This is a genomic window from Anianabacter salinae, from assembly GCF_019061145.1.
GTDB classification, from domain to species: Bacteria; Pseudomonadota; Alphaproteobacteria; order Rhodobacterales; family Rhodobacteraceae; genus Anianibacter; species Anianibacter salinarum.
On sequence record NZ_JAHQZS010000002.1, the window covers coordinates 563,098 to 618,941 of the forward strand.

Annotated in this window: 54 protein-coding genes and 2 tRNA genes (1 of these 56 running past the window's edge); 9 read left to right on the forward strand and 47 right to left on the reverse strand. The window is 65.2% G+C overall.

What is annotated here, in order from left to right:
* From yjfF to KTJ87_RS07340, 7 genes are all read right to left on the reverse strand, one after another.
* Window positions 1-895, reverse strand: the 5' portion of a protein-coding gene (yjfF, locus tag KTJ87_RS07310) for a galactofuranose ABC transporter, permease protein YjfF (RefSeq protein WP_267138442.1). It extends 71 nt beyond the left edge of the window; only the first 895 of its 966 coding nucleotides appear in the window; it begins with the start codon at window positions 893-895; its stop codon lies beyond the left edge, outside the window.
* Window positions 892-1,908 carry an ABC transporter permease gene (locus tag KTJ87_RS07315; protein WP_267138443.1) on the reverse strand — a complete coding sequence of 339 codons (1,017 nt, stop codon included), beginning with the start codon at window positions 1,906-1,908 and terminating at the stop codon, window positions 892-894. The genes yjfF and KTJ87_RS07315 overlap by 4 nt, the downstream gene beginning before the upstream one ends.
* Entirely contained in the window at window positions 1,905-3,410 is a 1,506-nt protein-coding gene (locus KTJ87_RS07320; RefSeq protein WP_267138444.1) for a sugar ABC transporter ATP-binding protein, read from the reverse strand. Before KTJ87_RS07320 ends, KTJ87_RS07315 begins: the two co-directional genes overlap by 4 nt.
* 84 nt (window positions 3,411-3,494) lie before the next feature.
* Complete coding sequence (ytfQ, locus tag KTJ87_RS07325; protein ID WP_323371676.1) at window positions 3,495-4,439, reverse strand: galactofuranose ABC transporter, galactofuranose-binding protein YtfQ; 945 nt, start codon at window positions 4,437-4,439, stop codon at window positions 3,495-3,497.
* Between the two features lie 271 nt (window positions 4,440-4,710).
* Complete coding sequence (locus tag KTJ87_RS07330; protein ID WP_267138445.1) at window positions 4,711-5,325, reverse strand: glutathione S-transferase family protein; 615 nt, start codon at window positions 5,323-5,325, stop codon at window positions 4,711-4,713.
* Window positions 5,322-5,801 carry an SRPBCC family protein gene (locus tag KTJ87_RS07335; protein WP_267138446.1) on the reverse strand — a complete coding sequence of 160 codons (480 nt, stop codon included), beginning with the start codon at window positions 5,799-5,801 and terminating at the stop codon, window positions 5,322-5,324. Before KTJ87_RS07335 ends, KTJ87_RS07330 begins: the two co-directional genes overlap by 4 nt.
* The gene (locus KTJ87_RS07340) at window positions 5,791-6,138 is read right to left on the reverse strand and encodes an ArsR/SmtB family transcription factor (RefSeq protein WP_267138447.1); all 348 of its coding nucleotides are present in this window, start codon (window positions 6,136-6,138) and stop codon (window positions 5,791-5,793) included. Before KTJ87_RS07340 ends, KTJ87_RS07335 begins: the two co-directional genes overlap by 11 nt.
* A 479-nt stretch (window positions 6,139-6,617) precedes the next feature.
* Between KTJ87_RS07340 and KTJ87_RS07345 the strand changes: the two genes are divergently transcribed.
* Together KTJ87_RS07345 and KTJ87_RS07350 are read left to right on the forward strand one after the other, a co-directional pair.
* On the forward strand, window positions 6,618-7,619 hold the full coding sequence (locus tag KTJ87_RS07345) for a TAXI family TRAP transporter solute-binding subunit (RefSeq protein ID WP_267138448.1): 1,002 nt from the start codon (window positions 6,618-6,620) through the stop codon (window positions 7,617-7,619).
* 60 nt (window positions 7,620-7,679) lie between these two features.
* On the forward strand, window positions 7,680-9,770 hold the full coding sequence (locus KTJ87_RS07350; protein ID WP_267138449.1) for a TRAP transporter permease: 2,091 nt from the start codon (window positions 7,680-7,682) through the stop codon (window positions 9,768-9,770).
* 360 nt (window positions 9,771-10,130) lie between these two features.
* On the opposite strand, the gene KTJ87_RS07355 is transcribed toward KTJ87_RS07350, so the two are convergent.
* From KTJ87_RS07355 to KTJ87_RS07425, 15 genes are all read right to left on the reverse strand, one after another.
* Window positions 10,131-10,220: transfer RNA gene (locus KTJ87_RS07355), tRNA-Ser, on the reverse strand.
* A 53-nt stretch (window positions 10,221-10,273) separates the two neighbouring features.
* Window positions 10,274-11,119, reverse strand: a complete 846-nt coding sequence (locus tag KTJ87_RS07360) for an exonuclease/endonuclease/phosphatase family protein (RefSeq protein WP_267138450.1) — start codon at window positions 11,117-11,119, stop codon at window positions 10,274-10,276.
* Window positions 11,120-11,247: 128 nt separating this feature from the next.
* Complete coding sequence (locus tag KTJ87_RS07365; RefSeq protein ID WP_267138451.1) at window positions 11,248-12,600, reverse strand: cyclic nucleotide-binding domain-containing protein; 1,353 nt, start codon at window positions 12,598-12,600, stop codon at window positions 11,248-11,250.
* A 7-nt stretch (window positions 12,601-12,607) separates the two neighbouring features.
* Complete coding sequence (locus KTJ87_RS07370; protein ID WP_267138452.1) at window positions 12,608-12,841, reverse strand: hypothetical protein; 234 nt, start codon at window positions 12,839-12,841, stop codon at window positions 12,608-12,610.
* On the reverse strand, window positions 12,838-13,044 hold the full coding sequence (locus KTJ87_RS07375) for a hypothetical protein (RefSeq protein WP_267138453.1): 207 nt from the start codon (window positions 13,042-13,044) through the stop codon (window positions 12,838-12,840). The genes KTJ87_RS07370 and KTJ87_RS07375 overlap by 4 nt, the downstream gene beginning before the upstream one ends.
* A gap of 84 nt (window positions 13,045-13,128) precedes the next feature.
* Window positions 13,129-13,875: an alanyl-tRNA editing protein gene (locus tag KTJ87_RS07380; RefSeq protein WP_267138454.1), complete on the reverse strand. Its 747-nt coding sequence runs from the start codon at window positions 13,873-13,875 to the stop codon at window positions 13,129-13,131.
* Complete coding sequence (locus tag KTJ87_RS07385; RefSeq protein ID WP_267138455.1) at window positions 13,872-16,322, reverse strand: DUF3772 domain-containing protein; 2,451 nt, start codon at window positions 16,320-16,322, stop codon at window positions 13,872-13,874. Before KTJ87_RS07385 ends, KTJ87_RS07380 begins: the two co-directional genes overlap by 4 nt.
* Before the next feature lies 1 nt (window position 16,323).
* Window positions 16,324-17,349, reverse strand: a complete 1,026-nt coding sequence (locus KTJ87_RS07390; RefSeq protein ID WP_267138456.1) for a cysteine synthase A — start codon at window positions 17,347-17,349, stop codon at window positions 16,324-16,326.
* Between the two features lie 61 nt (window positions 17,350-17,410).
* Window positions 17,411-18,517 (reverse strand): NUDIX domain-containing protein, encoded by a 1,107-nt coding sequence (locus KTJ87_RS07395; RefSeq protein ID WP_267138457.1) that lies wholly within the window; start codon window positions 18,515-18,517, stop codon window positions 17,411-17,413.
* A 4-nt stretch (window positions 18,518-18,521) separates the two neighbouring features.
* Complete coding sequence (locus KTJ87_RS07400; protein ID WP_267138458.1) at window positions 18,522-18,962, reverse strand: TrgA family protein; 441 nt, start codon at window positions 18,960-18,962, stop codon at window positions 18,522-18,524.
* A gap of 6 nt (window positions 18,963-18,968) precedes the next feature.
* Complete coding sequence (locus tag KTJ87_RS07405; protein WP_267138459.1) at window positions 18,969-20,180, reverse strand: SAM-dependent methyltransferase; 1,212 nt, start codon at window positions 20,178-20,180, stop codon at window positions 18,969-18,971.
* Window positions 20,181-20,297: 117 nt separating this feature from the next.
* Entirely contained in the window at window positions 20,298-21,719 is a 1,422-nt protein-coding gene (locus KTJ87_RS07410; RefSeq protein WP_267138460.1) for a cryptochrome/photolyase family protein, read from the reverse strand.
* Between the two features lie 34 nt (window positions 21,720-21,753).
* Window positions 21,754-22,977, reverse strand: a complete 1,224-nt coding sequence (locus KTJ87_RS07415; RefSeq protein WP_267138461.1) for an aminotransferase class V-fold PLP-dependent enzyme — start codon at window positions 22,975-22,977, stop codon at window positions 21,754-21,756.
* Between the two features lie 73 nt (window positions 22,978-23,050).
* Window positions 23,051-24,712: a BCCT family transporter gene (locus tag KTJ87_RS07420; protein WP_267138462.1), complete on the reverse strand. Its 1,662-nt coding sequence runs from the start codon at window positions 24,710-24,712 to the stop codon at window positions 23,051-23,053.
* Window positions 24,713-24,848: 136 nt separating this feature from the next.
* On the reverse strand, window positions 24,849-25,268 hold the full coding sequence (locus KTJ87_RS07425) for a PaaI family thioesterase (RefSeq protein ID WP_267138463.1): 420 nt from the start codon (window positions 25,266-25,268) through the stop codon (window positions 24,849-24,851).
* A gap of 57 nt (window positions 25,269-25,325) precedes the next feature.
* Between KTJ87_RS07425 and KTJ87_RS07430 the strand changes: the two genes are divergently transcribed.
* Window positions 25,326-26,111, forward strand: a complete 786-nt coding sequence (locus KTJ87_RS07430; RefSeq protein ID WP_267138464.1) for an enoyl-CoA hydratase — start codon at window positions 25,326-25,328, stop codon at window positions 26,109-26,111.
* Window positions 26,112-26,211: 100 nt separating this feature from the next.
* On the opposite strand, the gene KTJ87_RS07435 is transcribed toward KTJ87_RS07430, so the two are convergent.
* Window positions 26,212-27,780, reverse strand: a complete 1,569-nt coding sequence (locus tag KTJ87_RS07435; RefSeq protein WP_267138465.1) for a helicase HerA-like domain-containing protein — start codon at window positions 27,778-27,780, stop codon at window positions 26,212-26,214.
* 357 nt (window positions 27,781-28,137) lie between these two features.
* Here KTJ87_RS07435 and KTJ87_RS07440 point away from each other — a divergent pair, with 357 nt between their 5' ends.
* Entirely contained in the window at window positions 28,138-28,800 is a 663-nt protein-coding gene (locus tag KTJ87_RS07440) for an invasion associated locus B family protein (protein ID WP_407650476.1), read from the forward strand.
* Window positions 28,801-28,873: 73 nt separating this feature from the next.
* Here KTJ87_RS07440 and KTJ87_RS07445 read toward each other — a convergent pair whose 3' ends face one another.
* From KTJ87_RS07445 to KTJ87_RS07455, 3 genes are all read right to left on the reverse strand, one after another.
* Window positions 28,874-30,082, reverse strand: coding sequence for a beta-ketoacyl-[acyl-carrier-protein] synthase family protein (locus KTJ87_RS07445; protein ID WP_267138467.1), 1,209 nt, complete (start codon window positions 30,080-30,082; stop codon window positions 28,874-28,876).
* The gene (locus KTJ87_RS07450) at window positions 30,079-30,345 is read right to left on the reverse strand and encodes an acyl carrier protein (RefSeq protein WP_267138468.1); all 267 of its coding nucleotides are present in this window, start codon (window positions 30,343-30,345) and stop codon (window positions 30,079-30,081) included. Before KTJ87_RS07450 ends, KTJ87_RS07445 begins: the two co-directional genes overlap by 4 nt.
* Before the next feature lie 104 nt (window positions 30,346-30,449).
* Window positions 30,450-32,087 carry a L,D-transpeptidase family protein gene (locus tag KTJ87_RS07455; protein WP_267138469.1) on the reverse strand — a complete coding sequence of 546 codons (1,638 nt, stop codon included), beginning with the start codon at window positions 32,085-32,087 and terminating at the stop codon, window positions 30,450-30,452.
* Window positions 32,088-32,405: 318 nt separating this feature from the next.
* Between KTJ87_RS07455 and KTJ87_RS07460 the strand changes: the two genes are divergently transcribed.
* Window positions 32,406-32,975, forward strand: coding sequence for a YcbK family protein (locus KTJ87_RS07460; RefSeq protein ID WP_267138470.1), 570 nt, complete (start codon window positions 32,406-32,408; stop codon window positions 32,973-32,975).
* A 75-nt stretch (window positions 32,976-33,050) separates the two neighbouring features.
* On the opposite strand, the gene KTJ87_RS07465 is transcribed toward KTJ87_RS07460, so the two are convergent.
* The 10 genes from KTJ87_RS07465 to uxaC all read right to left on the reverse strand — a co-directional run bounded on the left by KTJ87_RS07465 (window position 33,051) and on the right by uxaC (window position 43,320).
* The gene (locus KTJ87_RS07465; RefSeq protein WP_267138471.1) at window positions 33,051-34,574 is read right to left on the reverse strand and encodes a UxaA family hydrolase; all 1,524 of its coding nucleotides are present in this window, start codon (window positions 34,572-34,574) and stop codon (window positions 33,051-33,053) included.
* Window positions 34,567-35,739, reverse strand: a complete 1,173-nt coding sequence (gene uxuA / locus KTJ87_RS07470; protein ID WP_267138472.1) for a mannonate dehydratase — start codon at window positions 35,737-35,739, stop codon at window positions 34,567-34,569. The genes KTJ87_RS07465 and uxuA overlap by 8 nt, the downstream gene beginning before the upstream one ends.
* Complete coding sequence (locus KTJ87_RS07475) at window positions 35,736-37,163, reverse strand: mannitol dehydrogenase family protein (protein WP_267138473.1); 1,428 nt, start codon at window positions 37,161-37,163, stop codon at window positions 35,736-35,738. The genes uxuA and KTJ87_RS07475 overlap by 4 nt, the downstream gene beginning before the upstream one ends.
* A complete protein-coding gene (kduD, locus tag KTJ87_RS07480) occupies window positions 37,153-37,896 on the reverse strand; it encodes a 2-dehydro-3-deoxy-D-gluconate 5-dehydrogenase KduD (RefSeq protein WP_267138474.1) in 744 nt (247 codons plus the stop codon). Before kduD ends, KTJ87_RS07475 begins: the two co-directional genes overlap by 11 nt.
* Window positions 37,893-38,717: a 5-dehydro-4-deoxy-D-glucuronate isomerase gene (kduI, locus tag KTJ87_RS07485; RefSeq protein WP_267138475.1), complete on the reverse strand. Its 825-nt coding sequence runs from the start codon at window positions 38,715-38,717 to the stop codon at window positions 37,893-37,895. The genes kduD and kduI overlap by 4 nt, the downstream gene beginning before the upstream one ends.
* A 17-nt stretch (window positions 38,718-38,734) precedes the next feature.
* Entirely contained in the window at window positions 38,735-39,040 is a 306-nt protein-coding gene (locus KTJ87_RS07490) for a cupin domain-containing protein (RefSeq protein ID WP_267138476.1), read from the reverse strand.
* An 8-nt stretch (window positions 39,041-39,048) separates the two neighbouring features.
* Window positions 39,049-40,329: a TRAP transporter large permease gene (locus tag KTJ87_RS07495; RefSeq protein WP_267138477.1), complete on the reverse strand. Its 1,281-nt coding sequence runs from the start codon at window positions 40,327-40,329 to the stop codon at window positions 39,049-39,051.
* Entirely contained in the window at window positions 40,330-40,851 is a 522-nt protein-coding gene (locus KTJ87_RS07500; protein ID WP_267138478.1) for a TRAP transporter small permease, read from the reverse strand.
* Between the two features lie 61 nt (window positions 40,852-40,912).
* Window positions 40,913-41,893, reverse strand: a complete 981-nt coding sequence (locus tag KTJ87_RS07505; RefSeq protein ID WP_267138479.1) for a TRAP transporter substrate-binding protein — start codon at window positions 41,891-41,893, stop codon at window positions 40,913-40,915.
* A gap of 26 nt (window positions 41,894-41,919) precedes the next feature.
* A complete protein-coding gene (gene uxaC / locus KTJ87_RS07510) occupies window positions 41,920-43,320 on the reverse strand; it encodes a glucuronate isomerase (protein WP_267138480.1) in 1,401 nt (466 codons plus the stop codon).
* 164 nt (window positions 43,321-43,484) lie between these two features.
* Here uxaC and KTJ87_RS07515 point away from each other — a divergent pair, with 164 nt between their 5' ends.
* Window positions 43,485-44,213, forward strand: a complete 729-nt coding sequence (locus KTJ87_RS07515) for a GntR family transcriptional regulator (RefSeq protein WP_267138481.1) — start codon at window positions 43,485-43,487, stop codon at window positions 44,211-44,213.
* Window positions 44,210-45,109 carry a sugar kinase gene (locus KTJ87_RS07520; RefSeq protein ID WP_267138482.1) on the forward strand — a complete coding sequence of 300 codons (900 nt, stop codon included), beginning with the start codon at window positions 44,210-44,212 and terminating at the stop codon, window positions 45,107-45,109. Before KTJ87_RS07515 ends, KTJ87_RS07520 begins: the two co-directional genes overlap by 4 nt.
* A gap of 25 nt (window positions 45,110-45,134) precedes the next feature.
* Here the strand turns inward: KTJ87_RS07520 and KTJ87_RS07525 are convergent.
* Window positions 45,135-45,211: transfer RNA gene (locus KTJ87_RS07525), tRNA-Arg, on the reverse strand.
* Between the two features lie 118 nt (window positions 45,212-45,329).
* Between KTJ87_RS07525 and KTJ87_RS07530 the strand changes: the two genes are divergently transcribed.
* Window positions 45,330-46,829: a fused MFS/spermidine synthase gene (locus KTJ87_RS07530; protein WP_267138483.1), complete on the forward strand. Its 1,500-nt coding sequence runs from the start codon at window positions 45,330-45,332 to the stop codon at window positions 46,827-46,829.
* Between the two features lie 3 nt (window positions 46,830-46,832).
* On the opposite strand, the gene KTJ87_RS07535 is transcribed toward KTJ87_RS07530, so the two are convergent.
* The 10 genes from KTJ87_RS07535 to iscR form a co-directional block, all read right to left on the reverse strand.
* On the reverse strand, window positions 46,833-48,056 hold the full coding sequence (locus KTJ87_RS07535) for a cysteine desulfurase (protein WP_267138484.1): 1,224 nt from the start codon (window positions 48,054-48,056) through the stop codon (window positions 46,833-46,835).
* 1 nt (window position 48,057) lies between these two features.
* A complete protein-coding gene (locus tag KTJ87_RS07540) occupies window positions 48,058-48,639 on the reverse strand; it encodes a Yip1 family protein (protein ID WP_267138485.1) in 582 nt (193 codons plus the stop codon).
* Window positions 48,636-49,130 carry a YIP1 family protein gene (locus tag KTJ87_RS07545; RefSeq protein ID WP_267138486.1) on the reverse strand — a complete coding sequence of 165 codons (495 nt, stop codon included), beginning with the start codon at window positions 49,128-49,130 and terminating at the stop codon, window positions 48,636-48,638. The genes KTJ87_RS07540 and KTJ87_RS07545 overlap by 4 nt, the downstream gene beginning before the upstream one ends.
* Window positions 49,130-50,416: a Fe-S cluster assembly protein SufD gene (gene sufD / locus KTJ87_RS07550; protein ID WP_267138487.1), complete on the reverse strand. Its 1,287-nt coding sequence runs from the start codon at window positions 50,414-50,416 to the stop codon at window positions 49,130-49,132. The genes KTJ87_RS07545 and sufD overlap by 1 nt, the downstream gene beginning before the upstream one ends.
* Complete coding sequence (sufC, locus tag KTJ87_RS07555; protein WP_267138488.1) at window positions 50,416-51,174, reverse strand: Fe-S cluster assembly ATPase SufC; 759 nt, start codon at window positions 51,172-51,174, stop codon at window positions 50,416-50,418. Before sufC ends, sufD begins: the two co-directional genes overlap by 1 nt.
* A 9-nt stretch (window positions 51,175-51,183) precedes the next feature.
* A complete protein-coding gene (locus tag KTJ87_RS07560; protein WP_267138489.1) occupies window positions 51,184-51,495 on the reverse strand; it encodes a heavy metal-binding domain-containing protein in 312 nt (103 codons plus the stop codon).
* A 68-nt stretch (window positions 51,496-51,563) separates the two neighbouring features.
* Window positions 51,564-51,866, reverse strand: a complete 303-nt coding sequence (locus KTJ87_RS07565) for a bactofilin family protein (RefSeq protein ID WP_267138490.1) — start codon at window positions 51,864-51,866, stop codon at window positions 51,564-51,566.
* Complete coding sequence (sufB, locus tag KTJ87_RS07570) at window positions 51,863-53,389, reverse strand: Fe-S cluster assembly protein SufB (protein ID WP_267138491.1); 1,527 nt, start codon at window positions 53,387-53,389, stop codon at window positions 51,863-51,865. Before sufB ends, KTJ87_RS07565 begins: the two co-directional genes overlap by 4 nt.
* 17 nt (window positions 53,390-53,406) lie before the next feature.
* Window positions 53,407-54,465: a cysteine desulfurase family protein gene (locus KTJ87_RS07575; protein WP_267138492.1), complete on the reverse strand. Its 1,059-nt coding sequence runs from the start codon at window positions 54,463-54,465 to the stop codon at window positions 53,407-53,409.
* The gene (gene iscR / locus KTJ87_RS07580; protein WP_267138493.1) at window positions 54,465-54,926 is read right to left on the reverse strand and encodes a Fe-S cluster assembly transcriptional regulator IscR; all 462 of its coding nucleotides are present in this window, start codon (window positions 54,924-54,926) and stop codon (window positions 54,465-54,467) included. The genes KTJ87_RS07575 and iscR overlap by 1 nt, the downstream gene beginning before the upstream one ends.
* 157 nt (window positions 54,927-55,083) lie before the next feature.
* On the opposite strand from iscR, the gene KTJ87_RS07585 reads away from it, so the two are divergent.
* Entirely contained in the window at window positions 55,084-55,737 is a 654-nt protein-coding gene (locus KTJ87_RS07585; protein WP_267138494.1) for an alpha/beta hydrolase, read from the forward strand.
* Window positions 55,738-55,844: the final 107 nt, after the last annotated feature.

Below are 55,844 nucleotides of genomic sequence, written 5' to 3' on the forward strand. Positions count from 1 at the left end.
TTCCAATCGCGATCTTCGTCCACCAGCTGGAAAGCGAGCCGTCAAAGACGATGTAGGTCTGGATGAGGCCCATCGTCAGCACCCCGATCAGCGTGCCAAAGACATAGCCCGATCCGCCCGTCAGGATCGTGCCGCCGATCACCACCGTGGCGATCGCCGTCAACTCGGTTCCCACCGTCGCCAGTGGATATCCCGAACCGGTATAGATCGAGAACACGATCCCCGACAGCCCGGCCATGAACCCCGAGAAGGCATAGATCAGCACGGTTGTCCGGCCCACCGCGACGCCCATCAGCCGCGCGGTATGCTCGCCCCCGCCAAGAGCAAAGACCGCCGTGCCGAACCTTGTGCGATGCGCCAGGATCGACCCGGCAAGCACCGCGACAAGCATCAGCACCCCGATCAGCGTCAGCCGCCCGCCGCCCGGCATCCGGTAATAGGCATCCTGCAGCAGGTCATAGAAGGCATGGTCTATCGGGACGCTGTCGATGGTCAGCATGTAGGCCGCCCCGCGCGCCAGGAACATGCCCGCAAGCGTCACGATGAAGGGCGGCATCGACAACCCGTGGATCAGCCCGCCCATCGCCGCACCGAAGGCCGTGGTGACGGCCAGCAAGAGCGCGAAGACGACCAGCGGATGCAAGCCCGTCGATTGCAGGAGCACCGCGATGAACACGCCCGAGAAGGCGATCACCGAGCCGACCGACAGATCGATCCCGCCCGACAGGATCACCACCGTCATGCCAACCGCGACGATCCCGAGATAGGCGTTGTCGGTCAGAAGGTTGCCGATCACCCGAGTGGACAGCATCGCGGGGAACTGCAGATAGCAGATCAGGTAGGCGATCAGGAAGATCACCACCGTCGCATAGAGCGGAAGCACACGGGCGTTCATTCTGCAGGCTCCTTCGTGCGGTTGGCCGCCCGTTGCGGCCGTTTGAACACTAGCGACAGCTGCGGGCCCAGCGTCGGCGACTGCAGCACAAGGATGATGACCACCAGCCCGGCCTTGATGACGAGGTTGAACTCGGACGGGAAGCCCGCCAGCAGGATGCCGGTGTCGATGGTCTGGATGATGAACGCCCCGACCAGCGACGCCGCGATCGAGAACCTCCCGCCCAGCAGCGACGTGCCGCCGATGACGACCGCAAGGATCGCGTCCAGCTCCAGCCACAGACCCGCATTGTTGGCGTCCGCGCCGCGAATGTCGGCCGCGACGATGATCCCGGCGATAGCCGCGCATAGGCCCGACGCCATGTATACCGCGATCAGCAGAACCCGCGCATTCACCCCGGCCAGCGCGCTGGCAGGCCGGTTCACGCCGATGGCCTCGATCAGAAGGCCCAGAGCGGTGCGGCGCACCAGCACGCCGAATGCGATGCCGGTGGCGATCCAGACGAGGATCGGCGTCGGGATGCCCAGCACGTCCCCAGCCCCGAAGAACGCGAGGCCCTCGTGGCTGAAGGTCAGGATGCGCCCTTCGGTAATCATCTGGGCGACACCGCGCCCCGCGACCATCAGGATCAGCGTCGCCACGATGGGCTGGATGCCGAAGATGGCGACCAAGACCCCGTTCCAGATGCCGCACAGAACCCCGGCGCCAAGCCCGACCGCCAGCGATGTCGCAAGGCCAAGGTCGTTCGCAACCGCCCAAGCCGACGCCGCGCCGCAGATCGCCATGACGGCCCCGACGCTCAGGTCGATGCCGCGCGTGGCGATCACCAGCGTCATGCCCACCGCCAGCAGCGCGACCGGCGCGCCGCGCTTCAGAACATCGACGCCGCTGCCGACAAGGCGCCCGTCGACAAGATCCACGGCAAGGAAGCTGGGAAAGGAGGCCGTGACCAGCGCGATCACGGCAGCAAGCGTCAGAAGTTGCGGGGCAAGGCGGCGCAGCCCGGTGGTCATGTCGTGGCCCTTTCGGCGGGGTCATGGGCAGCGATGGCGCTGATGATCCGGTCGGTCTGGATGTCGTCGCCCACCAATTCGGAGACGTGCTTTCGGTCCCGCACCACGATCACCCGGTCGGACGCGGCGATCAACTCGTCGAACTCGGACGAGATCAGAAGGATCGACATGCCCTTGTCCGTCAGATCACCGATCAGCTTCAGGATCTCGGCGTGGGCGCCGACGTCGATGCCGCGCGTCGGCTCGTCAAGGATCAGGAACCTGGGGTTCATTGCCAGCCAGCGCGCCAGAACAACCTTTTGCTGGTTGCCCCCCGACAGATCACCCACCCGCTTTTCCGCGTCGGGCGTGCGGATATCGAGGCGCCGGATATAGTCATCCGCCAGCGCGGCCTGTTCGGCGCGGGGGATCGGGTTGGCCCAGCCCCGCCGCGCCTGCAGCGCCAGCGCGATATTCTCGCGCACCGACAGGTCGGCGACGATGCCGTCGGTCTTGCGGTCCTCGGGCGCATAGCCGAAGCCTTGGGCGATGGCGGCGCGCGGTGATCCGAGATCAAGCGCACCGCTGCTGTCCCGCGCCTTGCCGCTGTCGGCGGGCGTGCGGCCGAACAGGGCATCGGCGGTTTCGGTCCGACCCGACCCCAAAAGTCCGGCCAGTCCGATCACCTCGCCTTCGCGCACGGTCAGATCGAACGGATCGACCTTGCCGCGCCGCCCGAACCCGGTGAACATCAGAAGATCGGCGCCGCCGCGTTGCGCCGCGCGGCGTGTCTCGGCGGCTTCAAGTTCGTGGCCGAGCATGTGGTGGATCAGTCCGACCCGGTCCATCGACGCGGTATCGGCCGTGACCACATGCCGTCCGTTGCGCAGGACGGTCAGCCGGTCGCTGAGCGAGAACACCTGATCGAGGAAATGCGAAATGAAGACGATCCCCAACCCGCGCGTCCGAAGCCCGCGCACCACCTCGAACAGCGTCTCGGTCTCGCGGGCGTCAAGGCTGGCGGTCGGCTCGTCGAGAATCAGCACCTTGCCGGACAGCGCGACGGCGCGGGCGATGGCGACGATCTGCTGCACCGCCACCGAGTAGCTGCCCAACTCGCGTGTGACGTTGACCGCGTCGAGCCCGTATCCTGCCAGCATCTCTTCGGCGTCGGCGCGCATCCTGCGGCCCGAGATCATGCCGAACCGGGTCGGCTGGCGCCCGAAGGTCAGGTTTTCCGCCACGGTCAGGTTGGGCAGAAGGTTGACCTCCTGGTAGACGGTGCCGATGCCCAGCGTCTGCGCTTCGTGGGTCGATGCGGGCGAAATCGGCTGTCCGTCGAGTTCGATCTGGCCGCTGTCTCGGGCATGAACTCCCGTCAAACATTTGATAAGCGTGGATTTTCCGGCCCCGTTCTCGCCCAGAAGCGCGTGAACCTCGCCCGCCTTGAGGTCAAAGCGCACGTTGTCCAGCGCAAGCGTGCCGGGGAACGATTTGGTCAGATCGCGGATCGTCAGAAGCATCTGCCGCCTTTCAGCACAGGATCAGCACGGCGCCCCACCCGAGGCGCCGTGTGAAAGGCCCGTCAGGGCCCGGTCGCCACCAGATCAGTAGCCAAGATCCTTGCGGGCCTCGTACTGTGCCATCGGATCGTCGTCGCGCGTATACAACGCCGATTCGGTCTGGATGAACTTCGGCGGCTCGGTGCCATCGGCCATGTAGGCGGCAAGCGCATCGAAGGCCGGTCCGGCCATGTTCGGCGTCAGCTCGACCGTGGCGTTCGCATCGCCATCGGCCATGGCCCGGAAGATGTCCGGAACCGCGTCGATGGACACGATCAGGATGTCGTCGCCGGGATCGACGCCCGCTTCCTTGATGGCCTGGATCGCGCCAAGCGCCATGTCGTCGTTATGGGCATAGAGCGCGCAGATGTTGTCACCGCCACCCTCGGCCTGAAGGAAGCTCTCCATCACTTCCTTGCCGCCCGAGCGGGTGAAGTCACCCGTCTGGCTGCGCACGATCTCGATGTCGTCATTGCCTTCGATCGCGTTGCGGAACCCCGTCGCGCGGTCGATCGCGGGGGACGAGCCGGTGGTGCCTTGCAACTCGACGACGCGGCAGGCGCCTTCGGGCTTGTTGTCGGCCAGCCACTGGCCCGCGACTTCGCCCTCGTGAACAAGGTCCGAACCGACGGCGGTCAGATACAGATCGTCCGAGCTATCGACCCGCCGGTCCAGAAGGACCACAGGAATTTCAGCCTCGGCGGCCTCTTCCAGCACCGAATCCCAGCCCGTTGCGACGACCGGGGCCAACAGGATCGCATCGACGCCCTGGGCGACAAAGGACCGGATCGCGGCAATCTGGTTTTCCTGGCGCTGCTGCGCATCCGAGAAGCGCAGGTCGATGCCCCGTGCCTCGGCTTCCTGCCGCGTCACGGTGGTCTCTGCCGCACGCCAGCCCGATTCCGAGCCGATCTGCGAGAACCCGATGGTCTGAGCGGTCGCACCCGTAGAGAGCGCAGCCAAGGCTGCACCAAGCATTAGTCTCTTCATGATTTCCTCCCATGTTCGGCCTGAGCCTGCAGGAATAAACTCATATAGTAATACTTATTGCAACCGAAAATTCAGAGGTCCGTCGAACCATGTCCGGCGACCCCCTTGGACACAACGGAGATATCACGAACCGTGTGCAGCGTCGGGAATGTCATTTCCGATGTGTTGGCTGTGACGGTATGGCCGATGCCCCTACTCCACTTCATCGGTCAGTGCTTCGCGCCTTGACCGTTGAGTCAGTTACCTCTCGCAAGATTATCGACAGGCTGTGTCACGCACCCTTCGGGTAAGGATCGAGATAGCCCGGCAGTGAATTCAGACCCGCGTTCCACCGCATGATTTCGGGGTAAGTCTCGAAAGTCAGACGCGACGCGGCCGCAAAAGGTAGAAAAGTCGCCAGCGCAAAATCGGCGATAGTGGGCCGCGAACCCAGAATGAAATCGCGGTCCTTCAATGCGTCGTCGAGGATGCGGGCAACCTTGGGAAAGGCCGCCTCGGCCTGCGCCAAGGCAGACATGTCCGTCTTTTCCCCGAACAGGGGCTTCAAAGCGTTCTCGACGAAATACGTGGCGACAACAGGCTTGAAATGCTCGGAATCCCAACTCAGCCATCGCTGCGCGTGCGCCTGAACGCGACCCTTCGGCCAAAAGTCACTGCGGACCTCGTTCGCCAGGCGGATTGCAATGGCGTTGCTTTCGGAAAGATAGTCTGATCCGACCACCAGAGTGGGGACCTGCCCCATCGGGTTGATGGCGAGATAGGCGGGCTGATTGTGCGCTCCGCCCGCGAGATCGACGCGTTCGAAATCCAGCTCGATCCCCAAGTATGCTGCAACGGCACATGCCTTTCGGCCATGAGGTGTCTCGGCGTAGTAGAGCTTCATCATGCCGTGCTCCCGGATGGCGCACTGTTCAGATGAACATCGAGTCGCTCGAAGCTGACAGTCCAGCCCATAGCGTGACCTTCTCGACTTGCCTCGCTTCCAAACCCGGCTTGGTGAAAGACCATCAGTGTGCCCCTGTCCGTCGGCACAAGGGTCAAAGTGATCGTGGTCTCGGCGCTCTCCCGGCTGCCGTCGTCCCCCAGCCAGGCGTGGGTGAAGACAAGACGCTCCCCCGGGTCAGCTACCTTGTAGATCCCGCCTGCGCGCGTCGATGTGCCGTCGGGAGCCAGCATTCTCGCCAGATGTCGGCCACCAGGCCTTGGCTCAAGAAGTTCGGTGGAATTGGTATAGCCCACGGGCCCTGCCCATGCCGCGAGATGATCGCTCTCGGTCCAGCAGGCATAGAGTCGATCAGGAGTTGTCCTGAAGGTCCTGGCGATCGTCAGGGAGCCTTCTGTGAAGACGGTTTCATGGCTCATCCGTGCGGTCCTTCCGTTCGAGGTCGTCGATGTATTCCTCCAGACGATCAAAGTTCTGCTCCCAGGCGTTGGCGCAGCGACTGATCCATTCGGCAGCGATCCGGAGATTTTGAGGCTTCAGGGATTTCGTTCGGAACTGAGCCTGTCGCTTGGTCGAGACAAGCCCAGCCTGTTCCAACACCTTGAGATGCTGCGAGATGGTGGGTCGCTTGAGATCGAAAGGCTCGCAAAGATCATTGACGCTCGCATCGCCCTCGGCGAGCCGGATCAAGATTGCCCGTCGCGTCTGGTCCGAGAGCGCAAGGAACAGTGCATCTATTTCAGAACTACTGGTCATGAAGCCGGTTCGCCCTCGGCACTAAGATGGTATGTCGGCACATACTGACATAATTGACCTGACACGTCGATCACCTTTTTGCGGCATCTCTCAACCGATCGATGCTCGGGATCAGCAGTCAGACTTCACAGTCGTTTGGCAGGCAAAGCTGTCAGACGAATGCGACGCAGTCTCCTCAAGGGCAGGCAAGCAGGTCCGACAGGCTGCGAAGAGGCCGCGCCACTTGGCAAGGGCGGAGGCGCGATGGGTCCAAACCGTGGACGAAGTGAGATGTCCAATGCTCAAGGCGTTGCACTCAGATGCCAGCCCCTCGCTGCGTCGGGGCCGCCTGCAAGGTGCAGCGTTTGCGGGGTGCCGGGACCAGAGCCCGGCGCGCGCACGATGCCGTCCATCGCAGCCCGGTTGCCGTAAGGGACGCTGTTGAGTCCAAGATCACGGCGCTGTTACAGATAGGGTATTCGCAACAGGGAGATAGCACCATGTTCAAAGGTATCCTTTCCATCGCATTGGCGGTGGGCACCTTCGCGGCGACCGGAGCGTCCGCTCAGGAACCGCAGTTCTTCCGCATCGGCACCGGCGGCACCGCTGGCACTTATTATCCGATTGGCGGTCTGATCGCGAACACCATCTCGGCCCCGCCCGGATCGCGCGCCTGCGATGAAGGCGGCTCTTGCGGCGTTCCCGGCCTGATCGCCAGCGCCCTGTCGTCCAACGGCTCGGTCGCGAACGTGAACGCCATCGCCGGTGGATCGCTCGAATCCGGCTTTGCGCAGTCCGACGTCGCCACCTGGGCACAGACCGGCACCGGCATCTGGGAAGACCGCGAGGCGGTCGAGTCGCTGCGCGCCATCGCCAGCCTCTACCCCGAGACCATCCATATTGTCGCCTCTGCAGACAGCGGCATCGAAAGCGTCGCCGATCTGGCAGGCAAGCGCGTGTCGCTGGACGAGCCGGGGTCAGGCACCCTTGTGGACGCCCGGATCATCCTTGACGCCTACGGGCTGACCGAGGACGACATCGAGGCCGCGTATCTCAAGCCCGACCAGGCCGCCGACCGGATGCGCGACGGCGCGATGGACGCGTTCTTCTTCGTGGGCGGCTTCCCGGCAGGGGCCATCGCGGAACTGGCCAGCCAGGAAGACATCACGCTGGTTCCGATCACCGGCGCTGAAGCCGAGGGCGTTCTGTCCGAGTACACGTTCTTCGCCGAAAACCTTGTGCCCGCAGGCACCTATGAGGGCATGGACGCCGACGTCACCACCTTGTCGGTGGGCGCACAGTGGATCACCTCTGCCGACCGGCCCGAAGACCTGATCTACGAGATCACCAAGGCGATGTGGAACGACAGCACCCGCCGTCTGCTGGATGCCGGCCACCAGAAGGGCAAGGACATCACGGTCGAGACCGCGCTGGACGGCATCGGCATCCCGCTCCATGCGGGCGCCGAGCGGTTCTACCGCGAGCAAGGCATGATCGAGTAATCCACCTTTTCGTCCGGGCCCCTTGCGAGGGGCCCGGTCATTCCAAGGCAAGGACCGGCCATGACCGCCAGCAGAACCCCCTCTGACGACTCCGCACGCGCCGAGGCCATGACCGAAGCGGAAATGCGGGCGCTTGAAGAACAATACGATCCCGAGGTGCGGTTCCGGCCCCTGACGCCTGCCGTGCACTGGTTCACCGCCGCTGCGCTGTTCGTGCTGTCCTGCTATCATTTCTACACCGCCGGATACGGCATCCCGCAGGCCACCACCCATCGCGGCACGCATCTTGCGTTCACGCTGGGGCTGGTCTTTCTGTCATTTGTCGCCTTCGGGCGTGCCGACGAGCCGAAGAACAGCCTCCTGCGTCCGCTGGGCCTGCCGTGGTTCGACTGGATTCTTGCCATCGCCGGTGTGGTGTCGGCGCTTTATGTCCCGTGGATCTTTGCCGATCTCGCGTTCCGTGTCGGAGACCCGCTGCCCATAGACGTGCTGATGGGGACGATCCTGATCGTCGTCATGCTGGAAGCGACGCGCCGCGCGATGGGCTGGCCGCTGCCGGTCATCGCATTGTTGTTCATCGCCTATGCCTATTTTGGCCGCTCGATGCCCGGCGTCCTGACGCATCCCGGCGCCAGCTGGACCAACATCGTCAACCACCTTTACCTGACGAGCCAGGGCATCTACGGCACGGCCCTTGGCGTGATCTCGACCTACGTGTTTCATTTCGTGCTGTTCGGCGTGCTCGCCACAAGGATCGGCCTTGGCCAGCTGTTCATCGACCTCGCCTCATCGCTTGCGGGGCGGTATGCGGGCGGACCCGCCAAGGTGTCGGTGCTGTCCTCGGCGATGCTGGGGTCGATCTCGGGCTCGTCGATCGCGAACACGGTGACGACGGGATCGCTGACCATCCCTGCGATGATACGGATCGGTTATCCCCGCCACTTCGCCGCGGCGGTCGAGGCCGCCAGTTCGACGGGAGGCCAGATCACCCCGCCGGTGATGGGCGCCGTGGCGTTCCTGATGATCGAATACCTTGGCGTGCCGCTGACGACGATCCTGACCGCCGCGCTGGTGCCCGCATTCATGCACTTCTTCGGCGTTCTCGTGCAGGTCCATCTTGAAGCGCGCCGTCGCGGCCTGCGCGGCCTGTCAAAAGAGGAACTGCCGGTTGCCTGGACCGTGTTCAAGGCGGGCTGGCTGACCACGCTGCCGCTGTTCGTGCTCGTGGCGATCCTGCTGTCGGGCAAGACGCCCTACCTTGCCGCCTTCTGGGGCATCGCGTCGTGCTTGCTGGTGCTGGTGATCCAGAACATCCTGCGCCACGATCTGAAGACCGCCGCGCGGGAAACCGTGCGCGAGACCTGGGATGGCTTTGTGCTGGGGGCGAAATTCTCGCTGTCGGTCACCGCCGCCGCGGCCCTGGTGGGCATCGTGATCGGCGTTGTCACCCTGACGGGCGTGGGCTTCAAGATCGCCTACATGGTGACCTCGGTCGCCGCCGACTGGGCGACCAGCGTGTCGGCCATGTGGGCCTTCCTGCCGTTCGAGATCATGTCGGTCGAGAGCCTGACGCTGTTGTTCACCCTGATCATGACAGCCATCGTCTGCGTGCTGATGGGCTGCGGTATCCCGACGACGGCCAACTATCTCATCATGATCGCGGTTGCGGCCCCGATCCTCAGCCTGCTGGGCGTGCAGCCGCTGGTGGCGCATTTCTTCGTGTTCTACTACGGCGTCTTGGCCGACATCACGCCCCCTGTGGCGCTGGCCGCCTATGCCGCCGCCGGGATCGCGGACGCCAACGCCTTCAAGGCGGGCAACACCGCGTTCCGGCTGGGCATGGGCAAGGCGCTGGTGCCCTTCGTCTTTGCCTTCTCGCCGTCGATGCTCTTGGTCGTGGACGGATTCACATGGACCGAGTTCTTCCTGGCCACGGCGGGCGCGATGCTGGGGATCTGGGCCTTGTCGGCGGCTTTTGCGAACTGGCTGTTCGCCCCCTTGCGCGGCTACGAACGCGCGCTTCTGGCGGTTGCGGCGATCTTCCTTGTCGCACCGCACCTTGTCGCAACGCTGATCGGCCTTCTTCTGATCGCACCTGCAATCATCCGTCAGCTTCTAGACGGAAAGCTGCGCGCGAATGAGGTGACGTGATCCCTGCCCTGCCGGCATGGCTCGTCATGTCCGCCGGCTTGCTGCCAGACGAGTGCTGCGCGGTCTGATCGAGGGAAACGAGACTGGACCGAGGCGAACGTCTGCCGACCTCGCATCTGCCGTAAACGTGGCAGAGTCCGCTTGTCCGTGAACAGGCACCTGTTTCTGGCCGAAATTCGGGAAAAACTTCCGGTGAATCGAAAACTCACCCCAATTCCACTTTCCCAGAGACCGCGCCGCCCGAAGGCCCCAAAACGCCGGTTTGAAACCACGACAGGATTGGGAAACGCGCCGGAAAATGTCCCTGTTTCCGCAGCTTGCGCGGTCGCACGGCGGCAATAGACGAGCTTCGGGGGTCGGTGGCGGAGAGACAGGGATTCGAACCCTGGAGACGGTTTCCCGCCTACACACTTTCCAGGCGTGCGCCTTCGACCACTCGGCCACCTCTCCGGTGCGCGGGGGCATAGCGCAGTCGGCGGGGGAACCGCAAGCGGGAATACCGGTCAGAACAGGCGGAAGCTGGCGGTGAACGGCAAATGGTCCGACACCTCGCGCCGGAACTTCTCGCGGCCGATGCCGTCCTCGCCCATTGCCCAGTTCATCGGGAACAGCTTGAGGCTGCCGCGGATGTAGCGGGTGGAAAAGCGGCGGCTGACTGCGAAGCCGTCCAGAAGGTTCGCCCGCCCCGATTCAAGGATATGCGAGAACCGTTCCTGCAGGTCCCAGCTGGACACGAAATCCATCACGTCATCGCCGCCGAGGTGGTGAAAGTTCGACACGTCCCGCCCCGGGATCATGTTGAAATCGCCCATCAGCACGATCGCATGCTGCTTGTAGCCGGGCGTGTCGTGCAGCCTTGTGATCCAGTCGCCGATCACCTTGCACTGGCTGTCGCGCAGCTTCTGGTCCAGGGCCTCTCGCCCCGACTTCAGATGCACGCCGATGATGACCGCCTTGAACCGCGCCCCGGCCCGGACATCAACGGCGAAGGCGCGGCGGCCTCCGGTATAGGTGCCCTGCGACCCGGCAATGAACCTGGGGTTCTCGACGGTGATGCCGGGCTTGTGCAGGAAGCCGATGTTCAGGTGACTGTCCGGCTGGGGCAGCATCGTGACGTCATAGCCGAGCCCGCGCTCGGCGAGCGTGTCGGCAAGCCACTGGATGTGGCTTTGCGGAAAAACCTCGACCAGCGTGGCGAAATCCGGGTCCATCAGGGACAGGCCATGCGCCTGCGCGAACGCCTTGCGGCTTCCTGCGACGATGCCGGTGCCTGCGCCGCCCGGGAACAGGTCGTTCCCCGCAAGGTTCCAGACGGCGACGCGCATCACGGAATGGGCAAAGCTGGTCATGTCGCACCCCTCTTGGCGATCTGCGGGGGACCGTTGCACGCCAGAGTATCACCGATACGACAGCGCGGCGCATGAAAAAGGCCCCGGCATGGTGCCGGGGCCTTTTGGGTCGTCTGGATTGGCAGGTGTCAGCCGTCCGCGCGCCGCATGTCGGCGATGCGCATCACCTGCCGCATCGTCGCCTCGGACCGGAATTCGCCCTGTGTCGGGTCGATCAGGTCGCGGAAGGTCACGGCGTCGATCTTGAGGCATCCGACCCGGCCCATGGCGATTGCCGTGGCCGAGCGCGGCTTTCCATCGATCAGGCCCATCTCGCCCAGCAGGCTGCCATCGCGCAACTCGGCGACCTTCTTCTCGTTCGGGCCGCCATGATCGACGTAAATCGCCACAAGCCCTTCCTTGATGAGGAAGCAATGGCTTGCCGGATCGCCTTCGCGCAGGATCACGTCGCCCTTGCCGAAGGACACGTCATCGACGCGCTGGCTGAGGCTTGTGATCTGCTCGACCGACAGTTCCGAGAAGCTTTGCTCAAGGTAGCGCGAGCGCAGTTTGCGCAGCTCTACGAGGAAGCCGATCACCGTCGGGATCGTGATGGCAAGGTTGTAGCCCATGTGCAACTCTGGCCGCCCGGGCATCCCGTCATAGCCGGTCAGTTGCTCGAACAGGCCATTGTTGGCCATCAGACCGAACTTGCCGCCCGCCTGGTAGAAATTGAGCATCGTCTCGACCTGCCCCGCAGGCACCGCCATGAAGATGTTGCCCGACACCGGCACCGTCGCCCAAAGCTGCTGGAAGCCGGGCCAGAGCGGTTCCTGGTCGAAATAGTAGAAGTAGGTGATCGTCAGATGCTCGAGCGCGTGCCAGCTGAGCGCCAGAAGCGCGATGAACAGCCACTTGTTGCGCGGGAAGGCCAACAGCACGAGGCCGGTGCCGAAGTAGCCGACCAGTTCCCATGCAAGGTGCACGACCTCGAGGTCGAGCTGGCCGAAAATGGCGCAGGCCGCCGGGCCGACAAGGTAATCGCCATTCTCGTCGAGAAGCGGCATGCCGTCCTGCCCTGCCTTGGCGATGCGGTCGACCGAATAATAGGTCGGGTCCATCGTCGCCTCGCGCAGGCCCAACTGGATGGCGCGCGCAGCGTTGTCGATGGTGTCCACGGGGGGCGGACAGGCGACCGTGCCGTTCAGCATGTTCAGCTGCACGACCTGAATGACATGTTCGCCGAAATGGCCGATCTGAAGCACCGTAAACAGGCCGAGGACGGCGATGAACGAGTAGTTCTTCACCTTCCACACGCCCTCGAACAGCGCGAGCGGGATCCACGGCAGCAGCGTGAAGAAGGCGATCATGTAAAGCGGCTCGCCGCCGACGATCGCGTTGATCTGAAGAACGTAGGAAATCAGGGCGGTGACGACGACGACTTCAAGGCTCACGCCTTCGAAGCGGAAGAACCGCCGCATCTGCTTGATCATGTCGGACATGGGGAACCTAGGCCTCGTCAAACGCCGGATCGCGCATGGTGCGGATCTGGCGGATGATCAATGAGCTGAAAACAAGAACGAATAGCAAGATACCGGCAAGCACGGGCCATTTCTCGCCCCAGCTGCCGTGATCGAAGCCCATGGCGACGGGCGAATCCCATCCCCCGCAAAAGGCCAGCGCGGCACCGGGCGACAGCGCAGCCCATGCCAGCAGGGCGGCGGCGAGCCAGCGCGCGCTCATCCCCTGCGCTCCGCCGCGCGGGCCCGCGCGAAGATGCGCGATGCCAGGAATCCGGTCATCCCGACCACGGTGCACAGAACGATGGCCAGAACGGGCCACTTGTCGATCCAGTCCTCGGGTCCGAACCCGGCGCCGGTGCCGCCTGCGGCTGCAAGTGCGATGCCGGGCGCGAACGCCAAGGCTATCGAACTAAAGGTTTTCATTGCTCCATCCCCAACGCGTCGCAATCATCGCCATGGTAGCGGGATCGCGGCGCGCTGGACAGATTTTTTCGCACTCCGGCGGGATCAACCCGCAAGCGTGATGGAAACGCGGCGGTTCTGCTTGCCCTTTTTCTCGATCTTGCCGATGCGCACCGTGCCGATCTCGCCGGTGCGCGCGACATGGGTGCCGCCGCAGGGCTGCAGATCGACCTGGTCCTCGCCCTCGCCGATACGGATCAGCCGGATGATCCCGGCACCGCGCGGCGGCTGAACGGACATCGTCTTGACGAGGCCCGGATTCGCGTCGAGCTGGTCCTCGGTGATCCAGTCCTCGGTCACTGGCAGATCGCGTCCGATCATCTCGTTCAGCGCGGTTTCAAGCGCGTCCTTGTCGCCGGGCGCCTCGGGCATGTCGAAGTCAAGCCGCCCCTTCTCGGCCGAGATCGACCCGCCGGTCACCGGCAGCGGGATCACGACGGATAGCAGGTGAAGCGCGGTGTGGATGCGCATGTGGCGGTGCCTGCGGTCCCAGGCCAGATGCTGCGTCACCTCGGTGCCGATTTCCGGCAGACCGGACGCGGCATCGGGGACCAGGATGATCTGGTCGCCGTCCCCCTTGACGGTGTCGCGGATCGTCAGGCTATCGCCGCCGCCGGTGTCGCCCATCGCCTCGCTGCCCCAGGACAGCCTGCCGATGTCACCGGGCTGGCCGCCGCCCGCCGGATAGAACACGGTGCGGTCCAGAACGATGCCGCCCTCGTCGGTGATCGCGGTCACAAGCGCCGTCGCCTCTTTCAGGTAGGGGTCGGTGCGGAACAGCATCTCTGTCATCGTCCATCTCCATCGCCATCGCTATCGGGGGCCACATCCATGTCGCCGTCCGTCATGTGTTGTCCCGCCTCGGCCGGGCTGGACGGCGCCGCCGTCGCCACGGCCACCTTCGGCGGCGCGCCCGCCCCCGCCTGCCCGCCCGAACCAAGCGCCTCGGGATTGCGCAGCCAGATGTCGCGCTGTGCAAAGGGTATCTCGATCCCCTCCTCGGCAAAGCGCCGCGCGATGGCGTGATTGATATCGTTCTGCACGTTCAGAATGAAGTTCACGTCCCGCAGGATCATCCGCACCTCGAAGTCGAGCGAATCCGCCCCAAAGCCCGCGAACAGGATCAGCGGCGGCGGCTCGACCACCACAAGCGGCTGGTCATTGGCGATCTCGGACAGGATGCGGTCGACCTTGGCGGTGTCGGTGCCATAGGCGACGCCGACCTTGACGATCAGCCGCCCCGCCTGGTTGCCCCGCGTCCAGTTCGTCACCGGCGCTGACACGAAATCGGCGTTTGGCACGATGACGCTAGTTTTGTCGAAGGTCTCGATGGTGGTCGAGCGCACCGAGATCTTCTTGACGATCCCCATGGTGCCGCCGACCTCGATCCAGTCGCCCTCGCCGATGGGACGCTCGACCAGCAGAATTATCCCCGACACGAAGTTCGACACGATGTTCTGCAGGCCGAACCCGATGCCGACCGACAGCGCACCGGCGACAATGGCGAGCGAGGACAGGTTGATGCCCGCCAGCGTGACGGCAAGGATCCCCGACAGCACCACGCCGACATAACCGACGCCCGAGGTGATCGCGTTGCGCCCGCCCGCATCCATTCTTGTCTTGGGCAGGACGCTGGCCTTGAGCGCCTTCTGGATCAGCCGGGTGATGGCGAAGCCGACGCCGAAGACCACGATGACGGTCAGGAAATCGCCCGGTGCCAGACGCGTCTCGCCAAGGGTGAAGCCTGCGCGGAACGTCACCCACATCTCGTAGAGATCCGTCGCGCGGGCACCCCAGACGATGGCCAGCACAGGCGTCAGCGCCAGCGCGACCGCAAAGCCCACAAGCGTCGGAACCAGCGAGTTCGACGCCTCTTCGGCGCTTTGCCCGGTCAGGACCCGGAAGGCGTCGACCACAAGCCGGTTCAGGATCACCAGAAGGCCAAGCAGGCCCAGCGTCATCGCCGCCGGATAGATGAAGGTCTGCGCTGCGTTGATGTAGCCAAGCGCGGCGGCCACCGGCGCGGCAAGGCCGATGACGATGGCCATGCGCGCCACGAACCCCGCCACCGAGGTTTGCAGCGTGCCGACATGATCGTCCGACTGTGCCGCGCGGGCATGGCGCAGAAGGCGCTGTCCGATGCGGAACAGAAACAGCCCCGACAGCGCCAGGATCGGCGTGAACAGCAGCGCCAGCGTCGCGGGGGAATAGGTTTCGGTCTCGGCGAGGTTGGCCGCCACGCCATACAGACCGAACAGCAGGCCCAGAATGCCCGCGTTGCGGCGCAGGCGAAAGCGGTCCTCGAGCGGCAGATCGCCAAGGACAAGCGCATCGCCCGCCTTGGGGAACACCCGGTCGGCCACCCAAAGCGCCGAATAATAGCTGAAAACGAAGAACGGCAGCGCGTCGATCACCGCGAGGCCCCGCGCGCCCACAAGATCGAGCGACCGCGCCGCAGCCACGAACAGGAAAATTCCCGCCACGGGCACGATGACCTTGCCGGTCGAGATCAGCAGGCTGCCAAGATTCGACGCAAAGCGCGCGAAGACAAGGTTCACCAGCGCCTCGACCCAGATCCTGCCGCGCCAGAGCAGCACAACGCCGATCAGGATCAGCGCCAGCGTCAGTGGCAAATCGTTCTGGCGCAGCGCCCGCTGTCCCTGCGTTTCCCAGTTGGTGGCGATCTCGGCCATGATCCCGGTCAGCGACCCGGTCAGCTCGGTCAGGGCGCCCGGCCAGTTCGCCGGATTCACCGGCATCGGCGCGCGTTCCATCAGCGCCTGGGCCTGCCGTTCGCGCAGGATGGTGTCGATCTCGCGGATCAGCCCCTCGGCCCGGCTGAATGCTTCGACGGCTTGCCTGTTGGGGGCGCTGAGGTCGGCAAGCTGCTGGTTCAGCTCGGCCCGGCGGCCTGCCACCTCGGTCGGTTCCGTCTCGCCCTCGGCGGGCGGCGGCCCCAGCGCCTCAAGCTGTGCACGCACGGTCTGGATGCGGTCCGCGTTGAGGTTCTGGGACGACGCGAAGGTTTCTCGCCACGCCACAAGTTCCTCGCGCAGCGTCTCGAACGCCGCGTTCGAGGCGCGGCCTGCCTGGATCGCGCCCTCGGCCCGCTGGGCCACGCTTTCCCAGGCGGCAAGGTCGGGCGCGTTGGTATTGGTCTGCGCAGTCCCGGCCCCCGCCGAAAGCGCGACCAGAAGGGCGGCAACAAGCACCCTTACCCAGACCAGGGCGGCGCGCATCTCAGTCCTCGAAAACGGCGGGAATATCCCGCGGCGGGGTATCCAGCCAGACCGGCACCGGCAGCCCCTTGCCCTTCAGGAAGTCGGGGTTGAACAGCTTGGACTGATAGCGGTTGCCGTAGTCGCACAAGATGGTGACGATAGTGTGCCCCGGCCCCAGGTCGCGCGCCAGATGCATCGCGCCCGCGATGTTGACGCCGGACGATCCGCCAAGGCACAGGCCCTCGTCCTGCAACAGGTCGAACACGATCGGCAGCGCCTCGGCATCGGGGATGCGGTAGCTGTAATCGGGGGTGAAGCCTTCGAGGTTGGCGGTGATCCGCCCCTGCCCGATGCCTTCAGTGATGGAATCGCCGGGGTTGTCCTGCCCGGTGTAGATCTTGAAAAGCCCCGCGCCTTCCGGGTCGGCAAGCCCGATCCTGACGCCCTTGGGCTGCAGCGCCATGCCGACACCCGCCAGCGTGCCGCCAGACCCGACCGCGCAGACGAACCCGTCCACCTTGCCATCCGTCTGGTCCCAGATCTCGGGGCCGGTGGTTTCCACATGCGCCTGACGGTTCGCCACGTTGTCGAACTGGTTGGCCCAGATGGCGCCATTCGGCTCGGTCTCGGCCAGCTTGTGCGCCAGACGCTCGGAATAGCGCACGTAGTTGTTGGGGTTCTTGTAGGGCACCGCCGGAACCTGCACCAACTCGGCGCCCGCCAGCCGCAGCATGTCCTTCTTTTCCTGGCTCTGCGTTTCCGGGATCACGATGACGGTCTTGAACCCCATCGCGGCGCCGACCAGTGCAAGGCCGATGCCGGTGTTGCCCGCTGTCCCCTCGACGATGGTGCCGCCGGGCTTCAGCGCGCCGCGTTCAACGGCGTCGCGGATGATATACAGCGCGGCGCGGTCCTTGACGGACTGACCGGGGTTCAGGAATTCGCATTTGCCAAGGATCTCGCAGCCCGTCGCATCGGACGCGGCATGCAGGCGGATCAGGGGCGTGTTGCCCACCGCGTCGGGAAGGTCGGTCTTGATCGCCATGGCTCTCGCTCCTCGCGCCGGGATGTGCTGGCGTCTTGTCTAGGGGCGCGCTTGTCCGATCTCAAGCCGAACGAAGCCGGTCGCGGTGGAGTTTCAGCCACATCGCCGCGAGGATCAGAGGGCCGACAGCGGCCTCGCCGGTTTCGATCAGGCGTTCCAGCTCGGCGAAGGGCAGGATGTGGATGCGGATATCCTCGTATTCCTCCGCCAGCCCGCCAAAGCCTTCGGCGCGGTCCGGCAGGTCCGTGATCCCGACGAAGATGTGCTGATACTCGGCCAGCGCGCCGGGCGATGGATAGCAGCGCGCAACGGGTTCCAGCCGTTGCGCCGTCACCCCCGCCTCTTCCGCCAATTCGCGGCGCGCCGCATCCTCGGGCGCTTCGCCGGGGTCGACAAGGCCGGCTGGAGGTTCAAGGCACCACGGCCTCGGATCGCCCATCAGGAACGGCGCATAGCGGAACTGTTCGACCAGAAGCACCCGGTCACGCACCGGATCATAGGGCAGGACGATGGCGGCATCGCAGCCGTGCAGTCCCGCGCGGGTCACCGTATCGCTCATGCTGCCGTCAAATCGGCGGTGGCGCAGGCGGTTCTCCTCGAAGGCGAAGAACGACAGCCAGCGATTGCTGTCCTCGACGTTCACATCGTCCCGCCCCAGATCGCTGCGCCGTGTCACCGGCCCCGGTGATGCACGGCGGCGCAGGCGGCTGTCGGCGCGGCGCATCATCATGGTGAAGTTGGCTGCCAGATCGGCAGGCGACAGGCGGCCAAAGCCCCACATCGCCTCGTGCGCTGTCTCTGTTGCCAGATCGCCCAAGGTCGCCGCCCAACCCTCCAGCGACCACGCCGCGCCGCGCTCAGGCGGGGTCTGCGGCCAGTAGATTTCAGCGTCCCGGCGCTCGCCGTCTACTTCGATCAAAGCGGGGCGACGATCATAGCCGAAAGCGCCCTCGTAGTAGTCCATCCGCGCAACCGCAGCCTTGCTGGCCTCAACCGCCAGACCCTGCGCCGCGCCGCTGGCCTCTGCGATCATCGGAAACGCCGCCTGTCCCGCATGAAACACGCCGTGCCCCGGCAGCAGAGCCTTGTGCGCGGGCGCGTCTTCGCCGAGCACGATCTTGCGCAAGGCGTCATGGCGCAGCGTTCCGTAGAGAAAGATCAAGGTCACCGGATCAGCGCCACACGCGGCTCACGGCATGGGCCAAAAGCCCGCCCGCAAGCCCGCCGAGCACCAGCACCGCCATGATCGGAGGCATCAGCACGACGACCGCCCAGTCCAGCGCGATGCCGATCATCGCCTCGAGCCCTTCCATCGGGCCGTCATAGCGGCCCTTGAGCGAGCGCGCGAACATCTCGGCCGCCGACAGGATCACCAGCGTCGAGATCAACAGCACCGCCGAGGCGTTCAGCCCGTAGGCCGCCCCGAAGCCCCAGCTTCGCGGCGCGTGCTTGCCCGCGATGAACCAGCCGGTCACGACGCCCATTCCCGCTGCGACCTCGCGCACCAGACCGGCCGATACGCCTTCTTCCAGGGTCAGGGCCGCAAGATGCGCAGCGGCATAGCCGATCGCGGCGAACACGATCGCGGAAATCAGGCGGGCGGCGGTGGGCATCTGGCCTCAGGCGGGTCGGGACACGGTGATCTGCGTTACATCACAGTTTCCAGACTGGAATGTGGCGGCGCAAGAGGTGAGATAGAAATTCCACATCCTGCGGAACCGGTCGTCAAAGCCAAGCTCCGCCACCTCGTCCCACTTGTCGTTGAACGTATCGTGCCAGCGGCGCAGCGTATGGCTGTAGCTTTCGCCGAATTCGAGCGATCCGCACACCCGCAGGCCCGCCCTCTCGACCTCTTGGCGCAGCACCGTCGGCGAAGGCAGCATGCCGCCCGGAAAGATGTATTTCTGGATGAAATCGACACCCTTGCGATACACCTCCCAGCGGCGGTCCTGCACTGTGATGATCTGCAGCGTCGCGTTGCCGCCGGGCTTGAGCCGCTCGCGCAGGGTGTTGAAATACACCGGCCAATAGCGCTCGCCCACGGCCTCGAACATCTCGATGGAGGCGATGCCGTCATAGCTGCCGCGCTCGTCGCGATAATCCTGCAGCTTGATCTCGACGCGGTCCTGCAGACCGGCGCGGCGCACCCTCTCGACCGCGTAGTCGTGCTGCGCCTGGCTGATCGTCAGGCCGGTGACGCGCAAGCCGCGTTCCTTGGCGGCGTATTCGGCAAAGCCGCCCCAGCCGCAGCCGATCTCCAGCACATGATCGCCGGGGCGCGCGCCCATCTCGTCGACCATGCTGGCATATTTGGCGATCTGCGCGGCCTCTAGGCTTTCCTGCCCGCTGTCGAACTTGGCCGACGAATACGTCATCGTCTCGTCGAGCCAGAGACCGTAGAACTCGTTTCCAAGGTCGTAATGGTGCGCGATATTCTTGCGCGCCTGCCGTTTGGAATTGGACACGAGGCGAAAGCGTAGCCTCTCAAAGGCGCGGATCAGGCCCATGCCGGGAAAGCCGTCATAGATGCCGTCGCCCGCGACATGCACGAGGTCCATGAAGGCCTGCAGGTCGGGCGTGGACCATTGGCCGTCGATATACCCCTCGCAAAAGCCCAGATCGCCCTCGCGGATCAAGCGCGCGAAGGCGTCGTCGTCATGGATGTGCAATTCGGCCACCGGGCCGGGCGCGGCGCCATCGGCGCGAAAGCGGCGGCCGTCGCGCAGTACGAAATCCAGCCGCCCGCGGTCCATTTTCTGCGCGGCATCGAACACCGGGCCGAAGTAGCGCGGCAGATCGTTCTGCCCCTTGAGATCAGTGAGTGCGTTCATGTGTTCCCCTGTGCGCCGTTTTTCGGCGTTCGTCCTTGTTGGTGCGATCGCGATGGTCCTGAACCGAGATACGCACACCGCGTCATACCGGTTTCACAATTTCCCGCGACCACCGGATCAGAAATCCCGGTTCTCGTAGGCGGCAAGGGCGCGCTTGCGACCTTCATCCGCCGTGACGACGGGATCGGGGTAGCTGTCACCCGGTGCCATCGGCCAGCTTTCCGGGATCGCATCGAAGTAGGCGAGCGCGTCCCTGGAAGGGTTGGACCGCCCCTCGGCGATCCAGCGGTCCACATACGCGCGGTCCTTGTCGAACTTGTCCAGTTGCGTCACCGGGTTGAACACCCGGAAATACGGCGTCGCGTCCGGCCCCGACCCCGCCGCCCATTGCCAGCCCATCGCGTTCGAGGCCGGGTCCCAGTCGATCAGGCACTCCTCGAACCATTTCAGGCCAATCTTCCAGTGGCACATCAGATGCTTGGTCAGGTAGCTGGCGACGATCATCCGGGCACGATTGTGCATGTATCCCGTCGTGTAAAGCTGGCGCATCGCGGCGTCGACGAATTCGATCCCGGTGCGGCCCTGTTTCCACGCCTTCACCTCGGCGCTGCGCTCATCCTCGTTCCAGGGAAAGGCGTCCCACTCCTCGCGCCAATTGCCGGTGGCGATGCGCGGCGTGTGGTGCAAGAGGTGATAGGCGAACTCGCGCCAGACCAGTTCCTTGAGGAACGTCTCTGCCCCGGTCTTGCCGTCCTGCATTGCGCGCTGGCCCGCGTGCCAGCAGGTGCGCGGGCTGATCTCGCCATAGGTCAGATTTTCGGACAGGCGCGATGTGCCGTCGATTGCGGGGATGTCGCGGGCGGCCTTGTATCCCTCGATCCTGTGGGCGGAGAAATCGGCCAGCCGCCCCTGCGCGGCGGTCTCGCCGACGGTGACGTGATCCGCGACCACCGCCGCGCCTCGCTTCATCGCGGCGCCCATGTGCCAGTCGTCCAGCCTGTCGCTGTCCGGCCAGGTATCGGGCGCGCGCAGCTTTGAGGGCGCCTTGAGCGGGGCATCGACGTGTCGGTCACGCACAGCGCGCCAAAACGGGGTGTAGACCTTGTAGAACCCGCCTTGCTGGGTCTCGACCGTCCACGGCTCGAACAGCAGGTGCCCGGCATGGCTTTGCGCGTCCACACCCTGCTCTTTCAGTGCGGCCTTCACGGCGGTGTCCCGCGCCTGCGATGCGGGGTCATAGGCGCGTTGCCACCACACCGCCCCTGCCCCGGTCTCGTCCACCAGCGCCTTAAGGCACTCCAGCGCCTTGCCGCGCCGCAGGATCAGGCGCGATCCGGTGCCGTCCAATGCCTCTGCGAAGGCGGCCACGCCCAGACCGAACCGCCACTTCGGCGCAGCGGCAAGGCCCTCGATCACCTCGTCATGCAGGAACACCGGGATCACCGGACGCCCCGTCGCCGCCGCGTTGGACAGGGCGGCGTGGTCGGTCAGGCGCAAGTCTCGCCTGATCCACACGATGATGGGAGTGTCGTCCGTCATGCTCTGCCCTGCGCGTCGCGGGCTGGCCCCGCTGTCACAGAACGTGATCTAGCGCACGGATGAGGCGGTCAACCTCGGCTTTGGTGGTGTAGTGCACGAAGGACAGGCGCAACACCCCCGCCTCGGGGTCCACGCCCATGCCTTCCAGCGCACGGACCGCGTAGAAATTGCCGCCGCCCGCGTTGATGCCGTGCTGCGCCAATTCCTGTGCGACAGGCTCTGCAGGCTTGTGCAGGTCCACCGCCACGGTCGGCGCCCGGCCCGTGGCCTTGGCGGGCCCCAGCAGCCGCACCGAGTTCTTCAGCGACAGGTAGTCGAGCAACGGTTGCAGAAGCTGCGTCTCGTGCGTGCGGAACAGATCGTGCACGATGGCCGCGCGCTCGCGCGGGCCGTGGTTCGTGGTGACGTGATGCGCGTGCACGGTGTCGATGTAATCCGCCATCCCGGCACATGCCGCGATCTGAGCGTGATCGGGCCCCGCCGGGGTCAGCCGCTTATAGGGGCTGGCCGCGTTGAAATAGTGCCCCTGATTCGGCAGCGCCTCGGCCAGCGCGCGGCGGATCACCATGATGCCCTGATGCGGACCGTAGGTCTTGTAGGCCGAGAACAGGTAGATGTCGGCGCCCGTCGCCCCCACATCCGGCAGCCCGTGCGGCGCGTAGGACACCCCGTCGATGCACACATGCGCGCCCGTCGCATGAACCCTGGCGGTGATCGCGGCGACGTCGTTGATCTCTCCCACGACGTTGGAACAATGGGGAAAACACACCAGCCGCACCTTGTCGTCCAGCAGCTTGTCCAGCGCGGCAGGGTCCAGATGCCCGGTGTCGCGGTCGATGCGCCATTCGCGCACCTCGATGCCCCGCGCCGCAAGCCGACGCCACGGGCCGGTATTGGCCTCGTGGTCCTGATTGGTGACGATGACGGCCTCACCGGGCTGCATCCAGTCGCCGAAGGCATGGGCCAGGACATAGGTGTTCGCGGTGGTGGATGGACCGAACGACACCTCGTCCGTGTCCACGCCCATCATCGCGGCAAGGCGGCTGCGCGCCTCGTCCATTTCCTCGCCCGCGACGCGGCTGGCCTCGTAAGGGCCGTAGGGCTGCACCTTGCGTTCCCGGTAGAACCGCGTCAGCCGGTCGACGACCTGCGCGCAAGGATAGCTGCCCCCTGCATTCTCGAAGAAGGCGCGGTCCCGAAGCGACGGCTCGGAAAAGGCGGGGAACTGGCTGCGGATGAAGGATGTATCAAGGGTCATGGCTCCATAGAACCAAACCGCCCGCCGGGCACAAGGCACGGCGGGCGGGATTTGTGCTAGCTTGGCGCGACCGTCAGGAGGACGGCACCGGCTTTGCCAGCTTCAACTCGTTCGATAGGCCCTTCCAGATCGCAAAGCACATCACCAGAAGCACCAGCGTGAACGGCAGGCCGGTCGAGATGACCATGGCCTGAAGCGCGTTCAGACCGCCACCGATCAGAAGAACGATGGCAACGACGCCCTCGAAAGTCGCCCAGAACACCCGCTGCGGGGTCGGTGCGTTCAGCTTGCCGCCCGCCGTGATCGTGTCGATCACCAGGCTGCCCGAATCGGACGAGGTGACGAAGAACACGATCACGAGGATGATCGCCACGGTCGAGGTGATCGCCGCCAGCGGCAGGTCCGCCAGCATCCCGAACAGCGACAGCTCGGGGCTGTAGGCGTCGATCACGTTGGCCTTCACGAGGCTCGAGTCGGGGTTGGTCAGCACCTGGTCGATGGCGACGCCCCCGAAGACGGCCATCCACAGCACGCAGACGATCGACGGGATGATCAGCACGCAGGTCAGGAATTCACGCACCGTGCGGCCCCGGCTGACCCGGGCGATGAACATGCCAACGAACGGTGACCAGCTGATCCACCATGCCCAGTAGAACGCCGTCCAGCCGTGACGATAGGAATCGTCGGTGCGGCCCACCGGGTTCGACAGCGGCAACAGCTCCTTGGCGTAGACGAACAGCGACTGCCCGAATCCGGTCAGGATCGCCACAGTCGGGCCGACCAGCAGCACGAAGAGCAAGAGCACGCCCGCGATCAGCATGTTGACCTCGGACAGCACCTTGACGCCGCCTTCAAGCCCGCGAACCACCGACACCAGCGCGACAGCGGTGATGCCGACGATCAGCAACACCTGCGTGGTGATGGTGTTCGGGATGCCGTAGACGAAATCGAGACCGGCAGCCGCCTGCTGCGCGCCAAGACCAAGCGAGGTCGCCAGACCAAAGAGCGTGGCAAAGACGGCGATGATGTCGATGGCATGGCCGAGCGGACCCCAGACACGCTCACCGAACAGCGGATAGAACGCCGAGCGGATCGAAAGCGGCAGACCCTTGTTGTAGCTGAACAGAGCCAGAGCCAGCGCCAGAACCGCGTAGATCGCCCAAGGGTGCAGACCCCAGTGGTAGATCGTGGCAGCCATACCCATCTCGCGGGCGCGTGCGACGTTGTCGGCGATGATCGAGCCATCTTCAGCGAACGGCGACGCGGTGCCCAGCGGCTGCGAAATGGCCATGTGATAGACTGGTTCAAGCACGCCGAAGAACATCAGACCGATGCCCATGCCCGCGGCGAACAGCATCGCGAACCAGCCCAGATAGCTGAAATCCGGCTCTGCCTCGGTGCCACCAAGGCGCACGGCGCCGTAGGGCGATACGATCAGCACAAGGCAGAAGAGGACGAAGAAGTTGGCCGCCGACATGAAGAACCAGTCGAAGGTGCTGGTCAGCATCGGCCGCAATTCGACGAAGAAGGCGTTCGCGGAGGTCGGAAAGATCAGCGAGATCGCCACAAAGACGAGCACCGAGATCGCCGAGATCGCGAAGACCGGGTTGTGGATGTCAAAACCCATCCCGGCCAGTTTGCCCTGGACGTTGTTCTGTCCAAGTTCGTATTCCGTTTCGACCAGATGGACCTCTCCATCCGGCTCTGGCACCCCTGGTGCGGTGTTGTCTGTCATACCGTTCTGTCCCTTTTCCGGTTTCGGTTTTCGCAACGTGAAGACGCCGCATGTCGCAACTGGAACGTGCCCCTGTGGGAATGGTTCCCGTAGGGTCACTGGGCCGGTTCCCGCCGATCCGGGGAAATTCAATCCGTCAGTCGGGCGGGATCGAATAGGTCAGGCTCGCGCGGGCGACCGGCCGTTCGTCTCCTACGGAGTATAGCAAAACATCGCCGACTGCCAGCACCCGGCCCAGTTTCAACAACCGCGCCTCGGCGACCATGTCCGTGTTGGCAGCCGGTTTGCGCATGAAATCAATGGAACAATTCGTTGTGACCGCCAGTGCCTTGGGTCCGATCATGGCCAGAACGGCGAAGTAGATCGACACGTCCGCAAGGGCGAACATTGACGGTCCCGACACCGTGCCGCCGGGGCGCAGGTTGCGTTCACTGACCGGCATGCGCACCCGCACCTGCATCGGTTCGACCGCCTCGACAACAAAGTCACCCTTCACCTGGGTGAACTCGGCGTCGACGAAGTCCGTCAGCGCCGCGGCGTCCATCTTGAGTTCCATGCTTTTCCCTCCGTCCCTGGGCGTTTAGGATTGGCGCGTCTGGGCTGGGAGGACAAGATGGCGATATTGCTTCGGACGGATACGGATGCGGTGGCGCGGCTGACCCTGAACGCACCCGGCAGCCTGAACGCGCTGTCGGACGCGATGCTTGCCGCGCTGGCCGGGGAATTCGCGCGGCTGGAAGGCGACCGCAGCATCCGGGCCGTGGTGATCGCGGGCGCGGGAAAGGCGTTTTGCGCGGGCCACGACCTGAAAGAGATGACGCGCGGGCGCGCGGCCGACGATGGCGGGGCCGCCTATTTCGCCGACCTGTTCACCCGCTGCGGCGCGGTGATGCAGGCGATCGGCCGCCTGCCGCAACCGGTCATCGCCGAGGTCCACGGCGTCGCGGCGGCGGCGGGCTGCCAGCTGGTCGCGTCCTGCGACATGTCGGTGGCGGCGCCGGGCACGCGGTTCGGCGTCAACGGCGTGAACATCGGGCTGTTCTGCTCGACCCCGATGGTGGCGCTATCGCGCAATATCCCCCGCAAGCAGGCGTTCGAGATGCTCGTGACAGGCGATTTCATCGACGCGGGCCGCGCGGCGGAGCTTGGGCTGGTGAACCGCGTCGCCGCGGAAGGGGCGCTGAGCGAGGAGACGATGGCGCTCGCCGCGAAGGTGGCGGCCAAGCTGGGCAGCGCGGTGCGGATCGGCAAGCGCGCCTTTTACGAGCAGGCGCAGATGCCGCTGGACGCCGCCTATGCCTACACCGGCGAGGTGATGGTGGAGAACATGCTGAACCGCGACACCGAGGAAGGCATCGCCGCATTCATCGAAAAGCGCGCGCCGGAGTGGCAGCAGTAGCCTCGCCCGGCTTGCGCCGGGCGATCCGGCTGGGGGGCTCTGCCCCCCAGACCCCCCGGAGGTATTTGAAGACCAAAGATGAACGGGGGTGCGGCTCCGTTCAGCGGCCCTTGAAGATCGAGCCGAAGATGCCGCGCACGATGCGGCGGCCGGTGGTGCCCTTCAGTTCCTTGATGACGACGCTTGTGACGGCCTCGGAGAAGCTTTCGTCGGCGCGGGCGCGCCCGGACCGCGTGGGACGCGGCGCGGCGTAGGTCTCTGCCTCGCGGCTGTTCTTGCCGCCGTAGCGGCGGGCGGAGGCGAATTCGCGGTCTTCCTGTTCTTGCCGGGCCTCGGCGGCCACGGCGTCCTCTGCCTCGGCAGCGGCCTTGTCGGCGCGCGCCTTCAGCATCTCGAAGGCGCTGTCGCGGTCGAGGCGCGTCTCGTACTTGCCGGCGATCGGTGAGGACGCGATGACGCCCGCGCGTGTCTCGGGCGTGATCGGGCCGAGGCGCGAGGATGGCGGACGGATCAGCGTGCGCTCGGCGATGCCGGGGGCGCCCTTGTCGATCAGCATCGAGGTGACGGCCTCGCCGGTGCCGACCTCGCGGATCGCCTGTTCGATGTCGAAGCGCGGGTTCTCGCGGTAGGTTTCGGCGGCGAGGTGCAGCGCCTTGCGGTCGCGGGCGGTGAAGGCGCGCAGCGCGTGCTGCACCCGGTTGCCGAGTTGTCCGAGGATGTCGGCGGGCACGTCATCGGGATTCTGGGTGATGAAATACACGCCCACACCCTTTGAGCGGATCAGGCGGGCGACCTGTTCGACCTTGTCGATCAGCGCCTTGGGAGCATCGTCGAACAACAGGTGTGCCTCGTCGAAGAAGAACACCAGCCTGGGCTTGTCCGGATCGCCCACCTCGGGCAGGTCCTCGAAGAGTTCGGACAGGAGCCACAGCAGGAAGGTGGCATAGAGCCGGGGCGAGGCCATCAGCTTGTCGGCGGCGAGGATGTTGATGCGCCCGCGCCCATCCACATCCGTGCGCATGATGTCGGACAGATCGAGCGCCGGTTCACCGAAGAATTGCGCGCCGCCCTGGTTCTCGAGCACCAGAAGCTGGCGCTGGATCGTGCCGATGGAAGACGCCGACACATGGCCGTACCGCAGCGACAGCGCGGGGGCGTTTTCGCCCACGAAGACCAGAAGCGCGCGCAGGTCGTTCAGGTCGAGCAGCGGCAGGCCTTCTTCGTCGGACATGCGGAAGGCGATGTTCAGAACCCCCTCTTGCGCCTCGGACAGCTCCAGCAGGCGCGAGAGCAGCAAGGGGCCCATCTCGGCGATGGTGGTGCGCACCGGGTGGCCCTGTTCGCCGAAAAGATCCCAGAACGTGACGGGGAAAGCGCTGTAGGCATAGTCGTCGAAACCGATCTTCGCGGCGCGAGACAGGAACGCTTCGTGCAGCTTGAAGTCTTCGCTGCCCGCCTGCGCCAGCCCCGACAGATCGCCCTTCACGTCCGAAAGCACCACCGGCACGCCCGCCGCCGAGAAACCTTCGGCGAGGATCTGCAGCGTCACGGTCTTGCCGGTGCCGGTCGCGCCCGCAATGAGGCCGTGCCGGTTGGCGTATTTCAGCAGCAGCTCCTGCCGCTCGCCGTAACCCTCGCCGCCGCCGCCCACGAAAATCCTGTCATTCATCTGCCGCTCTCCGCCCGAAAATCCGCGCAACCATACAAGCTGCGGGGCGGTGCACCAGTGTTTCGGTGCGTGCGATTGCGGGGGATCGCGCGCCGCACAGCGCGGTGTCCTGTCCGAACGGATAGGGGCCAAGCCAGACAGCGATCGCCTGTTGACGACTGCCGGGACTGGCAATAGCCTTTGCATCAATGACTAAGTCGGCCAGTCCGGCAGGGAGAATATGTTGCGAAGAAGGGCCCCCTGGGCCCTTTTTCTTTGGCGGCATCCTGCCGGACCTATGCGAGAATTGACCTGACACCGGGCCTTGCCCGTGCTAGGCGTCGCCGCCGACACATCGACCACAACTTCGAGGACATGATGACGGACATTCTGAAACCGCTTTCCCTCGCTTTCCTGATCGCGTTCGCTGCACCGGCCATCGCGCAGGATGAGACGGCAGACCCCGCCCCCGACGCCACATCCGCGCCCAACGAGGAGCAAAGCGATCCGCTGGCCCTGTCGATGGGCGAGGATCAGGCCGAGCTTGGGCAGGTCTACGTCGCCGAGACCTTTACCGACTGGGAAATGCGCTGCGTGCGCACCGAGGCCGAGAACGATCCCTGCCAGCTGTATCAGCTTCTGGACGACGGTCAGGGCAATGCCGTGGCGGAATTCAACATGTTCGTCCTGCCCGAGGGCAACGAGGCCGCCGCTGGCGCGACCATCGTCACCCCGCTCGAGACACTGCTGACCTCGCAGATCACGCTGGTCGTCGATGAGAGCCAGCCGCGCCGTTATCCGTTCAGCTGGTGCGCGCAGATCGGCTGCTTTGCCCGTGTCGGGTTCACCGGCGACGAGGTTGCGCAGTTCAAGGCCGGCCAGGTCGCCACGCTGTCGATCGTTCCGGTCGCAGCGCCTGACCAGCGCGTGAACATCTCGGTATCGCTGTCGGGCTTCACTGCGGCCTATGACGCCCTTGCCGCGCGCCCAGCACCGCAGCCGCCCGCACCGGGCGAAGCGCCGCCTGCTGCAAACGAGTAAGTTCGCGCCTTCTGAACCACAAAGGCCGCCCGAAGGGGCGGCCTTTTTCGTTGGTATCAAAGGTGGTTGAGCGTCACACCTTGCGCAGCGCAAGCACCGCGTTCAGGCCCCCGAAGGCAAAGGCGTTGGACAGCACCACGTCAACGTCCGCATTGCGCGCCTCGTTCGGAACGACGTCGAGCGCGCATTCGGGATCGGGTTCGTCGTAGTTGATTGTTGGCGCGATGATGCCATCCTTCAGCGCCATGATGCAGGCCAGAAGCTCGACCGCGCCGGTGCCGCCGATAAGGTGCCCGTGCATCGACTTGGTCGAGGAGATCATCAGATCGTCGGCATGATGGCCGAAGACCTGCGCAACGGCGGCGCATTCGGTCTTGTCGTTCGCGGCGGTGCCGGTGCCGTGGGCGTTGATGTATCCGACATCCGACGGGTTCAGGCGCGCGTCGCGCAGCGCCCCCGAGATGGCACGCGCCGCGCCCTGCATCGACGGCATCACGATGTCGGCGGCATCCGAGGTCATCGCAAAGCCGACGATCTCGGCCAGAATCTCGGCGCCGCGCGCCTTGGCGTGCTCGTATTCCTCGAACACGAACACGGCCGACCCTTCGCCCTGCACCATACCGTTGCGGTTCGCACTGAACGGGCGGCAGGCGTCCTTGGACATCACGCGCAGGCCCTCCCAGGCCTTCACGCCGCCAAAGCACAGCATCGATTCCGAGCCGCCCGCGATCATCGCGCGGGACGCACCGCAGCGCACAAGCTGGAACGCCTGCCCCATCGCGTGATTCGACGAGGCGCAGGCGGTCGCTACGGTAAAGGACGGGCCCTTGAGGTTGTAGGCCATCGAGACATGGCTCGCGGCCGCGTTGTTCATCAGCTTGGGCACGACGAAGGGGTGAACGCGGTTCTTTCCCTCCTCGTAGACCGAGCGATAATTCTCGTCCCAGGTGTTCACGCCGCCGCCCGCGGTGCCCAGCACCACGCCCGCCTCGTTGCCAAGCTCGCCCTCGAAGACGAGGCCCGATTGCGCGATGGCCTCGCGCGCGGCGATCAGGGTGAACTGGGTAAAGCGGTCATAAAGTGCGATCTGCTGGCGGTTATACTCTGCCTCGGGATCATAGTCGGTGACCTGCCCGCCAATCTGGATCGACAGGCGGTCAACGTCACGGATGTTGAGGGGGCCGATGCCGCAGACGCCTTCGGCCATCGCCTTGAGCGTATCGGTCACCGTGTGGCCGAGCGCGTTGATCGTTCCCGCGCCCGTAATGACGACACGCTTCATGCCTTCTGGTCTTCCACCAGCTTCTCGACGGCCGAAACGATGGCCTGCACCGACGATATGTCGAAATCGCTTTCGGACGGATCGTTGGCGTTGAACGGCACCTGGATATCGAACGCCTCTTCGATGGCGAAGATGGATTCGACCAGACCAAGGCTGTCGATGCCGAGGTCTTCGAGCGTCTGATCCATCTTCACGTCGCCGGGTTCCAGAACGGCCTGCTCGGCGATGATTTGGATCACCTTGTCTTTGACGGACGTGGACATGTCACCTCCCGCGGAATGCTTCGGCGACTTCTAGTCAGTCTGGCGGCGGGATGGAACCCATAACTCGCCGGAACCGCTGGTGCGGCCCCGGCGTCTGCGATGTGTCAGCTGTTGGGCTCGCCGATGCGCACGCCCTCGCGCACCAGCGCGTCGAAGATCACCCTGTCGCGGCCATAAACGTCATCGCGGAAGGTCAGTTGCCCGGTCGCCGAGGTATAGGCGGTGCGGTAGACCAGATGCACGGGGATCTCCTGTTCAAGCTGGACCTGGGTGTTCGCGCCCGACCGCAGGATGCGCTGGAAATAGCCCTCGGGATCGGCTTCTTGCTTGGCGAGGATCGCATAGGCGAAATCGAAGGGGTCGTTCAGGCGGATACAGCCGTGGCTGAACGTGCGCACCTCGCGGCTGAACAGCGATTTCGCAGGCGTATCATGCAGATAGATGTTGTAGCGGTTGGGGAACATGAACTTGACCAGCCCCAACGCGTTGCCGTTGCCCGGCGGCTGGCGCAGGTTCAGCGGAAAGCTGCGGGGGCTGTAGGCGCCCCAGTTTATCGCACCGCGGGGCACGACGTTGCCGCGCCCGTCGACCAGTTGCAGATGCCCTGCCGCGCCGCCGCCCGAGGCCAGCATCGCGGGCAGGTATTCGTTGACGGCGATGGAATTCGGCACGTTCCAGTAGGGGTTGATCTCCATGTATTCCATGGTGTCCGAGAATTCGGGCGTGCGCTGGTCCGACACGTTCGAGCCGATGACCGACCGGGTCTCGAAGGTGATCTTGTCGTTGTCGATGATCCGCGCCTTGAAGTCGGTCAGGTTCACCCAGATGTGACGCGCGCCGCGGCCTTCCTCGAAGTTCAGCCAGCGCTCGCGTTCCATCGCCACGACGATGGACGGCAGGCGCTGCTCGATGTCGGTGTTGATCTCCTGCATGGTGCGGCCACCGGCCACGCCATCGGGTTCCAGCGCCATTGCAATCTGGAAGCTCTGGACGGCCTTCTGCAGCGCGCTGTCATAGACGCTGGACGCGCTGCGATCCATGTAGCCCATCGCGATAAGCCGGTTGCGCAGGGCAATCACCGCCTCGCCCGACTGGCCGGGCTGCAGCGTGCTGGCGGGCACCTTGGGGCCCCAGCCACCACGCGCCATCTTCTGCTCCAGCTCGATCTTGGCGCGCATCAGACGGGCGTATTCCTGGCTTTTCGGCGGCAGGCTGCGCAGCACGAAGGTCGGGTCCTCGGACGCCATCCGCGCCAGCAACTCGCCGCCGTCGCGTAGCGGAACTTCGCGCTTGATGTCGCTGACCACCTCGCCGGGGGCCAGGATGCCGGTCTGGACATCGCGTGCGTAGGTCAGGAACAGGCGGGACAGTTCCACCTCGGCGCGGCCAAGGTCGCGCTGGGTCTCGATGTTGCCCAGCATGTCGGTCAGCTGGGTCAGATCGTAATGCGCGGCGGGAAGCGCGTGTTGCGGCGCGCGCGCTATGGCGGCCATCAGCGCGTTGCGGCGGTTGACCGACGCCTCGTCCGTGCCGGTCCAGATGCCTTCGTAGCCGTTGTCACGGTAGAACGCCGCCATCTCGCGGTCGTCATACGCGGTTTCGGCGATGGCCTGCATGAACGCGGTCACGTTGCCGGAGGTCTGGGCGGCACCGATCGAAGGGGACAGCGCAAGACCGGCTGACAGCAAGAGCGCAAGCGCGGTGTCGGGGATAAGGCGCTGAAGGCGGACGCGGTGCAACATATTGTTCCTCGTTCTCGGCGGTGCATGATTTGTTGTAAATCCTAACGGGAAAATCGTCCGTGAGGTCGATCACATTTGCTTCAATGTGCCCGGGTGTTTCGTGCGTGCAACGGTTTTTCGCGGTTCCCGGTTAATCCTGCGGCAACCGGTGTTGGGCAATATCCTGCCGATAAACCGGCAACACCATGGCCGCGACCGACTCGAAGGTTGGAGGAATGATTTTCCTGTGTCATAAACTCCACATGCCTGGGGATGAGGCAGCAGTTGGTCGCGCAACGCCGCGGCTGAAATATCGGGACAGCAAGGACGCAATTCCTCATGACTGATAACGGCTTTGCGGGTGTCACACGCCGTGGCCTGCTCGGAGCGTTCGCCGCATGCGCGGTCGCAGCGGCTCCGACCTACTCGAACGCATTCGGCCTGCTTCGCGGAGCGGGCGATATTCGCCGGATCAAGATGTATTCCGGTCGCACCGGGGAAAGCATCGACACGATCTACTGGATCGAAGGCGAATACATCCCCGAGGTTCTGACCGAACTCAACTACTTCATGCGCGACTGGCGCTCGGACGAGACGCATTCGATGGATGCACGCACGGTCGACATCATGGCCGCCGCCCACACGATGCTGGGTGTCGCCGAGCCCTACATGCTGCTGTCGGGCTATCGTTCGCCCAGCACCAACGCCATGTTGCGCTCGCGCTCGTCGGGTGTGGCGAAGAACTCGCTGCACATGCAGGGCCAGGCCGCCGATTTGCGGATGAAATCGCGCAGCGTCAGCCAGATGGCCAAGGCCGCAGCGACCTGCCGCGCGGGCGGTGTCGGTCGCTACTCCGGTTCGGATTTCGTGCACATGGATTGCGGCGCGGTGCGGACCTGGGGCGCCTGAGCGTCCGGGCGACCATCACCGTGATGAACAAGGCCGCCCCCGTGCGGCCTTTTCATTGGCGAAGCGGCCCTGCCGCTACATCACGGCGCCGATCTGCCACGGCACGAATTCGTGGTCGCCAAGGCCAAGCGCCTCGGACTTCGTGACCTGCCCCGACGCAACGGCCCGGATCACGTCGAAAATCTCGCGCCCCTTGTCCTGAAGCGCCACGCCCGCCGACAGGATGTCGCCTGCATTCAGGTCCATGTCATCCGGCATCTGCGCGAACAACCTGTCCGACGTCGCCACCTTGATCGTCGGCGCAGGCTTTGATCCGAAGGCCGATCCCCGCCCGGTCGTGAACACCACGATCTGTGCGCCGCCGGCGATCTGCCCCGTCACGGACACCGGATCGTAGCCGGGCGTATCCATGAACACGAGGCCAGGGTCTGTCACCCGCTCGGCATAGTCATAGACCGCGCGCAGCGGCGTCGCGCCGCCCTTGGACGCGGCGCCAAGGGACTTCTCGAGGATCGTGGTGATGCCGCCCTGCTTGTTGCCGGGGCTGGGGTTGTTGTCCATCGAACCGCCGGTCTGGGCGGTGTAGTCTTCCCACCATCTGATCTGACCGATGAGCTTGCGCGCGACCCCGTCCGACGCGGCGCGGCGCAGAAGCAGCTGTTCGGCGCCGTAGATCTCGGGCGTCTCGGACAGGATGGCGCTGCCGCCTTGTGCGACGACCAGATCGCTCGCCACCCCGAGCGCGGGATTGGCGGTAATGGAGGAAAACCCGTCAGAGCCGCCGCATTGCAGCGCCACGCGCAGCGCCGACATAGGTTGCGGGCTGCGAGCGGCCCGGCTCACCTCGGGCAACACCTCGGCGACATGCGCCTTGATCGCGTCGATGGTGGCGCGGGTGCCGCCGGTGTCCTGAATGGTCAGGGCGTGAAACCGCTCGGTCCCGGCAGGGCCGAAATGCGACTGCATCCGCGCGATCTGCATCACTTCGCAGCCCAGCCCAACGAACACGGTCGCCCCGACATTGGGATGCGTCGCGTGGCCCCAGAGCACCCGGTCGAGGATCTCGAACCCGCGCCCCGAAGACGCCATCCCGCAGCCGGTGCCGTGCGCCAGCGCGACGATTCCGTCGACGGAGGGGAATTGGTCCAGCAGCCCGCTCGACTCGATCTCGGCGGCGGCCTTGCGGATCACCGTGGCCGAGCAGTTCACCGTTGCGACGAGCGCGATATAGTTGCGCGTCCCGACCCGCCCGTCGCCGCGCAAGTAGCCCATGAAGGATAGCGGCGGCATCCGCGGGATCGCCGCCTCGGCCTGCGCCAGATCGGCGCCGATGGCGTAGTCCTGCCGGGGGCTCATGAAGCCGCAATTGTGGCTGTGGACATGCGCGCCCACACCGATGTCGGCGCTGGCGGTGCCGATGAACTGGCCCAGCTTTACCACGGCGCCGCCCTTCGGGATCGCGCGGCAGGCGATCTTGTGTCCGGCAGACACGGGCTGCGGCAGCGGTGCGCCCTGCCCCAGCGGCCGGGCGCCCGCAGCGGCCCGCGCCGTCAGAACGGCGACGTTGTCAGCGGGGTGCAGGACCAGCGGGTCAGCCATGGGCCAGCGCCCTTGCAACACCGCGCAACTCTGCCAGCCCGCGCAGCCTGCCGATCAGCGGGTAGCCCGAGATCAGGTCGCGGTCCAGATCGGACAGCATGTGGTGGCCGTGATCGGGGCGGAACGGGATCGCATGATCCGCGCGCCCCTCACCCGCGCGCCGGGCCTCTTCCTCCAGCAGCACGCGCATCAGCGCCACCATGTCGGTGTCGCCGTCAAGATGTGCGGCCTCTTCGAACGATCCGTCGGGGTCCTTTCGCACGTTGCGCAGGTGCGCAAAATGGATACGGCCCGCAACCCGGCGCGCGATGTCTGGCACGTCGTTCCCGGGGTTCGCGCCAAGCGAGCCCGAGCAGAGCGTGACCCCGTTCGCGGGGCTGTCGGCGGCGCGCAATATCCACTCCAGATCGTCGCCGTCCGACACGATGCGCGGAAGGCCGAGAATGTCGCGCGGCGGATCATCGGGATGCACGCACAGCAGTATGCCAAGGTCTTCAGCGGCAGGCACGACCTCGTCCAGAAACCGCTTGTAGTTGGTGCGCAGCGCGTCGCGGCCGATCCCGTCATAGGCGGCAAGCGCGCGGCGCAGCCCGTCCACGTCGTAGCGGTCGAAGGCGCCGGGCAATCCGGCCATGATCGCCGAGACCAGCGCCGCCCGCTCTGCGTCGGTGGAACGCTGGAACCAGACCGCGGCGCGGGCGCGCACCTCGGACAGGTAATCGTCTTCGGCGGCGGCCCGGCCCAGCATGTGGATCTCGAAGGCGGCCATGCGCGCAGCGTCGAAGCGCAGGCATGCCGCCCCGCCCGCGACCGGGGCGGCAAGGTCGGTGCGCGTCCAGTCCAGCAGCGGCATGAAGTTGTAGCAGATGCGGGTCACGCCCTCGGCGGCAAGGTTGGCCATCGACTGGCGATAGTTGGCAAACAGCTGCGGCAGGTCTCCCTCGCCGCGTTTGATCCGCTCGTGGACCGGCAGGCTTTCGACGACGACCCAGTCGAACCCGGCCGCTACGATTTCCTTGCGGCGAGCGGCGATGGCATCGCGCGGCCAGACCTCGCCATAGGGGATGGCATGCAGGGCGCTGACGATGCCGCGCGCGCCGGTCTGGGCGACCTCTGGCAGCGTAATGGCGTCGAATTCCCCGTACCAGCGCCAGCTTTCGATCATGCCGAAACCTCTTGCACGGCGGCGCTTGCGCCGACCGACCACAGCCGCTCGGCCGCCTCGGTGAGCGGCGCTTGAAGATCGGCGGCAAGGTCCGCCGGAAACACTGCCCGCAAGGACAGGATCGCGCGCACGACTTCGGCGGGGGTGGAAGAGTTTTCGGACAGGGCGCGCAGATCGTCCGCCAGCGGGTCGCGCACGTCGATGGCGCCGCCCGTCTCGTCGATGCCACCGGCGTAGCGCATCCATGCTGCCACGGCGAGGCACAGCGCCGGCGAGGCGCGCGCCGCCGCAAGGTTATCGCGCAAGGTGCCAAGCAGGCGTTGCGGCAGTTTCTGGCTGCCGTCCATGGCGATCTGCCAGGTCCGGTGCCGGATCGCGGGGTTGGCGTAACGCGCCAGCAGCGCATCGGCGTAGTCCGGCAGGCTGACGCCAGCGGGCGCGGTGACGGCGGGCATGATCTCGGACCAGAGCGTTCGGGCATAGGCGGCGAGGACCGGATCGGCCACCGTATCGGCGATGGTCTGGTGCCCCGCAAGATAGCCCGTATAGGCCAGCGCGGAATGCGTGCCGTTCAGCATCCGCAGCTTCATGTGTTCGTGGGCGGTGACATCTGCCACCATCTCGGCCCCGGCAGCGGCAAGATCGGGGCGCGCGCCGTCGACGAAATCATCCTCGACCGCCCATTGCGAAAACGGCTCGTGCAGCACGGGCGCGGCATCCGGGGTACCTGTAAGGGCATCGATGCGGGCGATGTCATCGGGCGTGGTCGCGGGGGTGATCCGGTCGACCATCGTGCAAGGAAACCGCCCATCGGACGCGATCCAGTCGGCAAGCGCCGGGTCGATCGCCCTCGCAAGGTCCAGCACCACGCCGCGCAGGACGCGCCCGTTCTCGGGCAGGTTGTCGCAGCTCAGAACGGTGAACGGCCTTGATCCGGCCACGCGGCGCCGCTCCAGCGCCCGCACGAGGAACCCGGGCGCCGAGACCGGCAACGCATGGGCCAGATCATGCCGGATGTCGGGGTGGTCGAGGTTCAGCCGCCCGGTAGCGGGATTGTGGCAATAGCCCTTTTCCGTGACCGTCAGTGACACGATCCGCACGCCGGGATCGGCCATCGCCGCCAGCACCGCCTCGGGGTCCTCGGGCGCCACAAGGACCTCGTTCAGCACTTCGATCCGGCGAACCGTCTCAGCCGCGCCGTCCAGCGTGACCGACGTATAGGCCCAGTCCTGTCCGCGCAGAGCATCGCGGGTGCCGGGGCTGCGCAGCGACACGCCGACGATGCCCCAATCCCCGCCCGATGCCGCCATCGCATCGGCCACATAGACACAGCCAAAGCCGCGAAAGAACGCGCCAAGGCCAAGGTGGACGATGCCGGTGGCAGGGCGCACAGCGCCCTGCGGGACAAGACCGTCAGCGGGCAAGCCAGCCTCCGTCGACGTTCAGGACCGCGCCGTGGATATAGCGCGCGGCGGGCGTGCACAGGAACGTCGCCGCCCCCGCGATATCCTCTGCCGCGCCCCAGCGCCCCGCCGGGATACGGTCAAGGATGGCCTTGTTGCGCTCGGGATCGGCGCGCAGGGCCTCGGTGTTGTTGGTCTCGATATAGCCCGGTGCCACGGCGTTGACGTTGATGCCCTTGGCGGCCCATTCGTTCGCAAGGATCTTGGTCAGCCCGGCCACGCCATGCTTGGACGCGGTGTAGGACGGCACCCGAATGCCGCCCTGGAACGACAGGAGCGAGGCGATGTTGACCACCGCGCCGCGTCCGCCCTCTGCCAGAACCGCCTTGGCGAAGGCTTGCGTGGTGAAGAACAGCGCCTTGAGGTTCACGTCCATTACCGCGTCCCAGTCCGCCTCCGAGAACTCGGTCGCATCCGCGCGGCGGATGATCCCGGCGTTGTTCACGAGGATGTCGATACCGCCCGCGCTGAACAGCCCCTGCCCGGCCATCGGGTCGGCAAAGTCCACCAGCACCGACGACGCCGCGCCGCCTGCCGCCTCGATCCGCGCGACAGTGTCGTCGCAAGATCGGCGTCCGGCGCAGATCACCTCGGCGCCCGCCTCTGCCAGCCCGACCGCGATCGCCTGGCCGATGCCGGTGTTGGCGCCGGTCACGAGGGCCTTGCGCCCGTTCAGAGAAAACGCATCGCTCACCGCAAATCTCCCATATCCACCATGTCCATGTCGGTGAAATCGACGTTATCGCCCGCCATCGCCCAGCAGAAGGTATAGGATGACGTGCCCGCGCCCGCATGGATCGACCAGGGCGGAGAGATCACCGCCTCTTCATTGGCCATGACGATGTGCCGGGTCTGCGACGGCTCTCCCATCAGGTGAAAGACGCGCGCGGCTTCGGGAAGCTGGAAATACAGGTAAGCCTCCATCCGGCGGTCGTGCAGGTGCGCGGGCATGGTGTTCCAGACCGAGCCTTCGGCGAATTGCGTGTAGCCCATCAGAAGCTGGCAGGTCTGGCAGACCTCGGGGTGCAGGAACTGGATGATGACGCGCTCGTTCGCGGTCTCGCGCGCGCCAAGCTCGACGCGGCGGGCATCGGCCAGCCGGATCAGGCGGGTCGGGTGCGCGGCGTGGGCGGGCGCCGAGAGCACATAGAAACGCCCTGCGCCGCTGAAGGTCACCGGGCCCGCGCCCATGCCTATATAGAGAACCTCGCCGGTGCCGATCTCGTGGTCCTGCCCGGCGACCGACACCGTTCCGGCCTCGCCGATGTTCAGAACGCCCATCTCGCGCCGGTCTAGGATCGAGGGCGTGCCGCTCGCCTCGACCCGGTCGAGCGTCAGCGATCCGCCTGCAGGAACGGCAGATCCCAGGATCAGGCGGTCGTAATGGCTGTAGACCAGCCGGATCTCGCCCGGCGCGAACAACCCGCCAACGTGGAAATGATCGCGCAACTGCTCGGTGTCGAGCGTCTTGGCGGTGGCGGGGTCGATGGCGTATCGGGTTTCGGTCGTCAGCATGGTGAATTGGCCTTTCGTCACAGAAAATCGTCGCGGCGGGGCGCGAAGGTGTCGATCAGGGTGCCCGCCTCGACACAGGTGCAGCCGTGCCGTGCCCCGGACGGAATGACAAGACTGTCGCCGGGCCGCAGATCATGGGTCACCCCGTCCACGGTAAAGGCGAACCGCCCGGCCTCGACATAGGTTGCCTGGACGTGGGGGTGATCGTGCAGTTTGCCTTCCGCACCAGCCTTGAACCGGAAGGCGACCACCATCAGCGCGGCGGTTTCGGCGAGCACCTGACGGCTGACACCGGGATCGGTTGGGACGACGGGAAAGGTCATGGCGGCCTCTAGCGGAACAGCGACGGCAGCCAGAGCGACAGCGCCGGAATGTAGGTCACAAGCATCAGTGTAATCAGCGCCGCGCCGTAGAATGGCCAGATCGTGCGCACCGCGTCCCAGACCGGGATGCGCCCCACCGCACAGCCGACAAACAGAACCGCCCCCACCGGAGGCGTGCACAGGCCGATGCCGAGGTTGAGGATCAGGATCACGCCGAAATGCACCGGATCGACCCCGAAGGCGGTGGCGACAGGCAGGAAGATCGGCGTGGTGATGACGATCAGCGGCGACATGTCCATGAAGGTGCCAAGGACCAGCAGCATCACGTTCAGCAGCAGCAGGATGACGATCGGATTGTCCGACACGCCCTGCAGCATCTCGACCATCGACGCAGGCACCCGCGTATAGGCCAGAAGCCAGCCGAAGGACGCGGCGCATCCGATCACCATCAGCACCATCGCGGTCGTGCGCACGGCGGCAAAGGTCGCTTCGATGAAGTCGTGCCAGGACAGGCTGCGGTAGACGAAGAACGTCACGACCAGCGCATAGACCACCGCGATGTTCGACGATTCCGATGCCGTGAACACGCCAGAGCGCACGCCGCCGAATATGATCGCGACAAGGATCAGGCCCGGCGCGGCCGACACGAACAGCGTGCCGATCATGCGGAAACCCTGGAACTTCTGCACCGGATAGCCCTTGCGCGCCGCGACCCACCAGGCGGCTACCATCAGGACGGCGGCCAGCAGCAGCCCGGGGATGATCCCCGCGGTGAACAGATCTGCGATCGAGATGCGGCCTCCAGCAGCGATGGAATAGATTATCATGTTGTGCGACGGCGGCAGCATCAGCGCGATGATCGAGCTGACGACCGTGATGTTCACCGCGTAATCAACGTCGTATCCGCGCTCCTTCATCTGCGGCACCATCAGGCCGCCCACGGCGCTTGCATCGGCGGCGGCCGAGCCGGACACGCCCCCGAACATCACCGACGACAGGACGTTGACCTGCCCCAGGCCGCCCCGAAGATGGCCGACAAAGGCCCCCGCCAGCGCCACCAGCCGCCGGGCGATGTCGCCGCGCACCATCAGGTCGCCCGCGTAGATGAAGAACGGGATCGCCATCAGCGCGAACACCGACACGCCCGAATTGAGGCGCTGGAACACCACGACGGGCGGCAGGCCAAGATAGAGGATCGTCGCGAAGCTGGACACGCCAAGGCAGAAGGCGACGGGCGTGCCGATCAAGAGCAGGAACACGAAGGTTCCGAACAGGACGTAAAGTTCCATCTACTGCTCCACCGCGTCATCGCCAAAGCGCGAGGTCGGCAGCCCCGCAAGGCGACGCGCGATACGCTCGGCCGAGAACAGGACGACCAGAACGCCGCCCGCGACGATGGGGGCAAAATCGAAGGCACCCGAGAGGCCGAGGCTGGGGATGCGGTTGCCAACGGTCTTCACGGCAAGCTGCCAGCCGAACCAGATCATCCCGACGCCGAAGGCCCCGACGAAGAAATCCGACACCGAATACAGCACCAGCCGCGCGCGCTCGGAGATGAAATACAGCACCACGTCGAAGGACAGGTGATACCCCTCGCGGATGCCGACGGCGGCGCCCAGAAAGATGAACCAGCCCATGATCATCACCGACGCAGGCTCGGTCCAGACGATGCTGTCGTTCAGCACGTAGCGCCAGAATACCTGCGCCGCGATCAGCACGGTCATCAGCACCAGCCCGACCCCGGCAAGCCAGAGCGCGGCGCGCGACAACAGCCCGGCGATGCGGGCGACAGAGATCATCGCGGATTTCACACGCGCGTCCTTTGCGGTTTAAGGGATCGGCCCGCGCGTGGCGGCGCGGGCCGAAAGAGGCTTATTCCGTCGCCTGAATGTCCGCGACCATCTGCTGAAGATTGGCCGAGGTCACGTATTTTTCATAGACCGGGCCCATCGCCTCGATGAACGGCGTCTTGTCGATGTCGGTCACGATCTCGACGCCTGCCGCGCGCACCCGCGCCTCGGACTCGGCCTCGCGCGCTTGCCACAGCTCGCGCATGACCGGAACCGACTCTTTCGCCGCGTCGCGCACCAGTTGCTGGTCCTCGGCGCTCAGCTTGTCGAAAGACGACTTGGCCATCACCAGGACCTCGGGAACGATCAGGTGCTGGTCCAGCGTGTAGTACTTGGCGACCTCGAAATGGCCCGAGCTGTCATAGGACGGCCAGTTGTTCTCGGCGCCGTCGATCACACCCGTCTGGATCGAGGAATACACCTCGCCGTAGGGCATCGGGGTGGCGTTGGCACCAAGCGCGGCGACCATGTCGACGAACATGTCGGACTGCATCACCCGGAACTTCATGCCCGCAAGGTCGTCCATCGAATTGATCGGCTTTTCGGAATTGTAGAAGCTGCGCGATCCGCCGTCATAGAAGGCAAGGCCGACCAGATCGTGATCGCTGAACGCGTCCAGGATCTGCTGACCGACCGGGCCGTCCATCACCTTGTGCATATGCTCCACCGAGCGGAAGATGTAGGGCAGCGACGGCACCTGCGTCTCTTCGATGATGTTGTTGAACGGGCCAAGCGAGACGCGGTTCATGTCGATCACGCCGAACTGCGTCTGCTCGATGGTGTCCTTTTCCTCGCCCAGCTGGGCCGAGTGGAACACCTCGATGCACAGACGGCCATCCGAGCGCTCTTCCAGCATGTCGCCCATTGCCTCGACGGCCGCGACGGTCGGATAGCCCTCGGGATGGGTGTCGGACGAGCGCAAGGTGATCTCGCAGGCCGCGGCGGCGGATGCCATCGCGGCGCTGGCCAGCAGCGCGGCGCCCAGAGTCTTGAAGTAAGTCATGGTTTTCCTCCCAGAAAATGGCCCTGTCAGAGCCGGTAAGCCTGCTTTGCAAGCCGATACGTCAAGTCATGCGCCACTTCAGGCGCCTCATCCGCATCAAGGCGGCCGGTGGCGACAAGCCTGGCCAGAAATGCGCAATCCACGCGCCGCGCCACATCGTGGCGGGCCGGGATCGAGCAGAAGGCGCGGGTGTCGTCATTGAAGCCGACGGTGTTGTAGAACCCCGCCGTTTCCGTCGCGGTTTCGCGGAACCGCATCATCCCTTCATAGCTGTCGTGGAACCACCACGGCGGCCCCAGCTTCAGCGCCGGATAGACGCCGGCCAGAGGCGCAAGTTCACGCGCAAGCGTGGACTCGTCCAGCATGAACAGGATGATCGTCAGGTCCGGCTCGTGCCCGACCGCGTTCAGAAGCGGACGCAGCGCATGGACGAAATCCGTGCGCACGGGAATGTCATGGCCCTTGTCACGTCCGAACTGCGCCAGCACGCGGGCCGAATGGTTGCGCAAGGCGCCCGGATGGATTTGAAGGACCAGCCCGTCGTCGAGGCTCATCCGCGCCATCTCGGTCAGCATGTGCCCGCGAAAGGCGTCGGCCTCGTCCGCCGTGCAGGCCCCGCGCAGCGCCTTGTTGAACAGCGCGGCGGCGACATCCTGCGGCAAATCCTCGGTCCGTGCGGTGGGATGGCCGTGATCCGACGACGTGGCGCCGAAGCTCTTGAAAAAGGCGCGCCGGTTGCGGTGGGCGGCAAGATAACCTGTCCAGGTGGTCGCATCCTCGCCCGCCATCTCGCCCATGCGCTCGACGTTCTGAGCAAAGCCGTCCGTCTCTGGATCGACCACGGCATCGGGGCGATAGGCGGTGATGACCCTGCCCGTCCAGCCGCTGTCGCGGATCATCCGGTGCCAGCGCAAGTCGTCGGTGGCGCCTTCGGTCGTGGCGATGGCTTCGATGTTGAACCGCTCGAACAGGGCGCGCGGACGGTAGGCATCCTGTTTCAGGCAGGCATCGACATGGTCATAGATGGCGTCTGCCGTTGCTGCGGACAGCCGGTCGGTCACGCCGAAGACCTCGCTCAGCGCGTGGTCGACCCACATCCGCGATGGGGTGCCGCGAAACAGGTGGTAGTTCCCTGCGAACAGACGCCAGATCTTGCGCGGGTCCTGTTCCGTCTCACCGCCGTCGGCGCGCGGCACCCCAAGGGAGTCGAGCGGGATGCCTTGCGAGTGCAGCATGCGAAAGACGTAGTGGTCGGGCACGACGAACAGCCGGGCCGGATCGGGGAAGCAGTCGTCCTCGGCAAACCAGCGCGGATCGGTATGGCCATGCGGGCTTAGGATCGGCAGATCGCGGACACCTTCGTAAAGGCTGCGCGCAATGGCACGCACGGCAGGGTCCGCCGGAAAAAGCCGATCGTCGTCCAGCAAGATGTGCCCCCTCTCCGCATTGGCAGCGCGGTTCGTAGTCCGGAACCGGCTGAGTGATATCCTAGTTGCGTAATTTTCGCCCGTCAACTGATAACCCAGTTGCATCCTGCCGCGCATGCCGTGCTATGCTGCGCCAACAGCATGGCCAGACAAGAGGTCCCCGGATGGATGACGCGGCGGCAAAGCGGATCGAGGATGTTCTGCCCCTGCGCCCGCTCAGGCGGGCACAGCTGCCGACGGTGGCCGACCAGGCCTTTGAAATTCTGCAGAAAAGCATCCTGACGCTGGAAATGGCCCCGCAGACCCGGATTTCCGAGGCCGAGGTGGCGAACCGGCTGGGCGTGTCCCGCCAACCCGTGCGAGAGGCGTTCAAGCGGCTGGCAAAGCTTGGGTTTCTTGAAATCCGTCCGCAAAGCGGCACGACGGTCAGCCTGATCTCCGAGGCGGCGGTGCTGCGCGCGCGCTACATCCGGACCGCGCTGGAGATCCAGACCTGCCGGACCGCCTGCGACAAGGTAAGCGAGGCCGGTCTTGCCACGCTCTCTGCGCTGCTGGACGCGCAGCGCGTCGCCGTCAAGGATCAGGACCGCACCCGCTTTCATGCGCTCGATGACGAGTTTCACCGCGAAATCTGCGTGCAGTCCGGCGTAGGTTATGTCTGGGAACTGATCCACGACAACAAGGCGCACATGGACCGCGTGCGTATGCTGTCGCTCAGCACCTCGTCGCAAAAGCTGGCGCTGGCCGAGCATGTCGACATCCTGAACGCGATCACAGCCCGTGCACCCGACGCGGCCGAGAAGGCGATCCACAGTCACCTGTCGCGGATCCTGACCTTTATCGAAGAGTTGAAGGCGACCAATCACAGCTGGTTCACGGATGCAGAAACATGACCCGAATCGTCGCGATAGGGGAATGCATGGTCGAGATGTCGCCGCTGGAGCGGGATGGCGAGTATCGCATGGGCTTTGCCGGGGACACGATGAACACCGCGTGGTATCTGCGCCGCCTTCTGGGCGCAGGGCACAGCGTCGACTACCTGACTGCCATCGGCACCGACGGCATCTCAGACCGGATGCTGGCCTTTCTGACGGGCGCCGGGATCGGCACGGATCACATCGCCCGGCTGCCGGATCGCACCGTGGGCCTCTATCTCATCCAGTTGCAGGACGGCGAGCGCAGTTTCAGCTACTGGCGCGGCCAGAGCGCGGCGCGCAGTCTCGCCGCCGACCGCGCCGCGCTGGAGGCGGCGCTGACCAAAGCGCAGATGGCCTATGTCTCGGGGATCACGCTGGCGATCCTGCCCCCCGGCGATCGCGCCACGCTGCAGGACGTGCTGCGCACCTTTCGCGCAGGCGGCGGTCAGGTCGCCTTCGATCCCAACTTGCGCCCGCGCCTGTGGTCAGACCCCGCCGAGATGACCCGCGCGGTGATGCAGGCCGCATCCGTGTGCGACATCGCGCTTCCCAGCTTTGACGACGAGGCGGCGCATTTCGGAGATGCCTCGCCCGCCACGACGGCAGCGCGCTACGCCGAGGCGGGCGCGCGCCTTGTTATCGTCAAGGACGGCGCCCGCCGAATCCTGTCGCGGAACGGCACAGAGATCGCGGAACATGACACAGTGCCCGCGCCCGATGTGGTCGACACCACCGCCGCAGGGGATTCGTTCAACGCCGGATGCCTTGCAGGCCTGATCGACGGCAAGGCGCTGGCGGATGCCATCCGCGCAGGGGCCACGCTTGCAGCGCAGGTCGTGCAGGCACGGGGCGCGCTGGTCGAGATTGACTGAGGCGGCTGCACATCGCGGGAAGGCTTGGCGCACCCGAAAGGATTCGAACCTTTGGCCTCTGCCTTCGGAGGGCAGCGCTCTATCCAGCTGAGCTACGGGTGCTTCACCGGGGCGTATACCCAGCACGCAGGAGTGTCGCAACGGGAAATATGTCTCCGGTGATCTTGCGGACGCGTGGCCGGGGCGCATGATGGCCGGGCCATAGAAGGACTGCCGGACCATGCCGAATTCCCGATCGCTGGGCGCCCTTGTCGCGATCCAGCTTGCCGTCTCAGCAGCCTCGCTGGTGGTCGAGATCGTCGCGGGCCGCATGCTTGCGCCCTATGTCGGCATGTCGCTTTACACTTGGACGGCTGTCATCGCGGTGGTCCTTGCGGGGTTCTCTGCCGGGCACTGGTGGGGCGGGCGCATCGCGGGGCGGGCGCCAGCGGCAGCCCTTCGCAGGACGGGCTGGATCATCCTTGCCGCCGCCACGACAACGGCGCTTGCCGGTGTGCTGCTTGCGGGGATCGCCGGGCCTGTGCTGGCAAGCATCGGACACCCGGTCCTGGCCATCGTGACGCTCGCGGGTCTGGTGTTCTTCCTGCCGTCGTTCTTCGCGGGTGTCCCTGCGCCGGTGCTCGCGCAGATCGCCGTCGCGGCGGAACCGGCAGAGCAGTCGGGGCGGGCCTTGGGCGCGCTCTTCGCGGCAGGCGCCGCCGGAGCCATCGCGGGCGTTCTGATGGCGGGGTTCGTCTTCATCTCGTGGCTCGGCTCGTCCGGCACGCTGGTCGTGGTCACGCTGGTCTATGGCGCAACCGCGCTCGGCTGCTTCGCGCTCTCCCGTCCGGGGCTGAATGCGGCGCCCGTCCTTGCGGCGCTGGCGATCTCGGGCGCGGCGCTGGCAAGCCTGATGGTTCCCGGCCAGTGCGACCGTGAAAGCCGTTACTTCTGCATCCGCACGCTGGATGTCTCCGCCGACGCGGACCAGCCGGTGCGGATGATGGTGCTGGACCACCTTGTGCATGGCATGTCCGCGCGCGACCTTCCCGGTGTCATGTTCACCGATCACGCGGCGATGCTGGATGCGCTGGCACGGCTGCGCGCGCCCCGGAGCGATTTCACCAGCTTCTTCCTCGGCGGGGGCACGTATTCCATCCCGCGCGCCTTTGCGATGCGCGGCGCCGGACCCGTGACCGTGGCCGAGATCGACCCTGCGGTGACCGAAACCGCCGTGCGCGATTTCTGGTTCGATCCCGCCCCTGCCCGCGTCCTGCACGAGGATGCCCGCCGCGCCCTGCTGACGCGGCCGGACCGCTACGACGTGGTGATCGGCGATGCCTTCACCGACATCGCGGTGCCCGCCCACCTGATCACCCGCGAGTTCTTCGAACTGGTGCAGGCGCGGCTGGAGCCCGGGGGCAGCTATCTGATGAACGTGATCGACTTCGAGGATCGGCTGGAGGCGCTTGGCGCCGTCACGCGCACCCTGTCAGAGGTCTTCGAGGTGGTCGAGGTCTGGACCATCGCCGCGCCGCCAGAACCGGGCGCGCGCATGGTGTTCGTTATCGCGGCCGGAGACGCGCCGACGCCCGCGGACAGCTTTGCCGTCCCCTCGCCCGACCGCACGGTCTTTGGCGCGTTGGACGGGCGGTTCGTGGACGAGGTGATGGCGCGGGGAACGCTGATCCTTACGGATGACTACGCGCCGATCGACCGGCTTCTGGGACCGGGCGGCTAGCGCTCAGGCGAACAGCTCATGGCACAGCTCCAGCGCGTCGACCAATGCGTCGACCTCGGCGGTGGTGTTGTACATCCCGAACGACGCGCGGCAGGTGGCGGACAGACCGAGGAACTCCATCAGCGGCCCCGTGCAGTGCTGGCCCGCGCGCACCGCGACGCCCTTTTTGTCGAGCACGGTCGAGATGTCATGGGCATGGGCCGCGCCGTCCAGCGTGAACGAGAAGATCGCCGCCTTGTCCGCAGATTTCCCCTGCACCGTCAGCCAGTTGAGCCCGTCCAGCCGGTCGCGGGCATAGTCGCGCAAGGCGTGTTCATGCGCCGCGATCGCGTCCATCCCGACACCCATCATGTAGTCGAGCGCCACGCCAAGACCGATCTGCTGAACGATGCCGGGGGTGCCCGCCTCGAACTTCATCGGCGGATCGGCCCAGGCGACCGCGTCCTTGCGGACTTCGCGGATCATGTCACCGCCGCCGATGAACGGGCGCATCTCGGCCATACGCTCCTGCCGGATGTAGATCGCGCCGGACCCCGATGGGCCATACAGCTTGTGCCCGGTGATGGCGTAGAAATCGCAGCCGATGTCGCGCACATTGACCGGCATGTGCACGGCGGCCTGGCTGCCGTCGACCAGAACAGGCACGCCCTGCGCATGGGCGCCTTGTGTGATCGCCTTGACGTCCACCTTGGTGCCCAGCACGTTCGACAGGTGCGTGACCGCGATCAGCTTGGTGCGCGCGGTGATCGCATCCAGCACCATCTGCGGATCGAGATCGCCGTTGGCATCGACATCGACCCACACCAGCTTGACCCCCTGCCGTTCGCGCAGGAAATGCCAGGGCACGATATTGGCGTGGTGTTCCATCACCGACAGGATGATCTCGTCGCCCGCCTCCATCCGAGGCATCGCCCAACCATACGCTATAAGGTTGAGGCCCTCGGTGGTGCCGGTGTTCATCACGATCTCGTCTTCGGACCCGGCGCCAAGGAACGCCGCGATCTTGCCGCGCACGCTCTCATACTTGTCGGTGGCAAGGTTCGAGAGATAGTGCAGGCCCCTGTGAACATTGGCATATTCCATGGAATAGGCCTGCGTCATCGCGTCGATCACGACTTGGGGCTTTTGCGCTGAGGCGCCGTTGTCGAGATAGACCAGCGGCTTGTCGTTCACCGTCCGCGACAGGATCGGGAAATCCTTGCGGATCTCATTTACATCGTAAGTCATATCAAGCTCCGGGCGCCGAGACGCCAATCAGCGACAGGATGATCGACAGGCCAAAGGCGATGCCCAGCATCGACACCACGACCATCAGGAACACCTTTCCGGGTTGCGTGAAACCGTGCAGCGCAGCGGTGAAATGCGTCACCAGCCAGAAGAACAGCCCGATCCCGAGGATGCCCAGCCAGGCCGCCACCGGCGGGAACACGACAAGCGCCGCGATTTGCGCAAGCTGCAACATCACAAGGATGAACTGCAGCCAGGCCACCGTAAGAACCGCATCCTCGAACGCGCCGGTTCCGCCCATCGCGCGGCCGATCCAGAAGATTGCGAACACGGCCACGACCAAGAGGCAAAGCTGGACGACGAAGGCCAGAAGCGGCGTCGCCAGAAGCGGCCCGGCGATGCTGGCCGACACCGGCAAAAGCGCCGCCGTCGCCTCGCCCAGAAGGGTCGAGACCACGACCATCAGGATCAGCGCCTGCCACGCCTCGGCCCGCCCCAGCCCAAGGCTGAACACGGCCCGAAGGCCCTGCTGCGGATTGGGAATGCTCGACACGCCAAGCCGCAGGATATCGCCAAAGGTCATGCCGCAGGCCCTTCGGGACGTTCCGCTTCCCACAGGCTGGCCCCCCAGAGCGCCAGGAAGCCGACAAGCACTACAAACCCGACGATCTGCACGATCGGTCCCTCCAGAAATCCCGCGACAAGCCCGTTCAACAGCCAAAGCGGCGCCGCCGCAACCAGTGCCCAGAACAACGCAAGGCGCGCGCCGAACCAACTGCCCTGCCCGCCCACGAGTTTCATCGGCAGATGCGTGAGCGCCGCAAGCAGGTACAGCACGAGCGGCGCGATGAACAGAAGCGCCAGCAGCGCCCCGCCAAGGCGCGCCTGCAGCGGAACGGACGGGTCGAGATAAGCGTCGCGCGCCAGCACTGGCCATTGCGACACGAACAGCACCGCGCAGCCCAGCATCAGATAGAAAAGCGCGCGATCCTCACGCACCCCTGCGTCCAGATGCCGCCGCATGACACGGCGCGGGGCGCGGTAGCTGCCCAGGATGTCGGTTGTCAGTGCCATCAGCCCCTGCGGCGACCAAGCCACGCATCAAGCCGCCCGAGGATCTCGTCCGCGATCTGCGGATCCTCGATCTCTTCGATGGCTTCAGCAAGGAAGGCCAACACCAGAAGATCTTGCGCCTGCGACTTCGGTACCCCGCGCGAGCGCAGGTAGAACATCGCCGTCTCGTCGATGGCCCCGGTGGTCGAGCCATGCGAGCAGGCGACGTCGTCGGCGTAGATCTCGAGCTCGGGCTTGGCGAGGAACTGGCTGTCGCCGTCCAGAAGCAGCGACTGGCTGATCTGGTAGCCGTCGGTTTTCTGAGCGTCCGGTTTCACCAGGATCTTGCCCTGGAACACACCAACGGCGCCGTTGCGCAGCACCTTCTTGAACACCTGCCGGCTTTCGCAGGCAAAGGCGTCGTGGGTCACGAACACCGTGTCGTCATGGTGGAAATCGCCATCGCCCACCGCCGCGCCCGCGACATGGGCCAGCGCGTTGTCGCCGGTGAATTCGACGATGCATTCGTTGCGCGTGAGAACGCCGTTCACGGTCAGGGTAAAGGACTTGAACACCGACTCGGCGCCAAGCCGCGCGAACAGATGCGTCACCGCGCGGCGTTCATGGTCCCTACCTTGCGTGCGGATATGGTTCAGCCGCGCGCCGTCCGCGACGTCGATTTCCATCACCTTGTTGAAGCGCGCCGCCGCCGGGCCGGTTTCAAGGATCGTCGCCGAAGCGCCCCGTTCCACCTTGACGACGTTGTGCAGCACAGCGTCCGACCTTTCGTCGCGGTGCAGGTAGAAGATGTGGATCGGCCGGGGCGCCTGCCCCGTGACGCGGATCAAGAGGCCATCGCTTGCCGTCGCGGTGTTGAGAGCGGCCAGCGGGCGCGGCACGGGCGTCTGCCCGCGCGTCTCGAGCGTGCCATAGAGGTCCTTGGCCCAGTGGATGTCGGTCGCCGAGGCATCTGCCAGACGCTCGATCACGACGCCGTCCATGTCCAAGGCGTCGGACTGTTCAGGATCAAAGACGCCGTCGACGAACACGATGCGCAGCCGGTCGATGGTCTCGAACACCGGCGGCTCTTCCGCGCTGAAGACCTTTGCGGGTGGCGCGGGCAGGTCGAACAGCGTCTCGGGCCGGGTGAATTTCCAGTATTCATCGCGCCGGTGCGGCAGGCCCATCGCTGTCAGCCGGTCGAGCGCGCCCTTGCGCGCGCCCCGTGCCCAGGCCGCGCCCTCGGGCAGCGTCACTTGCGCCAGACGCGCCTCGGTCGCATCGCGCTTCGCTTGCGGCAACGCCATCATGCGACCTCCGGGTCGAGGAATTCGGCGTAACCGTTCGTCTCGACTTCGAGCGCCAGTTCGGGCCCGCCGGTCTTCACGATCTTGCCGTTCGACATGATGTGGACGACGTCGGGCACGATGTGGTCGAGCAGGCGCTGATAGTGGGTGATGACCAGAAAGCTGCGCCCGGCATCGCGCAGCGCGTTCACACCGTCGGCGACCAGTTTCATCGCATCGACGTCGAGGCCCGAGTCGGTCTCGTCGAGGATGCACATCTTCGGCTCCAGCACGGCCATCTGCAGGATTTCGTTGCGCTTTTTCTCGCCGCCCGAAAAGCCCATGTTCACCGGACGCTTGAGCATGTCGGCATCGATCTTGAGCGTCTTGGCCTTCTCACGGATCATCTTGAGGAAATCCGCCGCGCTCATCTCGTCCTCGCCGCGCGCCTTGCGCTGTGCATTCAGCGCGGTGCGCAGGAAGGTCATGTTGCCGACGCCGGGGATTTCCACCGGATACTGGAACGCCAGGAACATGCCCGCCGCCGCGCGTTCTTCGGGCTCCATCTCGAGGATGTCCTCACCCAGCAGGGTTGCCGAGCCGTCCGTCACTTCGTATCCGTCACGGCCCGACAGGACATAGGACAGCGTCGATTTGCCGGACCCGTTCGGCCCCATGATCGCGTGCACCTTGCCCGCCTCGACGGTCAGGTCGACGCCCTTGAGGATCTGCTTGTCCTCTTCTTCAAGTTTGACGTGCAGGTTCTTGATCTCAAGCATCTTTCGTCCTTAATCCAGAGTGACGGCAGTGCCGGATGCACTGACCATCAGCATGTTGTTGATGACCTCGTAATCAAGGTCGACGCCGACGACGGCGTTGCCGCCAATCTCGCCCGCGCGTATTTCCAGTTCCCGCAGCGCGGTCGTCCGCGCTTCCATCAACGAGTTCTCGTAGGCGCCCGACCGTCCGCCGATGATGTCCGTGATCCCGGCAAAGATGTCGCGGAACACGTTGGCGCCCAGAATGGCCTCGCCCACGACGATGCCATGATAGGCGGTGATCTTGCGGCCCTCGACCGAAGGTGTGGTGGTGACGATCATGGTCATTCCTCTTGTGATGCATGTTCGACAAAGGTTCGTCCTCGAACCAGTCGAGTCCAAACCTCTCTCTATTCATCACCAATGATGGCTTTTGGATCTATGAAGACGGAGGCAGCATCAGATCGTTTGGTGACGCTTGTAGTGCGACCGTAGATCCGCACTGACCCATCTACATAGGTATGGCCGTTAACCATTCCGTATAGGACTACACTTGCTCCATCCTGAACTTCCAGGTCCCCAGTAACCATCCCATGCAAAACAATATCGGCGCCGGATGCTGCCACCAAATTTCCGATCACCATTCCACGGAGGATAAGTGATTTCGAAACTTCAAGTGTTCCCTCATGTTTTCCGGTGAAGACTTCGCTCACCCCACAGACCCCTCAAGCGAGATTGCCACAAGCTGCTGTGCTTCCATCGCGAATTCCATCGGCAGGGCCTGCAGCACTTCCTTGCAGAAGCCGTTGACGACCAGCGCGACCGCTTCTTCCTCGTCCATCCCGCGCGAGCGGCAATAGAACAGCTGGTCGTCGTCCACCTTGGACGTCGTCGCCTCGTGCTCGACCCGGGATGAGTTGTTCTTGACCTCGATGTAAGGAACCGTGTGCGCCCCGCACTTGTCGCCGATCAGAAGGCTGTCGCACTGGGTGTAGTTGCGGCTGTCCTTGGCTTTCGGGTGCATCGAGACAAGGCCGCGATAGGTGTTCTGCGCCTGCCCCGCGCTGATCCCCTTGGACACGATGCGCGAGCGCGTGTTCTTGCCCAGATGGATCATCTTGGTGCCGGTGTCGGCCTGCTGCCAGTTGTTGGTGATGGCGATGGAGTAGAACTCGCCCTGGCTGCCGTCGCCGCGCAGGATGCAGGACGGGTATTTCCACGTCACCGCAGACCCGGTTTCGACCTGCGTCCACATCACCTTGGACCGGTCGCCCCGGCAATCGGCGCGCTTGGTCACGAAGTTGAAGATGCCGCCCTTGCCGTTCTCGTCGCCGGGGAACCAGTTCTGGACGGTGGAATACTTGATCTCGGCGTCTTCCAGCGCGACCAGTTCGACCACGGCGGCATGAAGCTGCGTGGTGTCGCGCTGCGGCGCAGTGCAGCCTTCGAGGTAGGACACGTAAGAGCCCTTGTCGGCGATGATCAGCGTGCGCTCGAACTGGCCGGTGTTTTCCGCGTTGATGCGGAAATAGGTCGACAGCTCCATCGGGCATTTCACGCCCGGCGGCACGTAGACGAACGAGCCGTCCGAGAAGACCGCCGTGTTGAGCGTGGCGAAGTAGTTGTCCGACGCAGGCACGACCGAGCCGAGGTATTTCTTCACCAACTCGGGATGCTCGCGCACCGCTTCCGAGATCGAGCAGAAGATGACGCCGGCCTTCTTCAGTTCCTTCTGGAACGTCGTGCCCACGGACACGCTGTCGAACACCGCGTCGACAGCCACCTTGCGGCCCTCGGCGGGCGCGTCCTCTGCCCCTTCGACGCCTGCAAGGATCATCTGCTCCTTCAGCGGAATGCCCAGTTTCTCGTATGTTGCCAACAGCTTGGGATCGACCTCGTCGAGCGATTTCGGCCGTTCCATCATGCTCTTGGGCTTGGCGTAGTAATACTGGTCCTGATAGTCGATCTTGGGATAGCGGACCATCGACCAGTCGGGTTCTTCCATCGTCTTCCAGCGCTCGAAGGCCGAGAGACGCCATTCGGTAAGCCACCCGGGCTCTTCGTTCTTGGCCGAGATCAAGCGCACGATGTCTTCGTTCAGACCTTTCGGCGCATACTCCATCTCGATGTCGGTTTCCCAGCCGTACTTGTATTTTCCGGCCATGGACTGGACCGCGTCGACGGTCTCCTGATCGACGCCTTCCTTGGCTTCCATCGTCTTGTCGAGTGCTGCCATGTCTCTATCGCTTCCTTTCAGGCCGCCTTGGCCCGGAATTTCCGGTGGCGGTCGCTCCACGCTTCAACGAAGCGCGTGATCTCGTCTTCTCTCGTCTCCGGGCCAAGCGACACGCGGATCGCCGATCTGGCGACATCGTCGTCGTATCCCATCGCCCGCAACACCCGGCTTTCCCGGACCTTGCCCGAGGAACAGGCCGATCCCGCCGATATGGCGAACCCGGCCAGGTCCATTTGCATCACCTGCGTCTCGCCGGTCCAACCCGGAACGGCAAAGCACGCGGTGTTGGCAAGCCGCCGCACGTCTTTCCCGACAAAAATAGTCTGGGTGGCGGTGGCCGCAATGCCGTTTTCTAGAATATTTCTAAATTCTTCAACCCGGGACCAGATCCCGGCGTCGAGATCGTGCATCGCAGCCTCTGCTGCCGCGCCGAAACCGGCGATGCCGGCCGTGTTCTCGGTGCCCGAGCGGCGCCCGCTTTCCTGGCCGCCGCCAAGGCTGAGCGCGGGGATGTCCTGCCCTTCACGCACGATCAGCGCGCCGACGCCCTTGGGTCCGCCCAGCTTGTGCGCCGAGAGGATCATCAGGTCGGCATCGGACCAGCCAAAGGCGACCGGAACGCGCCCCGCCGCCTGCACCGCGTCGACCAGCAAAAGCCGCGCCGTGCCGCCCCAGGGCAGCATCCACAAACCGTCCGCGTCCCGTTCCGGCATCGCCGAGACGATCCCCGTCTCGCTGTTGGCCAGACCGAAGGCCGCAACCGGGGCCATGCCCTCGCCCGGCGCGTGATGCGCCCAGAGGCAATCATGCGACGTCGGCTCGACCACCGCGCCGCCGATCAGCGACAGCACGCGCGCCGCTTCGGTCGCGCCGGAGGTAAAGATCACCTCGTCCCGCTTTGCGCCGACCAGCGCCGCCACCTGTTCGCGCGCCTTTTCCACAAGCGCCCGCGCCGCGCGCCCCTCGGCGTGGACAGAGGCCGGATTGCCCGTCACGTCCATCGCCTGTGTCATCGCCGCCCGCGCCTCGGGCCGCAACGGCGCCGTGGCGTTCCAGTCAAGGTAGGCCCGTGCCATCATCCGTCATCGACCACGGACAGGATCGCGGGCACGGCCGGACAGGGCGCCAGATCGTTCGCCACAACGTCCGACAGACGCGTCTGGTGCAGGAACACGTAGACCTGCGCCGACAGGCCTTCCCACAGGCGGTTGGTCATCGATTGCGCACGCGTACCAGAAGTGCCCCCCGACGCGCCCGCCCCCGATTTCATCGCGCTCACGTCCTCGTCCACGGCGGACAGAACGTCGATCACGCGGATCTCGGTCGAGGACCGCGACAGGCGGTATCCGCCGCCGGGTCCGCGCACCGAGTCGACAAGACCGGCGCGGCGCAGCTTGACGAACAGCTGTTCCAGGTAGGGCAAGGACAGGTGCTGGCGCCGCGACAGATCGGCCAGCGACGACAGCTGGTCGGTCGGCTGCATCGCCAGATCGACCAGCGCGACCATGGCATATCGGCCTTTCGTGCTCAGTTTCACGGCAACAGGTTCCTCGAAAGCCGATTGACGCGGGGCGGAGCCACCATTACCTCGGGTGGACCCCCGGACCAGCGCCGGATTTAGAACCGTTCTAAGGTGCCCGAGTGAAGTCGTCAAGAAATCACCTGCGGGTCCAAGCGTCAGCACAGGGACACCGATGCCCGAGGTAATCTTTCCCGGCCCCGAGGGCCGTCTTGAAGGCCGCTACCATCCGCAGAAGGCCAAGGATGCGCCGATCGCGATCATCCTGCATCCGCATCCGCAGTTCGGCGGCACGATGAACAACCGTGTCGTCTACAACTTGCACTACGCCTTCTATAACATCGGCTTCACGGTGCTGCGCTTCAACTTTCGCGGCGTGGGCCGCAGCCAGGGTGAATACGACCAGGGCATCGGCGAGCTGTCGGATGCGGCCAGCGCGCTCGATTACCTGCAGTCGATGAACCAGAACGCCAAGCATTGCTGGGTTGCGGGCTTTTCCTTCGGCGCGTGGATCGGGATGCAACTGCTCATGCGCCGCCCCGAGATCACCGGCTTTATCTCGGTCTCGCCGCCTGCGAACATGTACGATTTCTCGTTCCTTGCGCCCTGCCCGTCTTCGGGCCTGATCGTGTCGGGCACCGCCGACCGCGTGGCGCCGCCCAAGGATACGCATTCGCTCGTTCACAAGCTGCAAGAGCAGAAGGGCATCACCGTCACCCATGCAGAGCTTGAGGGCGCGGGGCACTTCTTTGAAGACCCCCACATGGAAACGATGATCGGCACGGTCGACCAGTATGTGCGCCGCCGCCTGACCGAAAGCACGCGCTGACGCGCGCGTGCGGCGGCGAAAAAAATCTCGCGATAGGTGAAACCCGGCGGACGCCCGCGCCGTGACTGCCTGTGCAAGGTGCCCGACGGGTACCGGCGCGGGTCACC

Excerpts from the sequence above, each read along its gene's own strand:
- KTJ87_RS07315 (WP_267138443.1), bottom strand. The coding sequence starts at position 1,908 with ATGACCACCGGGCTGCGCCGCCTTGCCCCGCAACTTCTGACGCTTGCT.
- KTJ87_RS07320 (WP_267138444.1), bottom strand. The coding sequence starts at position 3,410 with ATGCTTCTGACGATCCGCGATCTGACCAAATCGTTCCCCGGCACGCTT.
- ytfQ (WP_323371676.1), bottom strand. The coding sequence starts at position 4,439 with ATGAAGAGACTAATGCTTGGTGCAGCCTTGGCTGCGCTCTCTACGGGT.
- KTJ87_RS07330 (WP_267138445.1), bottom strand. The coding sequence starts at position 5,325 with ATGATGAAGCTCTACTACGCCGAGACACCTCATGGCCGAAAGGCATGT.
- KTJ87_RS07335 (WP_267138446.1), bottom strand. The coding sequence starts at position 5,801 with ATGAGCCATGAAACCGTCTTCACAGAAGGCTCCCTGACGATCGCCAGG.
- KTJ87_RS07340 (WP_267138447.1), bottom strand. The coding sequence starts at position 6,138 with ATGACCAGTAGTTCTGAAATAGATGCACTGTTCCTTGCGCTCTCGGAC.
- KTJ87_RS07345 (WP_267138448.1), top strand. The coding sequence starts at position 6,618 with ATGTTCAAAGGTATCCTTTCCATCGCATTGGCGGTGGGCACCTTCGCG.
- KTJ87_RS07350 (WP_267138449.1), top strand. The coding sequence starts at position 7,680 with ATGACCGCCAGCAGAACCCCCTCTGACGACTCCGCACGCGCCGAGGCC.
- KTJ87_RS07360 (WP_267138450.1), bottom strand. The coding sequence starts at position 11,119 with ATGACCAGCTTTGCCCATTCCGTGATGCGCGTCGCCGTCTGGAACCTT.
- KTJ87_RS07365 (WP_267138451.1), bottom strand. The coding sequence starts at position 12,600 with ATGTCCGACATGATCAAGCAGATGCGGCGGTTCTTCCGCTTCGAAGGC.
- KTJ87_RS07370 (WP_267138452.1), bottom strand. The coding sequence starts at position 12,841 with ATGAGCGCGCGCTGGCTCGCCGCCGCCCTGCTGGCATGGGCTGCGCTG.
- KTJ87_RS07375 (WP_267138453.1), bottom strand. The coding sequence starts at position 13,044 with ATGAAAACCTTTAGTTCGATAGCCTTGGCGTTCGCGCCCGGCATCGCA.
- KTJ87_RS07380 (WP_267138454.1), bottom strand. The coding sequence starts at position 13,875 with ATGACAGAGATGCTGTTCCGCACCGACCCCTACCTGAAAGAGGCGACG.
- KTJ87_RS07385 (WP_267138455.1), bottom strand. The coding sequence starts at position 16,322 with ATGCGCGCCGCCCTGGTCTGGGTAAGGGTGCTTGTTGCCGCCCTTCTG.
- KTJ87_RS07390 (WP_267138456.1), bottom strand. The coding sequence starts at position 17,349 with ATGGCGATCAAGACCGACCTTCCCGACGCGGTGGGCAACACGCCCCTG.
- KTJ87_RS07400 (WP_267138458.1), bottom strand. The coding sequence starts at position 18,962 with ATGCCCACCGCCGCCCGCCTGATTTCCGCGATCGTGTTCGCCGCGATC.
- KTJ87_RS07405 (WP_267138459.1), bottom strand. The coding sequence starts at position 20,180 with ATGAACGCACTCACTGATCTCAAGGGGCAGAACGATCTGCCGCGCTAC.
- KTJ87_RS07410 (WP_267138460.1), bottom strand. The coding sequence starts at position 21,719 with ATGACGGACGACACTCCCATCATCGTGTGGATCAGGCGAGACTTGCGC.
- KTJ87_RS07415 (WP_267138461.1), bottom strand. The coding sequence starts at position 22,977 with ATGACCCTTGATACATCCTTCATCCGCAGCCAGTTCCCCGCCTTTTCC.
- KTJ87_RS07420 (WP_267138462.1), bottom strand. The coding sequence starts at position 24,712 with ATGACAGACAACACCGCACCAGGGGTGCCAGAGCCGGATGGAGAGGTC.
- KTJ87_RS07425 (WP_267138463.1), bottom strand. The coding sequence starts at position 25,268 with ATGGAACTCAAGATGGACGCCGCGGCGCTGACGGACTTCGTCGACGCC.
- KTJ87_RS07430 (WP_267138464.1), top strand. The coding sequence starts at position 25,326 with ATGGCGATATTGCTTCGGACGGATACGGATGCGGTGGCGCGGCTGACC.
- KTJ87_RS07435 (WP_267138465.1), bottom strand. The coding sequence starts at position 27,780 with ATGAATGACAGGATTTTCGTGGGCGGCGGCGGCGAGGGTTACGGCGAG.
- KTJ87_RS07440 (WP_407650476.1), top strand. The coding sequence starts at position 28,138 with ATGACGGACATTCTGAAACCGCTTTCCCTCGCTTTCCTGATCGCGTTC.
- KTJ87_RS07445 (WP_267138467.1), bottom strand. The coding sequence starts at position 30,082 with ATGAAGCGTGTCGTCATTACGGGCGCGGGAACGATCAACGCGCTCGGC.
- KTJ87_RS07450 (WP_267138468.1), bottom strand. The coding sequence starts at position 30,345 with ATGTCCACGTCCGTCAAAGACAAGGTGATCCAAATCATCGCCGAGCAG.
- KTJ87_RS07455 (WP_267138469.1), bottom strand. The coding sequence starts at position 32,087 with ATGTTGCACCGCGTCCGCCTTCAGCGCCTTATCCCCGACACCGCGCTT.
- KTJ87_RS07460 (WP_267138470.1), top strand. The coding sequence starts at position 32,406 with ATGACTGATAACGGCTTTGCGGGTGTCACACGCCGTGGCCTGCTCGGA.
- KTJ87_RS07465 (WP_267138471.1), bottom strand. The coding sequence starts at position 34,574 with ATGGCTGACCCGCTGGTCCTGCACCCCGCTGACAACGTCGCCGTTCTG.
- uxuA (WP_267138472.1), bottom strand. The coding sequence starts at position 35,739 with ATGATCGAAAGCTGGCGCTGGTACGGGGAATTCGACGCCATTACGCTG.
- kduI (WP_267138475.1), bottom strand. The coding sequence starts at position 38,717 with ATGCTGACGACCGAAACCCGATACGCCATCGACCCCGCCACCGCCAAG.
- KTJ87_RS07490 (WP_267138476.1), bottom strand. The coding sequence starts at position 39,040 with ATGACCTTTCCCGTCGTCCCAACCGATCCCGGTGTCAGCCGTCAGGTG.
- KTJ87_RS07495 (WP_267138477.1), bottom strand. The coding sequence starts at position 40,329 with ATGGAACTTTACGTCCTGTTCGGAACCTTCGTGTTCCTGCTCTTGATC.
- KTJ87_RS07505 (WP_267138479.1), bottom strand. The coding sequence starts at position 41,893 with ATGACTTACTTCAAGACTCTGGGCGCCGCGCTGCTGGCCAGCGCCGCG.
- KTJ87_RS07515 (WP_267138481.1), top strand. The coding sequence starts at position 43,485 with ATGGATGACGCGGCGGCAAAGCGGATCGAGGATGTTCTGCCCCTGCGC.
- KTJ87_RS07520 (WP_267138482.1), top strand. The coding sequence starts at position 44,210 with ATGACCCGAATCGTCGCGATAGGGGAATGCATGGTCGAGATGTCGCCG.
- KTJ87_RS07530 (WP_267138483.1), top strand. The coding sequence starts at position 45,330 with ATGCCGAATTCCCGATCGCTGGGCGCCCTTGTCGCGATCCAGCTTGCC.
- KTJ87_RS07535 (WP_267138484.1), bottom strand. The coding sequence starts at position 48,056 with ATGACTTACGATGTAAATGAGATCCGCAAGGATTTCCCGATCCTGTCG.
- KTJ87_RS07540 (WP_267138485.1), bottom strand. The coding sequence starts at position 48,639 with ATGACCTTTGGCGATATCCTGCGGCTTGGCGTGTCGAGCATTCCCAAT.
- KTJ87_RS07545 (WP_267138486.1), bottom strand. The coding sequence starts at position 49,130 with ATGGCACTGACAACCGACATCCTGGGCAGCTACCGCGCCCCGCGCCGT.
- sufD (WP_267138487.1), bottom strand. The coding sequence starts at position 50,416 with ATGGCGTTGCCGCAAGCGAAGCGCGATGCGACCGAGGCGCGTCTGGCG.
- sufC (WP_267138488.1), bottom strand. The coding sequence starts at position 51,174 with ATGCTTGAGATCAAGAACCTGCACGTCAAACTTGAAGAAGAGGACAAG.
- KTJ87_RS07560 (WP_267138489.1), bottom strand. The coding sequence starts at position 51,495 with ATGATCGTCACCACCACACCTTCGGTCGAGGGCCGCAAGATCACCGCC.
- sufB (WP_267138491.1), bottom strand. The coding sequence starts at position 53,389 with ATGGCAGCACTCGACAAGACGATGGAAGCCAAGGAAGGCGTCGATCAG.
- KTJ87_RS07575 (WP_267138492.1), bottom strand. The coding sequence starts at position 54,465 with ATGGCACGGGCCTACCTTGACTGGAACGCCACGGCGCCGTTGCGGCCC.
- KTJ87_RS07585 (WP_267138494.1), top strand. The coding sequence starts at position 55,084 with ATGCCCGAGGTAATCTTTCCCGGCCCCGAGGGCCGTCTTGAAGGCCGC.